The 57,671-nt window shown below is 62.0% G+C and carries 39 protein-coding genes and 1 pseudogene (1 of these 40 running past the window's edge); 19 read left to right on the forward strand and 21 right to left on the reverse strand.

The features are described from left to right. Positions 1-12,670 (reverse strand): non-ribosomal peptide synthase/polyketide synthase (locus E4P00_RS06050; RefSeq protein ID WP_248130924.1); only part of this gene is annotated, 12,670 nt, incomplete at its 3' end. A 210-nt stretch (positions 12,671-12,880) separates the two neighbouring features. Here E4P00_RS06050 and E4P00_RS06055 point away from each other — a divergent pair. From E4P00_RS06055 to E4P00_RS06065, 3 genes are all read left to right on the forward strand, one after another. Continuing rightward, positions 12,881-13,132: a type II toxin-antitoxin system HicA family toxin gene (locus E4P00_RS06055; protein ID WP_032876316.1), complete on the forward strand. Its 252-nt coding sequence runs from the start codon at positions 12,881-12,883 to the stop codon at positions 13,130-13,132. Beyond that, the gene (locus E4P00_RS06060) at positions 13,129-13,488 is read left to right on the forward strand and encodes a type II toxin-antitoxin system HicB family antitoxin (RefSeq protein ID WP_103735389.1); all 360 of its coding nucleotides are present in this window, start codon (positions 13,129-13,131) and stop codon (positions 13,486-13,488) included. Before E4P00_RS06055 ends, E4P00_RS06060 begins: the two co-directional genes overlap by 4 nt. Positions 13,489-13,715: 227 nt before the next feature. After that, a complete protein-coding gene (locus tag E4P00_RS06065; RefSeq protein ID WP_103735388.1) occupies positions 13,716-14,720 on the forward strand; it encodes a family 2 encapsulin nanocompartment cargo protein terpene cyclase in 1,005 nt (334 codons plus the stop codon). 12 nt (positions 14,721-14,732) lie between these two features. On the opposite strand, the gene E4P00_RS06070 is transcribed toward E4P00_RS06065, so the two are convergent. Continuing rightward, complete coding sequence (locus tag E4P00_RS06070; RefSeq protein ID WP_032876322.1) at positions 14,733-15,905, reverse strand: MFS transporter; 1,173 nt, start codon at positions 15,903-15,905, stop codon at positions 14,733-14,735. A 131-nt stretch (positions 15,906-16,036) separates the two neighbouring features. Here E4P00_RS06070 and E4P00_RS06075 point away from each other — a divergent pair, with 131 nt between their 5' ends. Further along, complete coding sequence (locus tag E4P00_RS06075; protein ID WP_032876325.1) at positions 16,037-16,624, forward strand: TetR/AcrR family transcriptional regulator; 588 nt, start codon at positions 16,037-16,039, stop codon at positions 16,622-16,624. Here the strand turns inward: E4P00_RS06075 and E4P00_RS06080 are convergent. Both E4P00_RS06080 and E4P00_RS06085 read right to left on the reverse strand, forming a co-directional pair. Beyond that, entirely contained in the window at positions 16,608-17,963 is a 1,356-nt protein-coding gene (locus E4P00_RS06080) for an MATE family efflux transporter (RefSeq protein WP_078821098.1), read from the reverse strand. The genes E4P00_RS06075 and E4P00_RS06080 overlap by 17 nt on opposite strands. A gap of 84 nt (positions 17,964-18,047) precedes the next feature. Then, positions 18,048-18,896, reverse strand: coding sequence for an IclR family transcriptional regulator (locus tag E4P00_RS06085; protein ID WP_032876330.1), 849 nt, complete (start codon positions 18,894-18,896; stop codon positions 18,048-18,050). Between the two features lie 225 nt (positions 18,897-19,121). Here E4P00_RS06085 and E4P00_RS06090 point away from each other — a divergent pair, with 225 nt between their 5' ends. The 7 genes from E4P00_RS06090 to E4P00_RS06120 are packed head-to-tail and all read left to right on the forward strand — an operon-like array spanning position 19,122 to position 25,561. Continuing rightward, positions 19,122-20,150 (forward strand): ABC transporter ATP-binding protein, encoded by a 1,029-nt coding sequence (locus E4P00_RS06090; RefSeq protein ID WP_078821097.1) that lies wholly within the window; start codon positions 19,122-19,124, stop codon positions 20,148-20,150. Continuing rightward, complete coding sequence (locus tag E4P00_RS06095; protein ID WP_078821096.1) at positions 20,147-20,992, forward strand: ABC transporter permease; 846 nt, start codon at positions 20,147-20,149, stop codon at positions 20,990-20,992. The genes E4P00_RS06090 and E4P00_RS06095 overlap by 4 nt, the downstream gene beginning before the upstream one ends. Positions 20,993-20,996: 4 nt before the next feature. Beyond that, the gene (locus tag E4P00_RS06100) at positions 20,997-21,791 is read left to right on the forward strand and encodes an ABC transporter permease (protein ID WP_005787620.1); all 795 of its coding nucleotides are present in this window, start codon (positions 20,997-20,999) and stop codon (positions 21,789-21,791) included. Then, positions 21,791-22,081, forward strand: a complete 291-nt coding sequence (locus E4P00_RS06105; RefSeq protein ID WP_005787618.1) for a (2Fe-2S)-binding protein — start codon at positions 21,791-21,793, stop codon at positions 22,079-22,081. The genes E4P00_RS06100 and E4P00_RS06105 overlap by 1 nt, the downstream gene beginning before the upstream one ends. Further along, a complete protein-coding gene (locus tag E4P00_RS06110) occupies positions 22,078-23,421 on the forward strand; it encodes an NAD(P)/FAD-dependent oxidoreductase (protein WP_248130926.1) in 1,344 nt (447 codons plus the stop codon). The genes E4P00_RS06105 and E4P00_RS06110 overlap by 4 nt, the downstream gene beginning before the upstream one ends. Next, entirely contained in the window at positions 23,418-24,515 is a 1,098-nt protein-coding gene (locus E4P00_RS06115; protein WP_223018659.1) for an FAD-dependent oxidoreductase, read from the forward strand. The genes E4P00_RS06110 and E4P00_RS06115 overlap by 4 nt, the downstream gene beginning before the upstream one ends. A 14-nt stretch (positions 24,516-24,529) precedes the next feature. After that, on the forward strand, positions 24,530-25,561 hold the full coding sequence (locus E4P00_RS06120; protein ID WP_032876340.1) for an ABC transporter substrate-binding protein: 1,032 nt from the start codon (positions 24,530-24,532) through the stop codon (positions 25,559-25,561). Here the strand turns inward: E4P00_RS06120 and E4P00_RS06125 are convergent. Further along, on the reverse strand, positions 25,506-26,213 hold the full coding sequence (locus E4P00_RS06125; protein WP_248130928.1) for a nicotinamidase: 708 nt from the start codon (positions 26,211-26,213) through the stop codon (positions 25,506-25,508). The genes E4P00_RS06120 and E4P00_RS06125 overlap by 56 nt on opposite strands. A gap of 127 nt (positions 26,214-26,340) precedes the next feature. Continuing rightward, on the reverse strand, positions 26,341-27,114 hold the full coding sequence (locus tag E4P00_RS06130; RefSeq protein ID WP_032876342.1) for an L-iditol 2-dehydrogenase: 774 nt from the start codon (positions 27,112-27,114) through the stop codon (positions 26,341-26,343). 242 nt (positions 27,115-27,356) lie between these two features. Here E4P00_RS06130 and E4P00_RS06135 point away from each other — a divergent pair, with 242 nt between their 5' ends. The 3 genes from E4P00_RS06135 (at position 27,357) to E4P00_RS06145 (ending at position 30,444) form a co-directional block, all read left to right on the forward strand. Next, positions 27,357-28,286 carry an AraC family transcriptional regulator gene (locus E4P00_RS06135; protein WP_248130930.1) on the forward strand — a complete coding sequence of 310 codons (930 nt, stop codon included), beginning with the start codon at positions 27,357-27,359 and terminating at the stop codon, positions 28,284-28,286. A gap of 161 nt (positions 28,287-28,447) precedes the next feature. After that, the gene (locus tag E4P00_RS06140) at positions 28,448-29,398 is read left to right on the forward strand and encodes a nucleoside-specific channel-forming protein Tsx (protein WP_005787604.1); all 951 of its coding nucleotides are present in this window, start codon (positions 28,448-28,450) and stop codon (positions 29,396-29,398) included. Positions 29,399-29,412: 14 nt separating this feature from the next. Continuing rightward, on the forward strand, positions 29,413-30,444 hold the full coding sequence (locus E4P00_RS06145) for a purine nucleoside permease (RefSeq protein ID WP_228309746.1): 1,032 nt from the start codon (positions 29,413-29,415) through the stop codon (positions 30,442-30,444). A gap of 47 nt (positions 30,445-30,491) precedes the next feature. Here E4P00_RS06145 and E4P00_RS06150 read toward each other — a convergent pair whose 3' ends face one another. The 6 genes from E4P00_RS06150 to E4P00_RS06175 all read right to left on the reverse strand — a co-directional run bounded on the left by E4P00_RS06150 (position 30,492) and on the right by E4P00_RS06175 (position 33,824). Next, positions 30,492-31,451 carry a zinc-binding alcohol dehydrogenase family protein gene (locus tag E4P00_RS06150; RefSeq protein WP_032876348.1) on the reverse strand — a complete coding sequence of 320 codons (960 nt, stop codon included), beginning with the start codon at positions 31,449-31,451 and terminating at the stop codon, positions 30,492-30,494. Between the two features lie 28 nt (positions 31,452-31,479). Continuing rightward, positions 31,480-31,653, reverse strand: coding sequence for a DUF1427 family protein (locus E4P00_RS06155; protein WP_078821088.1), 174 nt, complete (start codon positions 31,651-31,653; stop codon positions 31,480-31,482). Positions 31,654-31,722: 69 nt separating this feature from the next. Further along, the gene (locus E4P00_RS06160; RefSeq protein ID WP_216091211.1) at positions 31,723-32,499 is read right to left on the reverse strand and encodes a helix-turn-helix transcriptional regulator; all 777 of its coding nucleotides are present in this window, start codon (positions 32,497-32,499) and stop codon (positions 31,723-31,725) included. 116 nt (positions 32,500-32,615) lie between these two features. Next, positions 32,616-32,786: a metallothionein gene (locus E4P00_RS06165; protein WP_032803483.1), complete on the reverse strand. Its 171-nt coding sequence runs from the start codon at positions 32,784-32,786 to the stop codon at positions 32,616-32,618. 89 nt (positions 32,787-32,875) lie between these two features. Beyond that, the gene (locus tag E4P00_RS06170) at positions 32,876-33,331 is read right to left on the reverse strand and encodes a DMT family transporter (protein WP_032876352.1); all 456 of its coding nucleotides are present in this window, start codon (positions 33,329-33,331) and stop codon (positions 32,876-32,878) included. Between the two features lie 4 nt (positions 33,332-33,335). Then, on the reverse strand, positions 33,336-33,824 hold the full coding sequence (locus E4P00_RS06175) for a DMT family transporter (RefSeq protein ID WP_216091210.1): 489 nt from the start codon (positions 33,822-33,824) through the stop codon (positions 33,336-33,338). A gap of 117 nt (positions 33,825-33,941) precedes the next feature. Between E4P00_RS06175 and E4P00_RS06180 the strand changes: the two genes are divergently transcribed. From E4P00_RS06180 to E4P00_RS06190, 3 genes and pseudogenes are all read left to right on the forward strand, one after another. Continuing rightward, positions 33,942-34,931, forward strand: coding sequence for a LysR family transcriptional regulator (locus E4P00_RS06180; RefSeq protein ID WP_248130932.1), 990 nt, complete (start codon positions 33,942-33,944; stop codon positions 34,929-34,931). A gap of 83 nt (positions 34,932-35,014) precedes the next feature. Continuing rightward, the gene (locus E4P00_RS06185) at positions 35,015-35,374 is read left to right on the forward strand and encodes a type II toxin-antitoxin system prevent-host-death family antitoxin (protein WP_248130934.1); all 360 of its coding nucleotides are present in this window, start codon (positions 35,015-35,017) and stop codon (positions 35,372-35,374) included. Beyond that, positions 35,371-35,469: pseudogene (locus E4P00_RS06190) on the forward strand (PIN domain nuclease); the annotation flags it as partial. The gene E4P00_RS06185 and the pseudogene E4P00_RS06190, both read left to right, overlap by 4 nt. A 47-nt stretch (positions 35,470-35,516) precedes the next feature. Here the strand turns inward: E4P00_RS06190 and E4P00_RS06195 are convergent. The 3 genes from E4P00_RS06195 to E4P00_RS06205 form a co-directional block, all read right to left on the reverse strand. Further along, the gene (locus E4P00_RS06195; protein WP_248130936.1) at positions 35,517-36,839 is read right to left on the reverse strand and encodes an Nramp family divalent metal transporter; all 1,323 of its coding nucleotides are present in this window, start codon (positions 36,837-36,839) and stop codon (positions 35,517-35,519) included. A gap of 41 nt (positions 36,840-36,880) precedes the next feature. Then, positions 36,881-38,434 carry a DUF726 domain-containing protein gene (locus E4P00_RS06200; protein WP_248130938.1) on the reverse strand — a complete coding sequence of 518 codons (1,554 nt, stop codon included), beginning with the start codon at positions 38,432-38,434 and terminating at the stop codon, positions 36,881-36,883. Positions 38,435-38,694: 260 nt separating this feature from the next. After that, positions 38,695-50,085 carry an autotransporter-associated beta strand repeat-containing protein gene (locus tag E4P00_RS06205; protein ID WP_248130940.1) on the reverse strand — a complete coding sequence of 3,797 codons (11,391 nt, stop codon included), beginning with the start codon at positions 50,083-50,085 and terminating at the stop codon, positions 38,695-38,697. Positions 50,086-50,413: 328 nt separating this feature from the next. Here E4P00_RS06205 and E4P00_RS06210 point away from each other — a divergent pair, with 328 nt between their 5' ends. Continuing rightward, entirely contained in the window at positions 50,414-52,222 is a 1,809-nt protein-coding gene (locus tag E4P00_RS06210; protein ID WP_005787577.1) for a monovalent cation:proton antiporter-2 (CPA2) family protein, read from the forward strand. Positions 52,223-52,294: 72 nt separating this feature from the next. Then, the gene (locus tag E4P00_RS06215) at positions 52,295-52,849 is read left to right on the forward strand and encodes a hypothetical protein (protein ID WP_032876365.1); all 555 of its coding nucleotides are present in this window, start codon (positions 52,295-52,297) and stop codon (positions 52,847-52,849) included. 28 nt (positions 52,850-52,877) lie between these two features. On the opposite strand, the gene E4P00_RS06220 is transcribed toward E4P00_RS06215, so the two are convergent. The 6 genes from E4P00_RS06220 to E4P00_RS06245 all read right to left on the reverse strand — a co-directional run. Further along, entirely contained in the window at positions 52,878-53,594 is a 717-nt protein-coding gene (locus E4P00_RS06220) for an alpha/beta fold hydrolase (protein ID WP_248130942.1), read from the reverse strand. Positions 53,595-53,604: 10 nt separating this feature from the next. Further along, the gene (gene cobF / locus E4P00_RS06225; RefSeq protein WP_248130945.1) at positions 53,605-54,360 is read right to left on the reverse strand and encodes a precorrin-6A synthase (deacetylating); all 756 of its coding nucleotides are present in this window, start codon (positions 54,358-54,360) and stop codon (positions 53,605-53,607) included. 45 nt (positions 54,361-54,405) lie between these two features. Continuing rightward, the gene (locus tag E4P00_RS06230) at positions 54,406-54,960 is read right to left on the reverse strand and encodes a histidine phosphatase family protein (protein ID WP_032876371.1); all 555 of its coding nucleotides are present in this window, start codon (positions 54,958-54,960) and stop codon (positions 54,406-54,408) included. An 87-nt stretch (positions 54,961-55,047) separates the two neighbouring features. Then, the gene (locus tag E4P00_RS06235; protein ID WP_032876374.1) at positions 55,048-55,524 is read right to left on the reverse strand and encodes a YbjN domain-containing protein; all 477 of its coding nucleotides are present in this window, start codon (positions 55,522-55,524) and stop codon (positions 55,048-55,050) included. Between the two features lie 173 nt (positions 55,525-55,697). Next, positions 55,698-57,038: an MFS transporter gene (locus E4P00_RS06240; RefSeq protein WP_078821077.1), complete on the reverse strand. Its 1,341-nt coding sequence runs from the start codon at positions 57,036-57,038 to the stop codon at positions 55,698-55,700. 33 nt (positions 57,039-57,071) lie between these two features. Beyond that, a protein-coding gene (locus tag E4P00_RS06245) for an AMP-binding protein (RefSeq protein WP_248130947.1) crosses the window boundary here: on the reverse strand, positions 57,072-57,671 show its 3' portion. It continues 930 nt past the right edge of the window; the window shows 600 of its 1,530 coding nt (coding positions 931-1,530); the start codon falls outside the window, past its right edge; its stop codon occupies positions 57,072-57,074.

A 57,671-nucleotide genomic window follows, 5' to 3' on the forward strand; every position in this document is an offset into this window, starting at 1 on the left:
TGGAACCGGAGGTGTAGATCACGTAGGCGAGGTTGTCGCCATCCAGCGCCACGTCTGGTGCCGTATCACGGTAATCGGCCCATTCTTCGCTGCGATCAATCGCCAGGGTGGTGAGCCCCTCGGGGATCGGCAGTTGTTGCAACGCACGGCTATGGGTCAGCAGCAGTTGCGCACGGCTGTCCTGCATCATGTAGAGCAAGCGATCACGCGGGTACTCGATATCCAGCGGCACATACACGCCACCGGCTTTCATCACCGCCAGGAACGCCACCATGATCTCGGCGCTGCGCGGCATGGCAATCGCCACGCGCACTTCCGGGCCGACGCCACGGGCAATCAGGGCATGAGCCAGACGGTTGGCCTGGCGATCCAGTTCGGCGTAGCTCAGGGTTTGCGCATCGAACTTAACCGCCACCGCATCCGGGGTTTCCCGGGCACGGTCGGCTACCAACTCGTGGACAAGACGCTCGGCGCAGAAACCGGCGTCGGTCTGGTTCCACAGCTCAAGGATGTGCTGTTGCTCATCCTGGCCCAGCAGCTTCAATTGGCCGATAGCCTGTTGTTGGTCGGCCACCATTGCCCGCAACAGGTTCTGCCAATGCCCGGCCATCCGCTCGATGGTCGCCACAGCGAACAGGTCAGTGGCGTAACTCAGGGAGGCGCGCAGCACGGTCGGGTTTTCTTCCACATCCAGCGCCAGGTCGAACTGGGCCACGCCCTCATCCAGATCCAGGACCTCCACGTGCAGGTCGGTCAGGCGACTCAGGTGGCTGTCGGCACCGCTTACACGGTGGTTGAACACTACTTGGAACAACGGGCTCAGGCTCAGGCTGCGCTCCGGTTGCAAAGCCTGCACCAACTGCTCGAAGGGCAGGTCCTGGTGCGCCTGAGCCTCCAAAGAGCGCTGGCGTACCTGGTGCAGCAATTGCTCCACGCTCATCTGGCCATGAATATCGGCCTTGAGCACTTGGGTGTTGACGAAGAAGCCAATCAAACCCTCGGTTTCGAGACGGTTGCGGTTGGCAATCGGCACGCCGACGCGCACGTCCTCCTGGCCGCTGTAGCGATGCAACAAGGCCTGGTAAGACGCCAGCAGCACCATCGGCAGCGTCACACCCGCGCTGCGTGCCAGGCTGCGCAAGCCGTCCAACAGCTCGGGGGCCAACTCGATGCCCAACCGGGCGCCGCGATGGCTTGGCTGTGCCGGGCGCGGGTGATCGAACGGCAATTCCAGCACCGGTTGCTCGCCGCCCAAATGCTCGCGCCAGTAGGCCAATTGACGTGCCTGCTCGCCCGCGGCCATCCAGTCGCGTTGCCATACGGCGTAGTCGGCGTACTGGATCGGCAGCATCGGCAGGCTTGGGGTTTGACCCTGGCTGAAGGCGGCATACAACTGCACCAACTCCTCAACCATCAGTTGCATCGACCAACCATCGGAGACGATGTGGTGCTGCACCAGCACCAGCACATGATCATCGTCGGCCAGACGCAGCAACTTGACCCGCAACAGTGGCCCGCGCAGCAGGTCGAACGGCTGGGCGACCACTTCGGCGACCCGCGCCTTGAGGCCAGCGTAATCGCTATCGAACCGGTCGATATCGACGCAGCCAACGGCCTCAATGACCTGCAACGCACCGGTGGCCTGTTGCTGAAAATGCGTGCGCAAGCTTTCATGGCGCGCCAGCAGGCTGTCGAAGCTGCGTTGCAGTGCACTCAGGTCCAGCGGCCCCTGCAAACGCAAGGCGCTGGGGATGTGGTACGCGGCGCCGGTGGGGTCCAGTTGCCAGAGGAACCATTGGCGCTCCTGAGCGTAGGACAGCGGCAAAGGCTGCGTGCGGTCGGCCTTGAGCAACGCTGGCGCAGTAGCGCCCTCCTCGCCCAAGGCCCGAACGAAATCACTCAGCAGCGGGTGTTCGAACAAGGTCTTGAGCGCAACTTCCAGTGTCAGGGCTTGGCGAACCCGCGACACCACACGCGTAGCCAGCAATGAATGGCCACCCAGCTCGAAGAAGTGGTCGTCGAGGCCGACCTGCGGCACCTCCAGCACTTCGGCCCAGATGGCCGCCACCTGCTGCTCGCGCAGGGTTACCGGTGCTATATGGCCTTTGAGTGAATCGCCAACCTCCGGTTTGGGCAGCGCCTTGCGGTCGAGCTTGCCGTTGGGGGTCAAGGGCAGGCTATCGAGGAACATCCAGTGCGCAGGCACCATGTAATCCGGCAGGCGCTCGCGCAGCGCGGCTTTGTACGCCTGCTGTGGCTGCGGTGCGGAGCTGACCAGATAGGCGATCAGGCGGTCGTTATCGGCCAGCACCACCGCTTCGCGTACACCGTCGTGCTCACGCAGACAGGCTTCGATTTCACCCAGCTCGATCCGGAAACCACGGACCTTGACCTGATGGTCGACGCGCCCGATGTACTCCACCACGCCGTCGGCCCGGTAGCGTGCCAGGTCGCCGGTGCGGTACAGGCGTTCGCCCGGCGCCCCAAACGGGTTGGGCACGAAGCGTTCGGCAGTCAGCGCCGGCTGCCTGTGGTAACCGCGCGCCAGGCCGACACCGCCGATCAGCAGCTCGCCAGACGCGCCTTGCGGGCATGGCGTGAGGCCGGGATTGAGGATAAACAACCCGGTATTGGCAATCGGCCGTCCAACGAAAGGCTGCGCTTGGTGCAGACGATGAGCCGCTGACCAGATAGTGGTTTCCGTCGGGCCATAGAGATTCCATACGGGACCTTGCAGCTCGAGCAGGCGCTGGGCCAAGTCGGCTGGCAGCGCTTCACCACCGCACAGACAGGTTATGCCACTCAGTAAATGGGCGCGCGGGCTATCGAGCAACATGCGCCAGCTCGATGGCGTGGCCTGCAGCACACTCGCGGCCTGACGCTGGGCCAGTTCGAGAATCGCCTCAGGGTCGAGGGCCATGTCCTGGGCGCTCAGTAGCACTGTGCCGCCCATACTCAGCGGCACGTACAGCTCCAGGGCGAAGATATCGAACGAGAAGGTCGTCAGCGACAACAGCCGCGTCTGCCGGTCTATATCCAGGGTGCCCGCCATACCGTTGGTAAAGCTGCACAGCGCCTGGTGGCCTACCATCACCCCTTTAGGCTTGCCGGTGGAGCCGGAGGTGTAGATGACGTAGGCCAGATTTTGCGGTGTAACGCCAACCTGCGGGTTATATGCCTGCGTGCCGACATCCTCGACCATCAGCACCTGCACGCCTTGCGGCTGCACCAGGCGCCCTTGCAGGTGCGCCTGGGTCAGCAGCACCCGGGCGCGGCTGTCTTCGAGCATGAACGCCAGGCGCTCTGCCGGGAATTGCGGGTCGAGTGGGACATAGGCGCCACCGGCCTTGAGAGTCGCGAGCAAGCCGACCACCATGTCCAGGGAGCGCTCCACGTGCACTGCCACCAGCACGTCCGGGCCGACGCCCATGGCGATCAAACGATGGGCCAGGCGATTGGCGCGGCGGTTGAGTTCACCGTAGCTCAGGCGCTCCTCGTCGAAGTGCAGCGCGATGGCGTCGGGTTGCGCCACGGCCTGGGCCTCAAACAGCTGGTGTACGCAGTGTTCGTGTGGGTATGGGGTGTCGCTGCGGTTCCAGTCGTGCACCATTTGTTGCCATTGCGACGTGCTCAGCATCGCCAGTTCATCCAGGGGCTGGGAGGCATCGTGCACGACCGCGCGCAGCAGGTTTTGCCAATGCTCGGCCAGACGTTCCACGGTTGCAGCGTCAAACAAGTCGGTGGCGTAGGTCAGGGACGCCCAGAGGCCGTCGGCCGATTCCTCGGTTTCCAGGTTCAGGTCGAACTGCGTGCTGTGACCCGCCCAGTCCATTGGCTGCAACACCAGGCCAGGCAGTTGCACTGAACCCGAACGCAGGCTGCTTTGATGATTGAACATCACCTGGAATAGCGGGTTATGGCTCAGGCTGCGCTCCGGCTGCAACACCTGCACAAGTTGCTCGAACGGCAGGTCCTGATGGGCCTGGGCTTCCAAAGCGCGCCGTTTGACTTGGCCCAGCAACTGCTCGAAAGGCATCTGCCCGTGCAACTGCGCCTGCAGTACTTGGGTATTGACGAAGAAGCCCATCAGCCGCTCGGTTTCGAGACGATTACGGTTGGCGATCGGCACGCCGACGCGAACCTGCGACTGGCCGCTGTAGCGGTGCAGCAAGGTCTGGAACGAGGCCAGCAGGAGCATGAACAAGGTCACGTCCTGGCGTTCGGCCAAGGCTTTGAGCTCAGCCAGCATCACGCGGTCAAGATGGATCTGCCGGCGTGCGCCGCGATAGCTCTGCACCGCTGGGCGCGGATGGTCCAGCGGCAAGTCCAGCAGCGGATGGTCGTTACCCAGACGGGCGCACCAGTAATCGAGCTGGCGTTGTTGCTCCCCTGCCGCCATCCAATCACGCTGCCAACGGGCATAGTCGGCGTACTGGATCGGCAAGGCCGGCAAGTCCGCGTCACCTTGGTACAGCGCCACCAACTCGTCGATCATGACCTGCATCGACCAGCCGTCAGAGATGATGTGGTGTTGGGTGATGACCAGCACGTGGTGCTCAGGCGCGACGACCAGCAACTTGACGCGCATCAATGGGCCGTCAAGCAGATCGAACGGGCGCTGGATTTCTTCGCTGACGGCGTGCTCGATGGCATCGGCGTCGATCGCTTGCTGCTCAATCGGCACGGTCAGACTGGGGTGGACGACTTGCAAGGTGTGCTCGCCCGCCTCCACAAACGTAGTGCGCAGCGGTTCATGACGCTGCACCAGGGCCTGGACGGCGCGTGCAAGTGCCGCACTGTCGAGTTGACCGCGCACGTGCAATGCAGTCGGTACATGGTAAGCCGCGCTGGCCGGGTCCAATTGCCACAGGAACCATTGACGCTCCTGAGCAAAGGACAACGCCAGCGGCTGCTCACGTCCAAGCGCTTGGAGCGCTGGCGCCGTATCGGCCGTCAAGCCTGCGCAAGCCGCCGCGAAGGCTGCCAGCGTCGGCTGTTCGAACAGGGCCCGCAACGGCACGTCCAGCTTGAGGTCGTGACGCACCCGTGAGATCACCTGAGTCGCCAGCAACGAGTGACCGCCGCGCTCGAAGAAGTGGTCGTCCAGGCCAACCCGCTCCACGTGCAGCACCGCTTGCCAGATCGCTGCCAACTGCACCTGCAAAGGGCTCTGAGGTGCCACGTACACGGCGCACGCCTGGCTCAGATCCGGTGCCGGCAGCGCCCGGCGGTCGAGCTTGCCATTGTTGTTGAGCGGCAAGGCATCGAGTACCACCCAATGTCCCGGCACCATGTAATCCGGTAACGCCTGACGCAAGCGTGTCGCCAGTGCCTGCGCTTCCAACTGCTGATCATCGGCGGGTACCACATACGCCACCAACTGCATGCCGATCGCGCTCGGCTGGGCAATCACTGCCGCTTCAAGCACGTCGGGCAAGGCTTGCAGGCTGGCTTCGATCTCGCCCATTTCGATACGAAGGCCGCGAATCTTCACCTGATGGTCGATACGCCCCACGTATTCCAGCGCCCCCGCCGCGTTGTACCGGGCCAGGTCGCCACTGCGATAAAGCCGCGCACCGGGCGTGGCGGAAAATGGGTCCGGCAAGAAGCGCTCGGCAGTGAGCGCCGGGCGATCGAAGTAGCACTGGGCCAAGCCCGCCTCGGCGCCGATGCATAACTCGCCCACACCGTCGGTGCTCAGCAGTTCGAAACCGCTGTCGAGCACATACAGCGCACGCCCCGCAATCGCCTGCCCAATCGGTACGCCGTACGCGTCGTTGGCATCGGTCAACTGGCAGTCATGCACGCTGGACACCACCGTGGCTTCGGTCGGCCCGTAGGTATTGACCAGGCGCACATGACCAAGCCCTGCGGCATGCCAGGCACGTACACCCTCCACCGCCATGGCTTCACCGCCCACATGCACCTGGCGCAGCTTGCCCAGGGAGCGGCAGTGCACTGCACATTCCTGCGCCAACAGATACCAGTAGGCCGCCGGCAAGTCGGCCAGGGTTACGCCTTGCTCGACGATCTCCCGCGCCAGTTGCCCGGCGTCCCACAGCTCATCACTGCGCATGATCAACGCTGCACCCACACACAAGGGCGGGAAGCACTGCTCGACAAAACCGTCGAAACTGAAGGTCGCAAACTGCAAGACGCGATCCTCGGCACTCAAGCGGCTGTACAGCGTGGCACTGTCGCAGAATTGACCGAGGGCGGCATGATCGATGGCCACACCTTTGGGCTGACCGGTGGAGCCCGAGGTGTAGATCACATATGCCAGATCAGCAGCGGCGGCAGGGTTGGGCACGTTGGTCGTCGGGTAGCCGGCCAGCTCGTCACCGCAGGCGGTGAAATCCACACGTGCCAGTCCTTGGGGCAATGGCAGATCCACGAGCAAGCCCACTTCGCTGAGCAGCAGGTTGAGTCGGCTGTCGGCGAGCATGTAGGCCAGGCGCTCGACGGGGTATTTCGGGTCCAGCGGTACGTAGGCCGCGCCACTTTTGAGTACCGCCAACAGGCTGACAATCAACTGTGGGCCACGACGCGAAGCCAGGCCCACCCGTTGTCCGGGACCGACACCAAGCTCCAATAGGCGATGGGCCAGACGATTGGCCCGCTGGTTTAGCTCGGCGTACGTCAAGCCTTCGCCACCGGCCAGTACAGCCATGGCGTCTGGGGTGGCCTGGGCTTGGGCAGCGATGCGTTGATGCACGCGCTCGTTACCCTGGGCAGCCGCAGCTGACCGGCTGAGAGCGAGCATATTCTGCTGTGCGGTGGCGTCGAGAAGGCGCAGGTTACCAAGGGGTACATGGGCATCTGCGAGCAATTGCGCCAGCAGGTGTTGCAGGTTGGCGCTCAGGCGCGCGACTTGCGGCTCGCTGAACAGCGAACGGTCGTAGCTGAACTCCAGGCGCAGGTTGGCCCCCAGCTCAATGCCCAGGGTCAATGGGTAGTGCGTTTGTTCATGGTTGTGCAGGCGGCCGAAGGTCAGGCCAGCCGGCGCGCCTTGCTTGAGCGCCTCGGCAACCGGGAAGTTTTCGAACACCAGCAAGGTATCGAACAGCGCGCCGTGATGGCCGGCCCAAGCCTGGATATCGTAGAGCGGTACATGCTCATGGTCGCGCAGGCTGAGGTTGAGCGCTTGCAACTCGCCGAGCCAGCTTGCGACCGACTGGGCTGGCGAGGCTGCACTGATGATCGGCAAGGTATTGATGAACAGGCCCAGTTGCTGCTCGATCCCTGGCAGTGGCGCAGAACGCCCGGCCACGGTGGCGCCGAAGGCCACGCAATCCTGGCCTGTGTAGCGCTGCAACAGCAGGCTCCAGGCGCCTTGCAACACGGTATTGAGGGTCACTTTGTGCTGGCGCGCAAACTCGCCGAGACGTCGGGTAACGTCGCTGTCCAGCGTCACGTGATGGTCCGCCATGCCGATCCCGTCCACCGGCTTGCGCAGTGCCTGGGACAGCAAGGTCGGCGCCGGCAATGCTGCCAGTGCGGCTTTCCAGAACGCTTCTCCAGAGCCTTGCTGTTGCAACCAGCCCAAATAATCGCGCCATTGCCCCAGTGGTGCGGGCACAGCCTGGCCTGCGTAGTGAGCAATGACTTCGCCAAGCAACTGCGCGTTGCTCCAGCCATCCATGAGAATGTGGTGGCTGGTAAAAATCAGGTGCCAGGCCGCGCCCGCACCGCGCACCAGGGTCAGGCGAAACAGCGGCGCGGCATTCAGTGCAAAACCGCGCTCACGTTCAGCCTGGGCCAGGGCGTCGAAGTCGGCATACGGGTCTTCAATCACTTGCAGTTGCAGGTCAACCTGGTGCTGGATCAACTGGTGAGCACTGTCCATGCCCAGCCAGTGGAAGCTGCTGCGCAGGGTGTCATGGCGGTCCAGCGCGGCCTGCCAGGCACGCCCGAAGGCCAATAGGTCGAGCCCTTCGATGTCGAGCCGCAACTGGTTGATATAAGACTGGGCCTCGGGCGCAAGCAACGTGTGGAACAACATGCCCTGCTGCATCGGCGACAGCGGGTAAAGATCGGCAATAGCCGACCCCGCCACGGGCAATGCATCCAGTTGCTGCTGAGTAAGACGTGCCAACGGAAAATCCGACGGGGTCACCTGCCCTGCCGGAGCAGCACAACAATGTTCGATCAACGCCTTGAGTTCAGCGGTGTATTCATCCGCCAGACGCTGGACGCTCGACACGTCAAACATCTCGCGACTGAAGCCCCATTGCAGCGCCAACTCACCGCCATACACCTGCCCTTCCACCGTCAACCAGTTGGCCAGCGGTGCCTCGGGATCCTGGGCTTGGCCGCTGCCTTCACTGGCCGGTACGAAGAGTACCGACTCATTGAACTGACGGTCGAACTGGCCCAGGTAGTTGAACGTAATGCGCGGTGCGGCGAGGTTCGCCAGGCTTTCGCGGGCCTGCGGCGACCCCAGGTAACGCAGCAGACCGTAACCCAGGCCCTTGTCGGGCACGGCGCGCAGTTGCTCCTTGACCGATTTGATCGCATCGGATAACTCGCCTTCGGCGTGCAGACGCACCGGGAACAGGCTGGTGAACCAGCCGACGGTGCGGCTCAGGTCGATGTCGTCGAACAGGTCTTCGCGGCCATGGCCTTCCAGCTGGATCAGCGCAGCGGGTTGTTCGCTCCAGCGGCTGATCACCCGCGCCAGGGCCGTCAGCAGCAGGTCGTTGACCTGGGTGCGATAGGCCGCCGGTGCGTCTTGCAGCAACCGGCGGGTCTGCTCGGCGTCGAGGCGGGTTTCCAGTTTGGTGCCCAGGCGGTTTTGCAGGCCGCCCTCGGGGTGGTCGCAAGGTAGATCGGTGTCGACCGATTGCGCCTGCCAGTACGGCAGTTGTTCGTCGAGGGTTTGCGCGTGGTCGTGAAGTTGCTGCGCCCAATGCTGGTACGCGCTGGTTTTCGCCGGCAGCGACTGTTCGCGGTAAGCCTGTTGCAGGTCTTCGAGCAGGATGCGCCAGGACACACCATCGACGACCAGGTGGTGGATCACCAGCAGCAAGCGTTGGCTGCCATCGGCCATGCTCACCAATGCGGCGCGTATCAGCGGGCCTTGTTCGAGGTCGAGGCTGCGCTGGGCTTCATCACACAGCGCTGCCAACTCGGCGTCGATGTTGGCGTGAGACTGCCACAGCAGCGGCTCGGCGAGGGGCGCCGCATGGCTCTGATGCCAGCCATCCGCCTGCTGCACAAAACGCAGGCGCAAGACGTCGTGATGCTGGATCAGCTGGTTCAAGGCCGCTTCCAGCTGCGCGGGCTGCAACGCCTCTCGCGGGGTCAGCAGCAACGACTGGTTCCAGTGATGACGTGCCGGGATCGTCTGGGCGAAAAAGCGCTGTTGCACTGGGGTCAGAATCACCTCGCCACTGACCGGGCTCTGGTCGATCAGGCTGACTTGGTCGAAGCTGGCCACCCGCGAAAGGCTACGGATGCTTTGGTACTGGAACAGGTCCCGGGGGCTGAGTCGGATACCGGCCCGGCGGGCGCGGCTGACCACCTGGATAGAAATGATCGAGTCGCCACCCAGCTCGAAGAAGTTATCGTCCTGGCCGACCTGTTCAACGCCGAGCACATCGCTCCAGATCGCCGCCAGGGCTGTTTGCAGGTCGCCTTGTGGGGCGATAAACGCCTGTTGCAGCGCTGCATCCGGCAGTGGCAATGCCTTGCGGTCAAGCTTGCCGTTGGCGGTCACCGGCAGCTTGGCCAGGGTGAGGAAGTGGGTCGGCACCATATATTCCGGCAGGCTGCCGAGCAGCCAGGCCTTGAGGTCGGTCGGCTCCTCGCCTTCACACACCAGGTACGCGACCAATTGTTTGCCACCTTGCACCAACACCACCGCTTCGCGCACTTGCGGGTGCTGCATCAGGCGGGTTTCGATTTCGCCCAGTTCGATACGCAAGCCGCGCAACTTGACCTGGTGATCGAGGCGGCCGAGGTATTCGATCACACCATCGGCGCGCTGGCGCACACGGTCACCGGTACGATACAGCCGCTCACCCGTCACGAACGGGCTTGGCACAAAACGTTCGGCGGTCAACGCCGGGCGCCGATGATAACTGCGCGCCAGGCCGCTACCGCCCAGGTACAGCTCGCCAGCTACACCGTCAGGCACCGGGTTGAGTTGGGCGTCGAGCACATAGGTGGCGAGGTTGGCGATCGGGCGGCCGATGGGTACGCTGTCGGCGCCTTCGTCGATGCAGGTCCAGTGGGTGACGTCAATGGCCGCTTCGGTCGGGCCATAGAGGTTGTACAGCGCCACATCGGGCAGCCTGGCGAACACCTGCCGTTGCGCATCCAGGGGCAAGGCTTCGCCACTGCACACGATTCGCGTGAGGCTCGCACACGTTTGAACGCCCGGCTCATGGATAAACACCTGCAACATCGACGGCACGAAGTGCAACGTGGTGATGGCGTACCGGCCGATGGTTTCGATCAGGCGCGCCGGTTCACGGTGCTCCCCAGGCGCCGCAACCACCAGGCGCGCACCGGTCATCAGCGGCCAGAAGAATTCCCACACCGACACGTCGAAGCTGAACGGGGTTTTCTGCAACACTGCATCCGCGGCATCCAGGCCGTACGCCTGCTGCATCCAACTCAAACGGTTGACCAACGCACGGTGGCTGTTGCCAGCGCCCTTGGGCTTGCCGGTGGAGCCGGAGGTGTAGATCACATAGGCGAGGTTGAGGGCATTGACCGCCACGGCGGGCGCTTCGCGGCTGTAGCCGTCGAGCCACAGCGCCGGCTGATCCAGGGCAATCACCTGGATACCGGCAGCGGGCAGCGCGGCCAGCAGGCTTTGCTGGCTGAGCAGCAACCGAATGCCGCTGTCTTCGATCATGTAGGCCAGGCGTTCCTGGGGATACTCGGGGTCGAGGGGCACGTAGGCGCCACCGGCCTTGAGAATCGCCAGCAGGCCGATGACCATTTCGACGGAACGCTCGACACAGATCCCCACCAGCACGTCGGGGCCTACGCCCTGCTCGCACAAGGCGTGGGCCAGCTGGTTGGCCCGGCTGTCGAGCTGGGCGTAGGTCAAGGTGGTTGTACCGAATACCAGTGCCGGTGCATCCGGGGTGCGCTGAACCTGGTCTTCGATCAGGTGATGAATTGCGCGTTCGGTTGGGTATGACTCGGCAGTCTGGTTCCAGGTGTGAACCAGCCGGTGCTGTTCTTGGGCATCAAGCATCGACAATTCGCCGATACGCTGTTCGCCATCCAACACCATCGCCTGCAACAGGCTGATCCAGTGTTGGGCCATGCGGTCGATGGTCGGCGCGTCAAACAGGTCATTGGCGTAGGTCAGCGCGGCGTGCAGGGTGCCGGATTTTTCATAGGTGTCCAGGGTCAGGTCGAACTGCGTGGTGCGGCCTTGCCATTCCACCAGGGCCAGCTCCAGGCCGGACGCGGTACTGACCGAAGCGATGTCGGCGACGACCGGCTGGTGGTTGTACATCACCTGGAACAGCGGCGTGTGACTCAGGTTGCGCTCGATTTTCAGCGCTTCTACCAGGCGCTCGAAGGGCAATTCCTGATGGGCCTGGGCACCCAGCGCGTGTTCCTTGATGCCTTGCAACAGCTCGGTGACGCGGGTTTGCCCGCTCAGTTCGGTGCGCAACACCTGGGTGTTGACGAAGAAACCGATCAGCCCTTCGACTTCAGTGCGGTTGCGATTGGCAATCGGCACGCCGACGCGGATATCACCCTGGCCCGTATAGCGATGCAGCAGCACATTGAACGCGCCCAGCAGCAGCATGAACAAAGTGACGTTGTGTTTTTGCGCGCAACTGCGCAGTTGTACCGCCAATGCCGGATCAATCGCGAAGTTATACCGCGTGCCTTGATGGCTGGGCATCGCCGGGCGTGGGTGGTCGGTGGGCAGTTCCAGTACCGGATGCTCGTCGCCCAGGCGCGCCTGCCAGTATTCCAACTGGCGCGCCTGCTCCCCCGCTTCCAGCCAGCGCCGTTGCCACAGGGCATAGTCGCTGTACTGGATCGGCAGCGCCGGCAATTGCGGTTCTTCGTTGCGCTCATGGGCGTCATAGCAACGAATGAACTCGTCGATCAGTACGTTCATCGACCAACCATCAGAGACGATGTGATGCAGGGTTAGCAGCAGCACGTGCTCTTGATCGGCGAGTTTGAGCAGTTGCACACGCAACAGCGGGCCGTGCTCCAGGTCGAACGGCAACAGGGACTGGCGGGTAGCGGCGTCGCTGACGGCCTGCTCGCGCTCGGCGTCTGGCAAGGCGCTGACGTCCAACTGCTCGACATTCACCGCCGGTTCTACCGCCACCTGCGTCAAGCGCTCGTCGGCCTGTCGTTGGAACACCGTGCGCAGGGTTTCGTGACGCGCCACCAGGCTGGCGAACGCCTGCTCCATCGCAGGCAGGCTCAGCGCGCCGGTCAAGCGCACCGCGCCAGGCAAATTGTAGGCGCCACTGGCCGGTTCCAATTGCCAGAGAAACCACATGCGCTGCTGCGCGTAGGAAAGCGCCTGGCGATCCTCAACCTCCACCCCTGCCGGTATCGGAAACCTGGAAAAATCCACGCCCTCTTTCTGCAGGGCTTGCAGGAACAGTCGGCGTTTTTCCAGGGGCAGCCCGATAAACCGGCGAGCAAGTTTCAAGGAGTCTTCAGCATTCATTTCTTCGAATCCGGGGCAATAGGCGGGAAGCACAAAGGCACGTCGTCCCTATAAAACGAACCGGGAAGGGAAAAATTAGCGGGGGGATGGGTGGCATCGAGCGAGCTGTCATCAAGGGTTACATCAATTCCGGGAAAGGCACACGCCCCCGAGCTAGCATTGACGAACACCACTTTTTGCAACTACATTTAGTTACACGCAAGGAACGCCGTGTCCAAAAATGAAAAGCTGCTCGCCAAATTGCTCAATGAGCACATGGCATTTACCTGGCCCGAGCTCGTCACGCTGTTACGCCGACTCGGATACACACTGATTGAAGGGGCTGGAAGCCGCGTCAAGTTCGATATCGGCGACCCCAGTGCAATGATCACGTTGCACAAGCCTCACCCGGGCAACGAACTGAAACATTACATTCGGCGCCAGATCATCGAACAATTGAAATCAGGAGAACTGATTCAGTGAACAACCAGCTCAAACATAAAGGCTACATCGGCTCTATCGAGGCCAGCCTCGAAGACAACTGCCTGTTCGGCAAGATTTTATTCATCAAGGCATTAGTGAGCTACGAAGGCAAAACCGTCGCAGAACTGGACGCAGCCTTTCGCGAAGCCGTGGACGATTATCTGGCTACCTGCCAGACCCTGGGGCAATCACCTGAGAAGCCATGCAAGGGCTCGTTCAACGTACGCGTTGGGCATGAACTGCATCTGGCAGCCGCTCTGGCCGCAATGCGTAAAAAGGTGACGTTGAACGACCTTACGCGCCAAGCGCTGAATGAGTTTCTGCAACAGCACGACGACGGTCTAGCGGCGGTTTGAATTGGCCAGTCAGGCAACATCGCCACAGGGCTCGTTCGATGCGTGTGGCGAAGTGACGACGCGAGTCATCCCAAATGGTCTTATTCGGGCATTAGAGGTCGTTGACTCCAATCAGAACTAAAGGGTCCATTGTGTTTTTCCACCCGGACTTCTAAATTGAAATCAACGCCCTTCCTGATCCTTGGTCCGCAGTAACGTCCAATGGCATAGACACCCGGAGTCTTGCTATGAACGACATCAGCCCGCCGCCTCCCCCACAAAAAAACTCAACCGGCCTGGAAATACCTGCGCTTGAATGTCCATTACCGATACGACTGGACGAAGCGCTCGGCAACCGTATCAATGCGCTGTTAATGGCGTGGATCAATCGAATCGGTATTTTCGAGGGGCAGTTGGATCACGTAAGGGCCTCGAACTTCGGGCGTTTCGTAATGCTGTGTCACGCCGACACCGACGACGTTCAACGCTTGCTACTGTCTGCAAAATGCATGGCGGCGCTGTTCGCGGTAGACGATCACTATTGTGATGATGAGCGAAGTGGCGCCAACCCCAAGCTCCTGGGCGCACGCTTGTCACTGGCCCTGGCCGCCCTGGACAGGGCATATCTGATTCCATCCCACGACCTCGCGCTCAAACGTGCGCTCAACGATGATCCGGTTTTACGTGGATTGCGGGGATATATGAACCACCTGGATCGCTATGCGACACCCTCGCAGAAAGCTCGCGTTCAGTCGGAGACCATTGCGATGTTCGTGACCATGAATGCGGAAGCTTCATGGCGCATCGAACACAGCCTGCCTCAAGTCTGGGAATATTTGGCACATCGTCAAGTCAACAGCTTTTTACCTTGCATGGCCCTCATTGATATTGTCGGCGGCTATGAACTGGGTGCCGATACTTATTTTTCTGCGCCTGTACGCGAAGTGATCGCCCTAGCTGCAAGTTTGACCATGCTCGTCAATGACTTGTATTCCGCATCCAAAGAGCAAGAGCCTGGCATCGGTGATTTCAACCTGCCATTGCTGCTGGCAAACGAACAAGGTTGTTCATTACAGCAAGCCTTGTGGTTGACAGCCGATCTTCACAACACGCTTATACGTAGATATGAAGCCAAGGAAAGAAGGCTGCTCAAACAGGCCTCCCCCACGCTCAAGCGCTTCCTCGGCGGGGTAAAAGCCTGGCTGGGCGGCAATTACGAGTGGCATCGACACAGCGGTCGCTATCAAGTGTGAACAAGCCGGCACTCAGCCCAACCGCCGATACCCCAACCATGCGGCCAACAACACCACCGCCCCCGCCGCCAACGCCACCCGGAACCCACTGGCAGCGCCGAAATGATCGATCATCCAACCAGAGCTGGCGGCGCCGATAGCAACACCGATGCTCAGCCCGGTGATCAGCCAGGTCATACCTTCGGTGAGGCGGCTGGGCGCAACGATCTGCTCGACCATGGCCATCGACACGATCAAGGTGGGCGCAAAGAACAGGCCGGAGATAAATATGGCGACGGCCAGGCCGGGGATGTTGCTCACCAGCAACAAGGGCAAGGTAGTCAACGCCGTGGCCACGCCGCAGAACAGGAACTGACGCGGCAACGGCGCCTTGAGCTTGAGGGCACCGAAAGCCAGCCCGGCCAGGCACGAACCGATGGCGTACACCGACAGCACAATACTCGCCGCCGCCGGCTGGCCCTGATGCTGGGCGAACGCCACACTGACCACGTCCACCACGCCGACGATCACGCCCATGGCCAGCAGCAAGGTCATCAGAATCAAAACCGCAGGGGAAGCGATCAGCCAGCGGCCATGCGCGCCGTGGTGCTCGTGTATGGGTGGCTCGGTTTGCCGCTGCATTACAAAGGTGGTGACGCCCACCGCTAGTAACAATGCCGCCACCAAAGGGCCGGCTTCGGGGAACAGCACTACGCTCAGGCCCACAGAAATGGGTGGGCCGATAATAAAGCACACCTCATCCAGCACCGACTCCAGAGCAAACGCGGTTTGCAGCCTGGGCTGGCCGCGGTACAACTCGGTCCAGCGCGCACGCACCATGGCGGACATATTGGGCATGCAGCCGGCCAGCGCAGCAAACAGGAACAGCGTCCAGCTTGGTGCCTGCAAACGCGTACACAGCAACAACATCAATAGCGCCCCGCCGCCGATCAGTGCGGCTATCGGCAGGACCTTGCCCTGGCCGTAGCGGTCCACCCAACGCGACACTTGCGGCGCACAAAACGCCGTGGCCAGGGCAAACACCGCCGCCACCGACCCCGCCAGCCCATAACCGCCATGGACTTGGGCGAGCATGGTGATCAGGCCGATACCGGTCATCGAGATTGGCATGCGCGCCAACATGCCTGCGAGCACAAAGGCTCGGGCGCCTGGGACCTGGAATAATTCGGCGTAAGGGTTTGCCATCCTGCGTAACCTCTTGCTCAAGCCGCGGCCTTGCTATCTGAAACGATGCGGGCAGAATACATACGGTGCGTATGTGATGGATCATGCTTCGCATACGCACCGTATGTCAATCACCAACCGATGAGACTTCCATGAGCCGAGCCCGTGCCGAAATGATCGAAGAGACTCGCGCCCGCCTGATCGCAAGTGCGCGCCGGGCATTCGCCACCCAAGGCTATGCCCATACCTCGATGGATGACTTTACCGCTCAAGCCGGGCTGACGCGCGGTGCGTTGTACCATCACTTTGGTGACAAAAAAGGCTTGCTGGCAGCCGTAGTCGCCCAGCTCGACAGCGAGATGGACGAGCACTTGCAACGCATCAGCGCGCAGGCCATAGAGCCCTGGAGCGGGTTTTGCGAACGCTGCCGAGCTTATCTGCGCATGGCCCAGGATCCGGAAATCCAGCGCATTGTGTTGCAGGATGCGCCAGCGGTGCTGGGGGATACCGGCTCACAACACCACTGCGTTGAGTCGTTGCGCCAACTCCTGGAGGCCCTGATGCAAGCCGGATGGGTGGAGCCGGCACCCAGCCAGGCACTGGCGCAGTTGATCAACGGCAGCCTGGTCAACACGGCGTTGTGGATCGCCCGAGATGCACACCCGAGCGCGCGGCTGGAGGAAGGCTTGCAGGGCCTGGAGGTGTTACTGCGCGGGCTCAGCCTCAAACCAACCGCTTGATCTGCTTATGCCGCCATACCAGCCGGTAATACGCGGTCTGCAATACCAGCATTGCCAGGTAGGTCACCGGGAACGCCATCCACACCCCCTCCAGCCCGAAGTGTGCGTTGAACAGATAAGCCATCGGCAGCTCCACGCAAAGCACGCAGAAAATCGAGATTGCCACCGGCATCAGCACCACGCCGCTGGCGCGCATGATGCCGCCGATCACCGCCTGGAAGCCGAACACCAGGATGCTCCAGAGCATGATGTGCAGCAGGTGTTCGGCTCTGATCCGGGCGCTGTCGTCAGTGATGAACAGCCCCAGCAACCAGTGCGACAACCCATAACCGAGCACAATCAGGCCCCCGGTCAGGCACAGGTTGATCACCAACCCCGTGCGCAGGATCGGCCCGATGCGCTCCAGGCGCCCGGCGCCGATCGCCTGGGCACCGAGGATCGAGGCGGTGATGGCAATCGACAGCGCCGGGAACTGGACGTAGTTGACGATCTGCGTCACCGCGCCATAAGCCGCCGTGGCCTGGGAGCCGTGGCTATTGACCAGGGCCAGGATGACCAATTCCGACAACGACAACACCACCATCTGCAAGCCTGTCGGCAGGCCGATGCGCAGCACTTTACCGAGGATGACGCGGTCCAGGCGTAAAGCCGCGAGCAGCTCGCGATCCGGTGCCATCACATGGTTTTTATGCCGCAGGCGCAGCACCAGGAACAGCATCGCCAAGGCGTTAGCCACCAAACCTGCGTAAACCGCACTCTGGATGCCAAGGGGCGGCAGGCCGATCCAGCCGCGAATCAGCGCTGGCGTGAGCAGCAAGCCCACCAGGGTCGAAACCATTAACGCCAGCAACGGTGAAATCGTATCGCTCACCCCACGCAGCAATTGGGTATAGAGGATGAACACCAGCAACAGCGGCATGATCAACATCATCATCTGGGCATAGCCCACCGCATCGTCGAGCACATCCAGCGGCGTACCCAATGCCTGCAAGGCCGGGCGCGCAAACAGGCTGCCCAGCACCGCGGCAATCAGGCCCACCAGGGCGCCCAACGTCAGGGTGGCGCCGGTAATCACCTTGACCAGCCCCGTCTCCTGGGCACCCCACGCCTGGCCGATCAACACTGAGGCGCCCGCCCCCAGGCCGATCACCAGGGCGATAAAGAAAAACACGATGGGGAACATCCCCGACACCGCCGCCAAAGCCTGGGTGCCGAGCATTTGCCCGACATAGATACCGTTGAGGGTGCCGGAAAAGCTTTGCAGAAAATTGGACAGCACCATCGGTGCCAGAAAGATCAGGTAGATCTGCCACAGCGGGCGTTGCAAAGGGGTCAGCATGAAAAATGGGACCTCGAATAACGAAAGCGTCGCAGGGTTATACCGTAAGTGGATCCAATGCTAATGCGTTTTAGCAAAGATCACTCATCCACCAAACGTCTGCGACGGCCTGCGCAACGTAGGGTCGAACGGGTTGATGCGTGGCCCGATTGCTGCAGCTTCGCGCTTGAGCAACTCCACCACCATCGGCAATCGGCTTGGCCCCAGGCGGTCACTGATGGTCGCCACACTCAACGCTGCGACCGCATGCCCCTCGCGGTTGAGGATCGGCACTGCCAACCCCGCCATACCTTCCAGCACCCCGGTGTTGCGTGCCGCGTAGCCCAAATTGCGAACGTTCTCAACTTCGGAGCGCAGCAGCACTTCGTCATACAAATGAAAATCCTTGAGCCGTGGCAGGTTGTAGCGGATGACCGTCTCGCGCTCTTCCTGCGGCAGAAAGGCCAGAATTGCCAGGCTGCCCTGCCCTACCCCCAGGGCTACGCGCCCGCCGATATCACCGGTGAAGGTACGAATCGGGTACGGGCCTTCGCTGCGGTCCAGGCAAATGGCGTCGAAGCCGCTGCGAGCCAGCAGGAACAGCGAATCTCCCAACGATGCACTCAGGCGCAACAGGCTTGGGCGCACCAGATCGCGCAGGTTGCCAGTCTTGCCGGCATTGGCCGCCAACGCAAAGAACTCCAGGCTCAGGCGATAGCGTTTACTGCGTGCATCCTGCTCGACCATGCCTTCATCCATCAGGCTGCGTAGCAAGCGGTGAGTGGTGGGCTGGGAGAGGCCAACGCGGTGGGCGAGCTGGGTGACACGTTCACCTCCCTCGGGCACTTCACCCAGAGCGCGTAGTAAGGCAAACACGCGGGATACGCCACCAGCACCGACTTCCTTGCCGCTGCTATTCCGCTGAATGGAATCTGTATCACTCGATATCAACATAAATTCTGCTCAGTGAATAAATCTTAAAATAGTAGTCCGCTGAATGAAATCCCATCTTCCGCCCATCCTAGTCTTCGCTCTAATCTGCGTCCACAGGGGCGAAACGAACAACAACTGGCAGCCGACTCAAGATCGAGCGTCAACGCACCGGCAACACTCTTTTCGCATCTGCCCAAAACAAAAAAGCGCGCTTCGGCGCGGCGGAATAAAAGGTGGAACGCAGACATGGCATTTCTCCAACTCAACGCCTTGAGTAAACGCTACGGCGCCGTTGATGCAGTAGTTGCCACCGACCTCGCGGTGGAAAAAGGTGAATTCGTTTCCCTGCTTGGTCCTTCGGGCTGCGGCAAGACCACCACCCTGCAAATGATCGCCGGCTTTGTCGAGGTGAGCAGCGGCCAGATCCTGCTCGATGGTCGCGACATCACCCGCGCCAAGCCTGCCAGTCGTGGCCTGGGCGTGGTGTTCCAAAGCTATGCGCTGTTTCCCCATATGAGCGTGCGCGACAACGTCGCCTTCGGCTTGAAGATGCGCAAGGTACCGGCCACCAAGATCGCAAGCCTCGTCAAGACCGTACTCGAACTGGTGCGTCTGGCCCCCCATGCCGAACGCTACCCTCGGGAACTCTCCGGCGGCCAACGCCAACGCGTCGCGCTGGCCCGTGCATTGGTGATCGAGCCACCGGTTCTGCTGTTGGATGAACCGTTGTCCAACCTTGACGCCAACCTGCGTGAAGAGATGCAGTTCGAGATCCGCCGCATTCAATGTGCGGTGGGCATCACCACCTTAATGGTCACCCACGACCAGGGCGAAGCGCTCTCCATCAGCGATCGCGTGGTCGTGATGCAGGCCGGGCGCGTGACCCAGATCGACGCGCCGTACAAACTCTATGAACACCCGCGCACGCGCTTCATCTCTGACTTTGTCGGCAAGGCCAACCTGCTGGCCGGCGACTACGACGCGCTCGGTGTCCCCCAAGTGCGTCACCAGGGCGGCGCTGGCCAACTGACCCTGAGCCTGCGTCCGGAAAAGATCCAATTGGTACAAGCAGGTTCAGGCCGCGTGCAAGGCCAGGTGCTCGACCGCTACTTTTTCGGCAGCCAATGGCTGTATCGCATCCATACCCCCCTTGGCGAAATTACCGTGGTGCGCGGCAACGATGGCAGCGCACCGCTTTGCAACGGCGCGGCAGTGGGCCTGCAATGGCAAGCGGATTTGCTGCGGGTACTGGCGGCCGATGAGGTGCACCCATGAGGCGCGGCTACCTGCTCTCGTTACCGGCATTGGTGCTGTTTGGCGGGTTACTGATCTTGCCATTGGCCTTGACGCTGGTACTGTCCTTCAACGTGTTCGATTACCAGGTGGGTGTAAAGGCCGATCAGTGGACCCTGGACCACTACCTGGCATTGTTGAGCGATGCCTATTTCTACGAGATCTTCTGGCGCACCTTCTGGATCAGTGCGCTGGTAACGTTGCTGTGCGTGCTGATCGGGGTACCGGAGGCGTACATCCTCAGCCGCATGGGTACGCCGTGGCGGTCGGTCTTCCTGATCCTGATCCTCACACCGCTTCTGATTTCCGTGGTGGTACGCGCGTTTGGCTGGAGCTTGCTGCTCGGCGCCGATGGCCTGGTCAACCAAGTGATCCAGGCCATCGGCGGGCGCCCGGTGAAGCTGCTGTATACGCCGTTCGCCGTGATCATCGCGCTGGTGCACGTGATGCTGCCGTTCATGATCATTCCGGTATGGACCTCCCTGCAAAAGCTCGACCCCTCGGCGGAACAAGCGGCGCTGTCGCTGGGCGCAAGCCAGGCCACGGTGATGCGCAAGATCGTGTTGCCGCAAGTGATGCCCGGTGTGCTGTCCGGCACCTTGATCGTGTTCGGCCTGGCCGCCAGTTCATTCGCAATCCCAGGGCTGCTGGGCGGGCGACGTCTGAAAATGGTCGCCACTGTGGTGTATGACCAATACCTCTCGGAACTCAACTGGCCCATGGGCGCGACTATCGCGGTGGTGCTGCTGTTGGTCAATCTACTGATCATGCTGAGCTGGAACCGAATGGTCGAAGGCCGCTATAAAAAGTCCCTGGGGGTTTAAGCGCATGTCCAGAAACGGTCCTTTGGCCCTCGGTTTCCATGGTTTGGTGGTGCTGTTCATGATGGCGCCGCTGGTGGTGGTGTGCCTGGTGGCGTTCACCCCGGAAAACACCTTGAGCCTGCCCACATCGGGCTTTTCCCTGCGCTGGTTTCGCGCCGTATTCGAACGCGCCGACTTCATCCAGGCCTTCTATAACAGCCTGATCCTGGCGTTTACCGCCGCGTCCCTGGCGACCTTGATCGCGGTACCGGCGGCCTTGGCGATCAGTCGCTATACGTTCCCCGGGCGTAACTTTTTCAGTGCACTGTTTCTGTCGCCGATCATCATCCCGCACCTGGTGCTGGGCGTGGCGATGCTGCGCCTGTTTGCGTTGATGGGCGTTAATGGCAGCTTTACCTGGCTGATGCTGGCGCACGTGGTGATCATCACTCCCTATGTACTGCGCCTGGTGCTGGCGGCAGCGATCGGGATTGATCGCAGTGCCGAGCAGGCCGCCGAATCCCTCGGAGCCGGGCGCTTTACGTTGTTCCGGCAAATCACCTTGCCGATGATTTTGCCTGGGGTGGCCGGTGGTTGGTTGCTGGCGTTCATCAACAGTTTCGATGAGGTGACCCTGTCAATCTTCGTCAGTTCACCTGCCACACAAACCCTGCCGGTGCGCATGTACGTGTATGCCACTGAGTCCATCGATCCAATGATGGCGGCGGTATCGGCGCTGGTGATCGCACTCACCGCAGCGACCATGATTCTGCTCGATCGGGTCTACGGCCTGGACCGTGTACTGGTGGGGAAACATTGATGGCGCTGTTCAAGCGGCTGACCGAAACCCAGCGCCCAGCCCTGGCGTTCACCCTTGATGGGCAGCCGGCCACCGGGCTGCTCGGCGATACCTTGCTGACTGCCATGCTGACCTGCGCCGACCATCTGCGCGGCAGCGATTTCAGCGCCGAACGCCGCGCCGGTTTTTGCCTGATGGGTGCGTGCCAGGACTGTTGGGTGCGGCTTGCCGATGGGCGACGCGTACGGGCCTGCTCGACGTTGCTCGAAGAAGGTCACGCGATCAGCCGCGATCCAGGACGGCAGCCATGAAGCCCGTGGCAATTGTAGGCGCAGGCCCAGCGGGCATCGCTGCCGCACGTACGCTGCTCGATCACGGCATAAAACCCTGCTTGATCGATGAGAACCTGCGCGGCGGTGGGCAGATATATCGGCGCCAACCGGCAAACTTCCAGCGCTCGGCCAAACAAATCTACGGCTTTGAAGCGAGCAAGGCGCAGACCGTGCATCGCATCATGGACGAGCTTGCGCCGTTGATCGACTACCGGCCGCAAACCCTGGTATGGAACGCCGAGGACAACCGTCTCGACCTGCTCACCAGCGGTCGCATCGACAGCGTTGAGTATTCGCGCATCATTGTCGCCACCGGCGCCACCGACCGTATCCTGCCGGTGCCGGGCTGGACCTTGCCGGGCGTCTACAGCCTGGGCGCGGCGCAAATCGCCTTGAAGTACCAGGGCTGCGCAATTGGCGAACGCGTAGTGTTTTGTGGTTCCGGACCACTGCTCTATCTCGTCGCTTATCAATATGCCCAGGCGGGCGCCAAGGTGTTGGCCGTGCTCGACAGTGCGCCGTTCAGTGCCCAATGTCGCGCATTACCGGCGCTGCTCAGGCAACCGGCGACCCTGGCAAAGGGTTTGTATTACCGTGCTTGGCTGACGGCCCATGGCATTGCCGTGCATCAGGGCGCAACACTGTCGCAGATCGATGGAGAGCAACGGGTCCACGGCATTCGCTGGGGCGAACAGACGCTGGAATGCGATGCGGTGGCCTTCGCGCATGCCCTGCGCAGCGAAACGCAACTAGCGGATTTACTCGGCTGTGACTTTGCCTGGAATAATCTCAACCGCGCCTGGTTGCCGCAGCGGGACTGCGCTGGGCGCAGCAGCGTCGAGGCGGTGTATCTGGCTGGCGATGGCGCAGGGATCATGGGCGCGGATGCGGCGCAGATGGCTGGCGAATATGCGGCGTTGGCGCTGCTGGAGGATGCCGGCATTACGGTCGATCAGCACCGCCAGGATACGCTGCAGAAGCAGTTGGCGAGGATCCAGGGCTTTCGTCAGGGCCTGGAAACCGCGTTCCCTTTCCCCGAACAATGGGCTGTGCAAGCCCCCGACGAACTGATTCTGTGCCGCTGCGAAGAGGTCAGCGTCGGTGAAGTGCGGGCAGTAGTGGATGAGGGTCACTGGGAAATAAATCGGGTCAAAGCCCATTGCCGCATTGGCATGGGCCGCTGCCAGGGACGGATGTGCGGGTTGGCGACGGCGGAAATTGTCGCCCAGCGCAGCGGGCGTGGCATCGAACAAGTCGGACGCCTGCGAGGCCAAGCGCCGATCAAGCCGCTGCCGTTTGGCGTGGAGGGGCAACCATGATCGACGTCATCGTCCTGGGCGGCGGGATCGTCGGCGCTTCGGCAGCTTTAACACTCGCGCGAAAAGGCCAGCGGGTGGCGCTGGTGGAACGGGATTTTTGTGGCTCGCACTCCAGCGGCGTCAATTATGGCGGCGTGCGCCGCCAGGGCCGGCCCTTGCATCAGTTACCGTTGTCCCAGCGCGCCCATCAACTGTGGGCCGACTTGCCAGGCTTGATTGGCATTAGTGGCGAGTACGTGCGCTGCGGGCATTTGAAGCTGGCGCGCAGCCCGGTAGATTTTGCTGCGCTGCATGCGTATGCCGAACAAACCCGTGGCTTCGACCTGGGCTTGCAGCTGTTGGATCGCACTGAGTTGCGCGGGCGTTTCCCCTGGGTGGGCGACGTGGCAGTGGGTGCCTCCTTGTGCCCGGAAGACGGACATGCCAACCCGCGACTAGTGGCCCCTGCCTTCGCCCGTGCCGCCCTACGCCACGGCGCCGAGGTGTACGAGCAAGCCGAAGTGATCGGCATCGAGCACAACAGCCAACAGTTCCAGGTGCACTGTGCCAATGGCTTGCATCTGCAAGCCCCCTGGCTGCTCAACTGCGCCGGTGCCTGGGCCGGCAGTGTCGCTGCACAGTTTGACGAGCCGGTACCGATTACCTCGGCGCACCCGGCGATGCTGGTCACCGAACCACTGCCGGTGGTGATGACTGTCAGTACCGGTGTCGAGGGCGGAGGGATCTATGCGCGGCAAGTCGCCAGGGGCAACTGCATCCTCGGCGGCGGTCGCGGCTTTGCCCTCGGCCCACAGCAAGCCAGGCCAGGTCAGGCCGCGCTGCTGGAAATTCTGCGCAATGCCAGCGAACTCTATCCATTTCTCAAGGGTGCCCAGGCGATCCGGACCTGGAGCGGCACCGAAGGTTACTTGCCCGATCACGAACCGGTGATCGGCCCCAGCAGCACCCAACCTGGCCTGCTCCACGGTTTCGGCTTCGCCGGCGCCGGGTTCCAGCTCGGCCCCGCAGTCGGCGAAGCCCTGGCAGAGATTGTCTGCGCAGGGGCCAGCCGCCAACCCATCGAAGCGTTTTCCATCCGTCGTTTCCAAGCCTGAGAGGAAAAACATCCATGCACTCACGCATCGCTTTATCCTGCTTGTCCCTCGCCTTGCTCACCGGCACCGCCCATGCCGCCCCCACGCTGTATCTGGGCATGAACGGCGGTACCATGGAACGGGTGTACGCCGACAAGGTGCTGCCCGCCTTCGAGAAAGCCAACAACGTCAAGGTGGTGATCGTACCCGGCACCTCCTCGGACATCCTTGCCAAGGTCCAGGCCAACAAGGCCAACCCGCAGATGCACGTCATGTTCCTCGACGACGGCATCATGTACCGCGCGATCTCCATGGGCCTGTGCGACAAGCTCGCGCCAAGCCCGACCCTGGAGCAGATCCCGGCCAAGGCCAGAATCAAGGACGAAGCCGTGGCCGTAACACTGGGCGTCACCGGCCTGGGTTACAACGCCAAGATGTTCAAGGACAAGGGCTGGTCCGCACCCACCTCGTGGATGGACCTGGCCGACCCGCGTTTCAAGGACAAAGTGGTGTTCCAGTCCCTGGCCTCCTCCACCTTTGGCCTGCACGGTTTCCTGATGTTCAACCGCATCCAGGGTGGCGATGAAACCAATGTAGAACCGGGCTTCAAAGCCTGGCCTACGAGCGTCGGCCCCAACGTACTGGAATACATCGCCAGCTCCGCGAAGATCTCCGAGATGGTGCAAACCGACGAAGCCGCACTCTTCCCCCTGACGCCGACCCAGGTCGCCACGCAGAAGCTGTTGGGCATCCCCATGGAATATGCGCAGCCCAAGGAAGGCGCGGTGGTTCTCAACGTGGCCGAATGCGTGATCGCCCGCAATGACCAGCCGGAACTGGCGCAGAAACTCGCAGCGTTCTTGCTGACCGCCGAGGCCCAGGCGCCGGCGCTGGAGGACGGCGACCAGATCCCGTCGAACCCGACGACGCCCACCACCGAAAAGACCCGGGCACGGGTGGAAGCCATGCAGGGTTACTTGCAGACGGCGATTTCAATTGACTGGGACCAGGTTAACCAGGCGAGGCCGGAATGGAATGCGCGGTGGAGTCGCTCGATTGAGCGTTGAGGCTTGAGCGCTGCGCAATCGCGGCCAGTTCATCGCGGGTGCTACTGATGACAGCACCCGCCTTGAGCAACTCATTGACCGCCTGTACCCCCCCCTCCTCGCTGATGCTGCGGCACGCCGGCAGGTGCAGGACCACTTGCAATCCGGCCTTGAGCAACTGCAACACAGTGGTCTTGACGCAGTAGTCCAAAGCCAGGCCGCCGACGATCACACGCACCACCCCTCGGGCCTTGAGGTACTCGATGACGCCGGTGGACAGTTTGTCGTGCAGGTCGTGGTAGCAGGCGCCATAAGGGTGCAGGTCGGGTTCGACGCCCTTCCAGACGAAGTAGTCATAGTCATAAGGCGTTGGCAGTTCGTCGAGCAATGTGAAGCCTTCGGTGCCCGGTACGCAGTGGCTGACCCAAGTGACATCGGCGTGGGCAAGGCCGGTGGGTTGCAACATCTGGCTGTGCTGCGCAACCACCCAAGGGGCGTGCGGGGTGTGGGCGTCCTTGCTGCCGATGCGATGACCGGCGAGACTGGCCATGTAGTTGAGTTCGGCGCCAATGCGGTCGCCACCGACCACCGGCAACTCGTTGGGGCACAAAGGCGTGAAGCTTTTCTGCGCGTCGACGTCGAATGAAGCGATGGCGGTTTTCGCAAGGGTCATGGTGATTCTCCGGTGGCAGGCCCCAGGTGACGGAGTGTCAGTCACTTTATAGATGGCTGGCAACACCGCCATGGGTACAAGTCGAATCGTCGCACCGCCCCTCCCATGTTTTTAACGGTGCATGGCTTCAGTTCATCCAGTTGCCGCCATCCACGTTGTAGGTCTGGGCCACCACATAGTCGGCTTCCTTCGACGCAAGGAAGATCGCCATTCCAGTCAGATCTTGCGCCGTGCCCATGCGCCCGAACGGTACCTCATCCCCTACCCGCTTTTTCTTCTCGCCAGGTGCCAGCCCCTCATGCCTGGCAAACAGTGCATCAACTGCGTCCCAGTGCTCGCCGTCCACTACGCCCGGAGCGATGGCATTGACGTTGATGCCCTGCTTGATCAGGTTCAACCCCGCCGATTGCGTCAGGCTGATCACCGCCGCCTTGGTCGCACAATAGACGGCTACCAACGGCTCACCCCGTCGTCCGGCCTGGCTGGCCATATTGATGATCTTGCCGCCATGGCCCTGGCTGATCATCTGCCGGGCCGCAGCTTGTAACGTGAACAGGGTGCCGGCGACGTTGATCGAGAACAGCCGCTCAAAGCTGTCGCGGGTAATGTCGATAATAGGTGCCAGGTCGAACAGCGCAGCATTGTTGATCAGGATATCCAGCTTGCCGGCATGGGCCACGACCGCGGCGATGGCGGCGTCGATGCAAGCTTGATCGGTGACGTCCATCGCCACGGCGTAAGCCTGGGGGCCCAATTCGGCGGCGGTGGCCTGGGCGCGTTGCAGGTTGATGTCGGCAATGGCAACGGTAGCGCCTTCAGCAATATAGGCCTGGGCAAATGCTCGGCCGATACCCCGCGCCGATCCGGTGATCAACGCGCTTTTACCTTCGAGTCGTTTCATCGCGGTGTCCTGTAAAAATGAGTTCGGGTCGCCGGCACATTGCACCTGTTGTATTTGTGGGCGTGCCTCGATTACAGCAGCTCGGCCTGGCCCTCACAAACGACTGGCGACTGTGCGGCTGATACTTTTATAACCTCAAGCCCAGGATCAAAAAAGTACCAGTGCAAGGCAAAACCGGGGTAGCACACTGATTGCCGGCGCGCGTATTTTGAGTCCATTGCACAACCACAAGAGGCAGCACCATGCCCATCAGCCGCGCCAGCCCGTTCGAGCACTGCCCTGCGGAGCTTGAAGTGATCCTGCCCGAACCGGAGCATGGTTTTCGCTGGTTCGAACATGACTATCCCTATGAGCTGGCGCGCTGGAACCACCACCCCGAGTTCGAGATTCACCTGATCCGCCAGGGCAGCGGCAAGCTGGTGGCGGGCGACTATATTGGTGCGTTCAGCGCCGGTCATGTCGCGTTGATCGGTCCTGACCTGCCCCACGACTGGATCGGCGACCTGGCGCCGGGCGAATACCTGAGCGGCCGCGACGTGGTGCTGCAGTTCGACGGCGCCGCCCTCCTCGCCCTGCGCACCACCCTGCCTGAGCTCGGCGATCTACAACCGTTGTTTGAACGGGCGCGATGCGGTCTTGAATTCACCGGCGAAGCAGCAACGAGTGCGGCACGGCTGATGGAGGCCATCGGCAGCGCCCATGGCCTGCAACGCCTGACCCTGTTCCTGCAGCTGCTCGACACCCTGAAGAACGCCTCGCCCACACAGGCCAAGACCCTGGCCAGCCCGTACTACGCACCCACCCTGGATGCGCGCAGTGCCGATCGCATCAACAAAGCCTTCGATTACCTGATGCGCGAACTGACCGGCGACGTGCGCCTATCGGACATTGCGCGGCAATTGGAGATGAGCGAGCCGGGCTTCTCGCGTTTTTTCAAGCGCAACACCGGCCACGGTTTTATCGACCTGATGCGCAAGTTCCGCGTGCAACGTGCCTGCCGGTTGTTGTTGCAAAGCCAGATGTCGGTGGCGGATATCTGCTTTGAAGTGGGCTACGCCAACCTGTCCAATTTCAACCGCCACTTTCGCATCGAAATGCACCAGACGCCGAGCGAATACCGGCGGCAGACTGCACTGCGTGTATTCAATCCCATCGCCAGGATCGCTCGCTGATTTCTGACCAAAGCGTCGGCTAATTCGCATTTTTTCCAAACAGTTCAAGCCATTGACACAAGTTGGTACAGCCTGTGCAAACGTTTGCGGAACGAACTTGGCTGCCAAGTTCAGCCCTACCCGATGAATCGGGCTAAACCGTGTACGAATAAGGACTTTCAATGCATCCCACCTCTAAGCCTCGTGCTTGCCTTGGTGTTTCCCTGCTACTGGCCGCCGTTACGGGAGTACTCAGTGGCCCCATTTTGGCGCAGCAAAAGCCCGTCGATGATTCAGCCCAGGGCGAAACCCTTAGCCCTGAGGCCAGCCCACCGGCGAAAAAAGGCGTTTACCTGTCGGAGTGGTTCAACCAGGACCTGACGCTGATCGGCAGCAAAGACATCAGCTTCGGCCCCAAGCCCCAGGATGACGTCTACCTGGAGTACGAGTACTTCGGGCGCAAGGGGCCCTTTGAGCTGTACGGCTATATCGACGTGCCGAAGATCCTCACCATCGGTAACAGTAATGACAAAGGTGTATGGGACCATGGCTCGCCGGTGTTCATGGAGCATGAACCGCGGATCTCCATCGACTACCTCGCAGGGCGCAGCCTGGCGATCGGCCCGTTCAAGGAGTGGTATGTGGCCTTTGACTGGATCTACGATCACGGCAGCCATAAGGAAAACCGCGCCAACACCCTGTACAGCGGCCTGGGCACCGATATCGACACCCACTCGCGGGTCAACCTGTCGGCCAACTTTTATGGCCGCTACCAGTGGGAAAACTACGGTGCCAGCAATGAATATTCCTGGGATGGCTACCGCGCGCAGATGAAGTACATCGTGCCCATCGGCAAGTTCGACAACGGTGCTTCGCTGACCTATATCGGCTTTACCAACTACGACTTCGGCTCGGACCTGCACAAGGACAACCCGGCGCGCACCGCCAATTCCCTGGTGGCTACCAACGTGTTGCTGTACGCGTTCACCCACCTGCGCTTTACCCTGGTGGGTCGTTACTTTCACAACGGTGGCAACTGGGAAGACGGCAGCGAGTTGAATTTCGGCGAAGGCAACTTCCGCGCCCGCTCTGATGGCTGGGGTTACTACGCCGGCGTGGGTTACCAATTCTGATCAAGGAGCTGTACATGAACGCACTGACTCGTATCTCGCTGGCCGTCGGCCTCGCTCTGCTGCCCCACGTAGTGCTGGCGGATAACCCCGCACCGATCAAGCCCAAGGTGATGTTGATCACCATGTTCGCCCCCGAGGCGCAAACCTGGATCGACCGCCTGGAACTCAAGCAGGAAGTACGCGTGCCAGGGCTGTCTGCCGAATACCCAGTGATTCGCTGCAACACCCAGGACGTGTGCCTGCTGGTAACCGGCATGGGCCAGACCAACGCCGCTGCGTCGACCCTGGCCCTGGCCTTGTCGCCCAAATTCGACCTGCGCCAGAGCTATTTCCTGATCGCCGGTATCGCCGGTATCAGCCCCAAGCACGGCACCATCGGCACCGCCGCCTGGGCCCATTACCTGGTGGAGTTCGGCACCCAGTGGGAGCTGGATTCACGGGATGCGCCCAAGGACTGGCCGACCGGTTATATCGGCATCAACACCAAGGGGCCCAACGAAAAGCCACCGCTGGACTACAAGACCGAAGTATTCGAGCTCAACCCCAAGCTGCAAGCCAAGGCGTTTGCCTTGTCGCACAAGGTGGAGCTGACCGAGAGCAAAGAATCCGCCGCCTGGCGCAAGCACTATCCCGACGCCCCGGCCAATCAGCCGCCGCAAGTCACGCGCTGCGATACCCTGGCGGGCAACACTTGGTTTTCCGGCACTCGCCTGAGCGAACGCGCCGAAGTCTGGACCAAATTGCTCACCGACAATAAAGGCGAATACTGCACCACCCAGCAGGAAGACAACTCCACCTATGAAGCGCTGCTGCGGGCCAGCCGCGAAGGTTTGGTGGATATCCAGCGCCTGGCCGTGGTGCGCGCAGGCTCCGATTTTGACCGGCCTTATCCGGGTTACAGCGAGGTCGACAACTTGCTCAAGTATGCGGACCAGGGCGGCTTTGTACCGGCACTGGAAAACCTGTACCGCACGGGCAACCCGCTGGTGCAGGCGATTGTGAAGCAGTGGTCGGCGTGGGAAAAAGGCGTACCCGAGGCCGAGTAAAGATCTGAAGTGGGAGGGGCTTACCCCCTCCCACATTTGAGGCGATGTCACGGCAGCAGGATGAATTTGTCCGGGCTGCCGCTGTTCACTTGCTCATAACACTCAACTCCATCAGCCAACGCCACTTCGCGCAGGCCGGTGGGCAACGGCAACAACCCCTCATCAAAGAACCGCCCGAACGCCCCTAACATCACCGCACATTGCTCACAGCTATAGAGCAAAGAGTTGACGCCTACCACCGTCCCCCCCTTGCGATACAGCGCCAGAGCCGGCAGTTGCACGTGGCCGTCGACCGGCGCGGCAATGATTGCGATACGGCCGAAAGGCGCCAACCCCGCCACTGCAGCGGGCAGCCAGAAACCGCTGGTATCGAAGATCACCTCGGCGCCGCCCTTGAACACGGCGTGCACTTGTACGCCCAGTTCCTGCGGTTGGCCCAGGGCAATCGCCTCCACGCCTTGCGCCTGTAAGACATCCACCTGATCAGGGCGACGCACCGCTGCCAGCACTTGCGCACCACGAAGCTTCGCCAGTGCCAACGCCGCGCTGCCAACGGCACCATTGGCGCCGATCACCAGCAACCGCGTGCCCTTGCCCACACCACTGCGTTCCAGCGCATCCCAGGCCGTGGTATACGGCACGCCAAGGCTCGCGGCCTGGGTGAAGCTCAAGTGACCGGGCTTGGGCACCACGCCTGTGGCCAATACCCGAAGGTATTGGGCATGGGAGCCGTCAGCAAAAAAACCCAGGTCGCGACCGGTGCCCCAGACTTCCTGACCGAGCAAGGCTGGCGGACCTTCGACCACCACCCCGGCAAAATCACGCCCGGGAATGCGCGGCAGCGTGGTGTAGGGAAACCGGCCGAGTACGTTTTTCACATCGCTGGGGTTCAGACCGGCGGCTTTAACCTGGACCAGCACTTCATCGGCAGACGGTACGGGCGTGGCAACATCGACCAGGCGCAGGTCGGCGAGGTCGCCACTGGCGCTAAATTGTAGTGCTTTCATTAAAGGCATCCGTCGAAGAAGAAAAGGCTCAGGACAACCAACCGCTGACCAACTGCCGCCCCATGGGCCACAACTGTTCGCCGAGCAGCATGCCCATCAGCCCCACCAGAGCAATGGCCGGCGGTGCGGGCGAACGGAAGCCCAGCACGCCGTAGATCACGCCGACAAATAGGCCGATGGCCAAGGAAATCAGATAGTTCATGGTGACTACGCCCGGTTGATTGATGGGCTCAGCTTAAGGTGCGACTGGCTTCGACATCGGCCAAGTGCTTCAGGATTTCGGCCAACCCGCGTACTGCGAAGGCGATACACCCAGTTCACGGCGGAACATGTCGCTGAAACTGCTGGGCGAATACCCCAGGCCGCGGGCAATGCCGCTCACCGACTGGCCCTGGACCAGCTCCGCGGCTGCCGTCGCCAACTGCACCTGGCGCCGCCACTCGGCAAAGCCCATGCCCAAGTGGTTCTGGAACAGTCGCGCCAGGGTGCGCACGCTGGCGCCCGCAGCCTCGGCGTGCTGCTCGAAGGGGATTTCCAGAGAGGGCGCAGCCATGACCGCCTGGCATACACTGCTTAGCCGACGATCAGTCGCCACCGGCATGGCGATGCGAATTGGGGAGCGACGTGCGCGTTGCAGCTCAAGCAGGGCCAGGCCGACGACCGCCTCGTAGTAGCCGGCATCGCCGTGATCGCCTTGTTCAACCAACGTCACGATCAATTCGCGCAACAACCGGCCTACTTCGATGACCTGCACCTGGCTGTCAAGCGTCGCCGCCAATGCCGGACGCAGGTAGATATTGCGCATCTGCAAGTCGGAGACAACACGGATGCCGTGTTCGACTCCCGGCGGCAACCACACGGCGCGCTGCGGCGCAACTATCAGGGCTTCACGGGGCGTCTCGACCCACATCACGCCGCTCATCGCATAGAGCAACTGGCCCCAATCATGGCGATGGGGCTCCACATACAACCCACGCGGGTATGTGCGTGCCAGGGGCTGCACTGGGACGGCTTGATCACTGAGGTCGGGGGGCGCGGCCAGGGCCATGGCGGGTATATGTCAATCAAGGGAAAGGCGACCATGGTAAAGACTGGCCGCCGACAAGCGAACTGTTTTTACTCACCCGGCAGGCCCGGGTTGTCCGAGCCTGCAGGTAGATCACGTCAGGTGCGGGCCGACTTGGCGCACTCACAGCCGGTCGCGGCGGCGCAGGGCTCACCGTGGGCATGGTGCTCGGCACAGCCTTGGCAGCAATAACCCTTACCGTCCTTCATGATCGCATCGGCACCCAGTACGCATTTGCAGTGTGGGCAAGCACAGGTTTTATCTGGCATGGTCAGACTCCTTCTTCATGGTCGTCCCGGTGCAGCGAACGCCACACCTTAAGCAGTGACTCCACGCAGAGCGCCAAGGTTCAGCGCCGTCAGTCGGCCGCCCGGGTATTGCTGCGGTACATGAACACCAGTGCCAGCGCCAGGCACAGCATCGCCACGATGCGGCTGCCCGACAATTCGATCGCCGGGTTGCCCAGCCAGCCAAAGTTGTCGATCAGCATGCCCATGCCCAACTGCCCGACAATCACCGCCACCGTGGCGACCGCCGTGCCAACCACAGGCACCGCGCCGACCATCACCAGCATGTACACCACGCCGAACAAGGCGCCGGTCAATTGCCATTTCGGCACATCCAGCAGGCTGACGGCCTGAGCCGGCTCGAAGAAAAATATCAACAACGCCGTGGTGAGTGCACCAACGGCAAAAGTCAGCAGGCTGCTGCGCAATACCCCAACCGTCTGGCCCAGGCGCCCATTGATCGCGGCCTGCACACTCAACACCGCCCCTGCCGCAATCACCACCACCAATAACAGAATCAGATTCATCGTCTTACCCTCGTGCAATCAGGACCAATGCCGCCACAATCAACGCCAGCGCAATCCAGCGTTCGCCATTGACGCGCTTGCGCGCCGTGCCGAACCAACCGAAGTGGTCGATCAATACACTCTTGCCCACCTGGCCGGACAGGATCGCAATCATGGTCATGGCGATACCGATGTGGGGCGTGGCTAGGGTCAGCACCACAACATACATCGGCCCCAGGAACCCACCAATCAACTGCCAGCGCGGCAGTTGGGTAAATGCCGGGCCCTGCTGCGGGCCGCTGAACAGCAGCAGTAGAAGGAGAATCGCGGTGCCGACGCCGAAGATGCTCAAGGTCGCCCACAAATGCCCGACCTGCGCGCCCAACGGCCCGAGCAGGCCAGCCTCCACCGACAGGCCCATGCCCGCCAGGATCACCAACGGCAACAACAGCAACCGCAGAAAATTTTTGTTAGGTCTGGCCTGCGCCACACCTTCGATAGAACGTGCCTGCATGGATCACCTGCGCATCGACAAAGAAAACATGGCGCGCATTATCCGGTGGCCGTCCTGTGCGATAAATGGGAGCATGCAAACAACACCTTTGCGCAATACGCACAGCCAGGAGAGATGATGCGGGGTTTGAATGAGCTGAGTTTCAAGGCGCTGCGCCTGTTCGTCGCCGTGCTCGACCATGGCAGTTTTTCCGAAGTGGCCCGCCGAGAAAGCCTGGCGCCCTCCTCCATTTCGCGGCAGATTCAACTGATGGAACAGGCCCTCGGCCAGCAATTGCTGTACCGCCACACCCGCGCCGTAAGCCCCACCGAAGCCGGGCGCCTGCTGGGGCGTCACGCGCGGCTGGTATTGGAGCAGCTGGAAACGGCGAACCAAGCCCTGCAGGAACAAGACAGTGAGCCCAGCGGGCTGGTGCGTATCAATGCGCCGATGGTATTCGGCCAGCGCCACCTTTCACCGTGGTTGGGGCAACTGTGCCGGCGTTACCCGAAGCTGCAACTGGATATCCAGCAAACCGATACCTTCGTCGACCCACTGCAAGACGGCACCGACCTGCTGTTTCGCATTGGCGTGCTCAATGATTCGGGTATGCAGGCACGCATCTTCGCGCCCCAGCGCTTTCGCATCGCCGCAAGCCCCGCCTACCTGGCGCAACACGGCACGCCGCGCCACCCCGACGAACTGGTCGACCACCACTGCCTGGCCTACAAAGGCATCACGGGCCAGCAACGCTGGTTCTTCCGGCGCGGCCAAAGTGACTGGACCTCCTACAGCGTCAAGGGCCCGATCACCGGCAACCACGCCGACACCCTGACCCACGCCGCCGAACAGGGCCTGGGCCTGGTGGTGTTTCCGTCCTGGCTGATTGGCGAAAGCCTGCGCGCCGGCAGTTTGCAGGCTGTGCTGACTGAATATGAAGTGGCGACCACCCTGGAGCCCCAGCAGATTGCCGCACTGTGGCCGGGCAGCCGGAGATTGTCGTTGAAAGTGCGTACGGTGATCGACTATTTCGTGGAGTGTTTTGGGACGGTGCCGTATTGGGATCGGGAAGTGAAGCCGCCCTTGCTAATGGTGCCACCGAGGGAAAATTCCTCGGAAGAAAAGTAGGCCCGTTCTGATTTTACGCGCCAGTATTTCTGGATACCGATCGCTGGGGCAGACTTTGGTTTGTTCTTTCTTGGAGATATGCCATGGATGTCGTGTATTACAAACCATCACGCGCGGAACGAGCAGCTTTGGCCGGTGGTCGAGCCGTCTTTGATAGCTCACGTAGTTTTGGCTATATTTGGCCAAAACACGGGGAAGACCACATGATTACCGTTCCTCTGGGTGAGGCAAAAAACAACCTGTCCAAATTGGTCGACGATGCCGCCGCCGGTAAAATCATCACCATTGCCAAGCATGGGCGCGCAATGGCACAGCTGGTGCCCGTGGGTAAATCCAACGGACAGCGGATTGGCGCAATGAAGGGAAAGCTGGTCATCCCTGAAGATTTCGACGCGCCACTACCTAGCGATTTACTGGATGCATTCGAGGGCAACCACTCGTGAGACTGTTGCTGGATACCCATATTCTGCTGTGGGCGCTCAACGATGACCCCAGACTATCCAGCAAAGCTCACAAGCTGATTGAAAATGCCGCAGACTCATTGGCAATGTTGGTGTAGGCCTGGATTCCAGCGGCCCTATATCATCAATCCAACAACCACTGCCCAATCAACCACGCATTCGCCCCACTGATCACCGCGAACAGGAACCACGCCAACAGCCGCGTGGGTAATCGATTGACGAAAGGCCCCATCAACTGCTTGTCACCGGTCATGCGAATCAGTGGATACAGCGCGAACGGCAACTGCAGGCTGAGTACCACCTGGCTGAGAATCAGCAGCTTGCCGATGGCATCGTCGCCCATCAGCCATACCCCAAGGAACGCCGGGATCAACGCCAGTCCGCGAGTGATCAGGCGGCGTTGCCAGCAGGGTATGCGCAGGTTCAGGTAGCCCTCCATGATCACTTGCCCGGCAATGGTGCCGGTAAAGGTCGAACTCTGCCCAGACGCCAGCAACGCGATAGCGAACAGGATGCTGGCGAAGGCGCCACCTACCAGTGGGTCGAGCAGATGATAGGCGTCCTGGATTTCCACCACATCGGTATGGCCCGTCTTGTAGAACGCCGCAGCGGCCAGCACCAGGATCGCTGCGTTGACCAACAGTGCCAGAGCCAGGGAACCGATGGTGTCGATACGCGCCAGCTTGACCGCGTCCTGCTTGCTCGCCAGGTCCTTGCCGATCAGGCGCGTCTGCACGATGGAGGTGTGCAGGTAGAGGTTATGGGGCATGACCGTGGCGCCAAGGATGCCGATCGCCAGGTACAACGGCGCCGCGTCGCTGATCGCCGACAGTGAAGGCGTGAAACCGCTGAGCACGTCCGGCCAGTAGGGTTTGATCAGCACCAGTTCGATAAAGAAGCACACGCCGATGGTCGCCACCAGCGCCAGCATGATCGCTTCAAGGCGGCGGAAACCGCGGTTTTGCAGGGCCAGGATCAACAGCGTGTCGAAGGCGGTGATGACAATGCCAGTGGTCAGCGACACGCCAAGCAGCAGGTGAAACGCCAGGGCGCAACCGAGCACTTCGGCAAGATCGGTGGCGATGATGGAGATTTCCGCCAGCAGCCATTGGGTACGTGAGGAGCGCTTGCTGTAGCGCTCGCGGCACAGTTGCGCCAGGTCCTTGCCGGTGGCGATGCCCAGCCGTGAGCACAGGCACTGCACCGCCATCCCCGCAAGGCTGGCCAGCAGCACCACAAATAGCAGGCTGTAGCCGTAGCGTGAACCGGCTTCAATGGCGGTCGCCCAATTGCCCGGGTCCATGTAGCCAATGGAGATCAACAAGCCGGGGCCGGCGAACATCAACATGCGTTTGAAAAAGGACGCCTTGGGGTCAACGGCAACAGAGCCGGCCACTTCCGGCGGGCAGAACGGAGCGGTAGCGATTTTCGGCAGGTTGAATTTCACGCGCAATTCCAGACAATACACTAGGCTTGGGCAGCAGCTTATCAGTCGGACGCGACTGTGCGCATCACCGTATCTCGCGGCAAATCAAAGGCCTCTACCACTTGCACAACCAGGTCCAGCTCCTGGTTCAGCGCCTCGCGCTCCATGCGCTGACGAATCACACCGACCACCAATACCGCCAAGGTGGTGATCGAATACGCCGGGCCGGAAAACGCTCGCACGCCGCTGACCAGCAACATCGCCGCAGCCAGCGCCTGGCCCACCACCGGAATCGCCGTGGCTGCACCCCGACGCAGGATAAACCCGGTCAGCCCGGCCAGCGCGGTACCGCTCAAGGCCGTGGCGGCTGAACGGCCCACGTCGAAGCGGGTGAACACCCCCTGCTCTTTTTGCGCGGCGGCCTTGAGTTCGGCGTCGAACGCCTGACGGTCGGCGCGGCTGAGTTTGTGCTTGTACTGCTCAATCAGTTTTTCAGCGACCTGCGCTTCGATATCCGCCAGCACCACGCTTTCAAGTGGCTCGTCGAACTTGATGCCCAGGCGTTGCGCCACCTCCTCGGCAATCTGGCGATAGCTCACCCCGTGACCACGGGCCAGGTTCATGAAGCTGTCACCGCCCATGCGCTGCAACTCGATGGCCAGTTTCAGCGGTTCACGCACACTGGCGTCGATCGAGGCACTGCGCTTTTGCGCCATCAGCTCGGCGAGGAACTTCAGCTCTTCAGGACGCGCCTGCACCAGCACCGGAAACAGCTCTGCATCTTCTTCGGCAAAGCGCACTTCGCTGCTGCGCAGGTCGGCGCGGATCAGACCACGGCGCTCCTGCAGCAAGTCGGTGTACTGCACCACCGTCTTCAATTGCGGCCAATAAGCGGCATGATCGAAGCTGGCCAGATGCACATTGGTGACCTTGGTCTTGAGTGCAGGCGTAACGTCAATCGCATAACGGCCGATGCAGCGCTCGCTATCCGGCTTCAAGGCCAGCGCCCAGTCCTTGCTGGAATGGCAGTTGATCAGCCGGCCCTTGAGCGGCGCCGACACGTCATCCCAAGGGCTTGACGTACAGATCGCCCCGCCCATCAGCAACAGGTTATTCAACGGCAGCTCGCGGGCGATATCGGGGCTGGCCAACAGACTCTTGACCAGAATACGTGCGCCCAGGGAATGACCGATCAGGTTGATGCGCCGCACCGGCAGCGCCTCGTCGTGCAGGTAGCCGGCCAGTTCAGGCAACAAGGTCCTGGCCACTTCATCGACCCGCGCCTCGACACTTTTGTAATGGTCAAGAAAATAGGCAATCGCCCTACCGACGCCCACCGTCGCTGCGCCCAGGCCACCACCGCCAAGCATCGAAGCGATCACATCCTTGAACGGCGCGAACAGGTTTTCCAGAAAGTGCCCCGCCGGCCAGAACAGCATCAGGTTGGTCGAGCCTTCGATACCCGCCAGTTGTGCCTTGAAATTGCCCAGTTGCTGGCGGTTGAAGAAGGCCGAATAACCGTGAACATAGAGATTGAGCACATCCCCCTGGGGCTCGCCACATAGAACGAATGTGGGCTTGCGGGTGCGGTGCATTTCATCCCACTGGTGTTGCATGGGCCGGTGACTCCTGTTGGCAAGGGATGGCGATAGTAACAAACAGTGCCCGCAAGGAAGGTGAATCCTGACGGGCGTTAGCCACGTTCAGGACAACGGGAATAACCCGAGTCGAGCACGCCACACCAGCCGCGCTCCGGAAGAAATTGTGTGTACATTCTTCAGCCTGGCGGGTGAGCAATAAACTCTGTGCATTCAGGAACCAGTATTACTTCAAAAAAAAACCGCCCTTTCGGGCGGTTGAAAAAACTCGGCCTTGATCAAAAACCGAGGGAGAAACTCACCGTCACCGCGTGGTCCTTGTCGTTGCGCGAGAGTTGACCCGAATAGCCCAGGCCCAGCTTGCCGTTCTGGCTGATCTGGTAGTCCAGGCCCGCCTCCACCACCGCGCTGTCCTTGGCAATCGGCACGCCCTGGGTGCTGAACGAGCCACCGCCATTGATGAAGCTCAGGTCGGCGTCAGGCTTGGTATCGCCGAAGGCATGGCGCCAGCCGATGCTGCCCCGTGGGGTGATTTTCGAGCCGTTGCCCAAGGTAAGGGTCTGGCCGATGCGTACGCCCAAGGTCGAGTAGGTAATATTCTGGTCGGCATCGCCACGCAGGGCTGCCGAACCGCCTTTCTCCTTGATCGTATCGCTGTCGTAGTTGACGTAGGCCAGGCCAGCGAACGGTTCCAGGGCCACGCTGGCGGTTTGGATGGTGTAGCCGACTTCACCGAACACCTGGGCACTGCGTGCCTTGTAGTCGGCTTTCAGGCGTTGGCCCTCACCGCCGACCGCCACGTTGCGTTTGCTTTCGATGTCATGCCAGCTGTACGCCACGCCCATGCGTGCGGCGAAGGCTTCCTGCTGGTAGGCGGTGTAGGCCATCAAGTGGTAGCTGTCCACATCGGCACTGGAATTACGGCGCTTGGCATCCAGATCACTGCGGGTGTAGCCGGCGGCCACACCGACGCGCCAGGCGTCGTCCACTTGCTTGTCGGTGCCGAGCAGGAAGCCGCTGAGATTGCGGTCCAGCTTGGCGGTGTTGCTGTCACCGCCCATATGGCCCCAGGTGCCGAGTACGCGCATCCAACCGACCATCTCGCCGTGGCAACCGGCGCTGCTCAGGTGGTTTTCGCTCGGCGCCAGGGCATTGCGTGGATCGTCCTCGCGGTAGCAACCGGGTTGACGCATACGCTCGTTGACCGCGTCACGTACGTAACGCGAATCTTCGAGCATCGCGCTGGCGGTGCTGGCATGAATCTCGCCAGACAAGCTGTCGAAGGCTGCACGCGCTCCTGCCACGTCAGAATTGAGCAACGCGTTCTGCACCGCCACGCCACCGACGGCTGCGCCGCTGCCCAAGGCCGCCGCCACGCCGCGCTGGTTAGCGGTAGCCGCCACACTGGCATAGCTGACGTTGTTGCGGCTGACCGCCAGTGCCACCTGGGTTGGGCTGTAGTTCAACGCGGTAGTCAGGAACGCCAGGTTCTCCAGGTTGGTGGTGGCAAAGGTGCCGTTGACCGCGCCCGCAGTCAGCAGGGTGTAGGTGGTCGCGCCGGCATACGGTGCCAGGTTGATCACATTCAAGGTGCCGCCCAGGTTGGCAGTGCCGCCCACGGCCAGGGAGCCGGTGGTGGATGGGGTAATCACCAGGTTCAGCGCGCCCGTGCTGGCGTTGGTGAAGTTGCCGGCCACGGTCAACTTGCCGCCGTCAGGCGTCACTGAGCCGTTGTTGACCAGCGAACCGACACTGCCGTTGCCGGTCAGGCCCGCACCGTTGGCCACGGTGACCTGGCCACCGAGCACCGCACCTGGGTTGGCCGCATTACCCACCTGCAGTACGCCCTCTTGCACCGCTACGGTCCCGCTGAACGGCTGGTTGCCGGTCAGCAACAGCGCACCGGTGCCTTGCTTGACCACCGCACCGGTGCCGCTCAAGGTGCCGTTGAATTGGCCATTACTGCTTTGGGCAAATACCAGACTGGCGTTGTCGAGGATGCTGCCTTGCAGGCTGGTGGTATTGCCCACCAGCGTACCGCCACTGACCGTAGTGCCGCCGGTGTAGGTATTGGCGCCGGTCAGCAGCAACGTGCCGGAATCCAACTTGTTGATCCCACCGGTTCCTACCAGCGGTGCATCGATCTGGGCGGTCACGCCGGAGTTGACCCGCACCGCAGCCAGGCTGCCATCCGCCGCATTGGTCGGGCTCAAGCTGCCCCCAGCGCCGGCCGTCAGGGTGTAACCGGCGTCAAGGAATTGCAGGCCGGTAAAGCCTTGGTTACCGACAACCGTCACGGTGCCGCCCTGCCCGCCAAATACCGCGAACTGGTTGGTGGACGCCTGCCCTTGGGTACCGGTGGGGTCGGTCCAGTTGGTGCCCGGGCCCCAGGTGCCACTGCCACCGGTGATGGTGCCGTCGGGGTTGGTGGTGCCGCCGTTCCAGAACTGGATCTGCCCTGGGGCATTTTGCACCACCAGGTTGAGCTGGTTGGCCAGCGCGGTTTGCAGGCTCACGTTGCCCAAGGCGACGGGCAAGGTGCCAAAGGTAAGGCCGTTATCGACCAAGCTGCCGCCATAGCGGAACAGCTGATACACGCCCAGACCGAAGCCGCCGGCATCACTGACGTTGAGCGTTCCGTCCAGGGTCAGGTTGCCAGCGACATTCACCGCAGTGCTCGAAGCACCCGGCGCGCCGAGGGCGAAGTCCAGCGTGGTACCCGACGACAAGGCCAGCGAGCCCACCGACAGTGGGGACGTCGAGCCCGCCTTGAGCACCGAACCGTCCGCCATGCTCACCGCACCGCCCAAGGTGCCGCTGCCACCCAGGGTCGCGCCGCCGGCAACTTGCACCGCAGCGCTGTTCAAGGTGCCGTTGACCAACAGGCTGCCGGTGTTGACGTTGGTAGTGCCGGTAAAGCTGTTGTTACCGGTCAGCAGCAACGCGCCGGTGCCGGTTTTGTTCAGTACGCCAGTGCCGGTGAGGTTGCCGGTGTAGGTGCCGTCGGTGGCTTGCTCAAAGGTCAATGCCGCATTGTTGGCGATGGCGCCTTGCAGGCTGTTGGTGTTGCCGGTGGTGGTACCACCGTTGAGCGTGGTGCCGCCGCCGTAGGTGTTGGCACCCGCCAGCAGCAAGGCGCCGCTGCCGTTTTTCACCAGGCTGCCGGTGCCGCTGACGACGCCGTTGAGGGCCAGGTCATGGCTGCCGGCCAGGGTCAGCGGGCCGCCCAGGTTGACGGCATTGGCCAGTTGCAGGTCAGTGCCACCATCCAGTTGCGCAGCGCCGCCGACAGTCAGGGCACCGCTGCCCAGTGCGGCGTTGTTGCCCAGCACCAGTTGACCGGCGTTAAGGCCAGTGCCGCCGCTGTAGCTGTTGGTGCCGTTGAGGGTCAAGGTTGCAGCGCCGTTTTTCACCAGGCTGCCGCTGCCGCTGATGCCACCATTGAGGGTCAGCGCATTGCTGCCGCCAATCGCCAGGGCGCCGTTGAGTACCGCTGCATTTGCCAGGTTCACTGCCGCGTTGCTGTCCAGGGTGGTGCCCGCCGCGGCAGTCAGTACGCCGGTGCCCAGGGCACTGTTGTTGCCGACCACCAGGGTGCCGCCATTGAGCGCAGTGCCGCCGGTGTAGCCATTGGCGCCGTTGAGCACCAGGGTGCCGCTGTCGAGCTTGGCCAGGGTACCGGCACCATTGAGCGTGACGCCCAGGGTGGCGGTCACGTTCGGATCGACGCGCACCGCGGTGTTGCCGGTGCCGCCATTGACCAGGTTAAGCACACCCGCCGTGCCGGAGGCCAGGTTGTAGCCATCGGTGACAAACTGCATGCCGGTGATGTTTTGCGTGCCGTCCACCGTCACATTGCCGGCTGCGCCCTGGAACACTGCGAAACTATTGGTCCAGCCTTGGTTGAGCGTGCCGTCGACATTGGTCCAGTTGGTATTGCCGGTGCTCCAGGTGCCGTTGCCGCCGTCAATCGCGCCGTTACCGATCAGGCTGTTGCCATCCCAGAACTGCACGGTAGTGTTAGGCGCAGTCACCAGCAGGTTGACCTTGTTGCTGATGGCGGTCTGCACTTGCAGATCGCCCGGCACCACGCTGCCCGGCAGTATGCCGAGGGTCAGGCCGTTGTCGGTAAGCGCCCCGCCGTAGTTGATGAGGTTATAGACGCCGCTGCCAAAGCCGCCGATATCGGTAACGTTGAGGTTGCCGTCCAGGGTCAGGTCGCCGCCGACATTCAGCAGCCCGGTGCCGCCGCCCACAACTGGGGTGCCTAGACCGACATCCAGATTGGAGTTGCCGCCCAGCACCAGCGAGCCCACCGACAGCGTGCTGCCGGTGTTCAGGCCGATATGGCCGCCGTCGGCGACAGTCACGGCACCACCAAGAGCACCGCTGCCGGTCAGGGTCGCGCCGTTGTTGACCGCCACCGTGGCACTGGCCAGCGAGCCTGTGACATTCAAGGTGCCACCGTTGACGTTGGCGGCGCCGCTGAGGCCATTGGTACCGCTCAGGTTGAGCACACCGCTGCCGTTTTTATCCAGGCCGCCGGTACCGCCCAGCGAACCGCCAAAGGTGTTGTCCAGGTTGCTGCCGCCCACCGCCAGCGTGCTACCGCCCGCCACCTGCACCGTGCCGTTGCCGGCCAGCGTGTTGAGACTGGCATTGCCGCCCAGGTTGAGGCTGGCGCCGCTGCCGACAGTAACGCCGGAAGTGCTGCCCAGTGCGCCGTTACCCAACGTAGTCACGCTGCCGCCGGCCACAGTCAGCGGGCCGCTGAAGGTATTGCTACCTGTCAGCAACAGGTCCGCTGCGCCATTTTTGATCAGCGCCGCATTGCCGGCCAGTACCCCGGCCAGGGTCAGGTTATTGCTGCCTGCGACGGTCAGGTCGCCATTAAGATTGACCGCGTTGGCCAGCACCAGCGGCGTGCTGTTGGCCAGGGTCGCCGCCCCGCCGACGGTCAAGGCGCCCGACCCCAGAGCCGTGGCGTTGCCCAAGGTCAATGTACCGGCATTGAGGGTTGTGTCACCGCTGTAGCTGTTGGCGCCGTTGAGCGTCAGGTTGGCGCCGCCGGCCTTGGTCAGGGAACCGCTGCCATCAACTACGCCATCAAGGCTCAGATCATTGCTGCCGCCGACTGTCAGCGCAGCATTCAGGCTGGTGTTATTGACCAGGGCCAGTGCAGCGCTGGTATCCAGGGTCGCGACGCCATTGACTGCCAGGGCACCGCTGCCCAGGGCCGATGCATTGCCCAGGGTCAACGACCCCGCGTTCAGTTGGGTGCCACCGAGGTAGGCATTGGCGCCATTAAGGGTCAGGTTGCCCGCACCGGTTTTGGTCAGGCCGCCGGCACCACTGACCACACCGTTCAAGCTCAGGTCGGCAGTTCCCAGAATGTCCAGGTTACCGGCCAGGTTCAGGGTATTGGCCAAAGCCACCGCGGTGCTGCTGTCGAGGCTGGTACCGGCTGCCGCGTTCAACGCGCCACTGCCCAGTGCGCTATTGGAACCCAGGATCAAGGCGCCGGCGTTGAGTGCGGTTGGCCCGGCGTAGGTGTTGTTACCGCTGAGGGTCAGGTTGGCGATGCCATTTTTGATCAGGCTGCCGGTGCCTGCCACGGTGCCGGCCAGGGTCAAGGCGTTGCTGCCGCCAACAGTCAACGTACCGTTGACGTTCACATTGTTGGCCAGGTTGACCGCAGCGTTGCTATCCAAAGTGGTGCCATTGGCGGTGGTCAACACGCCACTGCCCAGGGCACTGTCATTGCCGACCACCAGCGTGCCGCCATTGAGCTCGGTGCCGCCGGTGTAGCTGTTGGCCCCGTTGAGTACCAGGGTGCCGGTGTCCAGCTTGGCCAGGGTACCGCCGCCATTGAGCGTGACGCCCAGGGTCGCGGTGACGCCAGGGTCGACCCGCACGGCGGTGTTGCCGCCGGTGCCATTGAACAGGGTCAAGGCCCCCGCCGTGCCACCCGCCAGGTTGTAGCCATCCGTGACGAACTGCAACCCAGTGATAGCTTGCGCGCCGTCAACGGTGACGGTGCCCGCTGTGCCCTGGAATACCGCAAAGCTGTTCGGCGCCCAGGTTGTATTGAACGCGCCGTTGACGCCGGTCCAGTTGCCGGTGCCTGCGCTCCAGGTGCCGCTGCCGCCTTCGATGGCACCGTTGCCGGTGACTTGACTGCCGTCCCAGAACTGCACGTTGGTACTGCCGTTGACCAATAGGTTGACCTGGTTGCCGATGGCGGTTTGCAGGTCCAGATCAGCGGCTGGGATATTCACCGGCAGGCTGCCTAGTTGCAGGCCGTTGTTGGTCAGGCCGCCGGTGTAGTCGATCAGGCGATAGATACCGGTGCCGAAGCCGCCGATATCACTCACGTTGAGCGTACCGTCCAGGGTCAGGTTGCCGTTGACCTGTACCAGTGCCGTACCGCCGGTGGATGGCGCGCCAAGGCCGGCATCCAGGTTGGAGTTGGCATTGAGCAACAACGAGCCGGTGGTCAGGGTAGCGCCCGAGTTGACCGCCAGGTGGCCGCCATCGGCGATGACCACATTGCCCAGCAAGGTACCGGTACCGCCCAGGGTTGCGCCGCTGCCCACGCTCACATTGGCGCTGGCCAATGAGCCGTTGACGAGCAGGCTGCCGTCATTGACCAGCGTATCGCCGGTAAGCGCGCTGAGGCCACCGAGGGTCAGGGCGCCCGTGCCGTCCTTGGCAAAGTTGCCGAGCCCGGCCAATACGCCGTCGAACGTGCTGTCGAGGTTATTACCGCCAACGCTCAATGTGCTGCCCGCCCCGACTGTCGCCAGCCCTGTGCCGGTGAGCGCGCCCAGGCTGGCGGTACCGCCCAGGTTCAGGGAGGTACCGCCCGCCAGATTGACGCCGGCACCGACACCCAATGCCCCATTGCCCACGGTGGTAAGGCTGCCCGATTGCACATCGAACAAGCCGTTGAAGGTGTTGTTGCCAGTCAGGCTCAAATCAGCCGTGCCGGTTTTGATCAGGTCACCACTGCCTGCCAGCACACCCGCGAGGGTCAGGTTGTTATTGAGACCGCCCACTGTCAGGCCTGCATTGAGGTTGACCGCGTTGGCCAGCACCAGCGGTGTGCTGTTGGCCAAGGTGGCCGCACCGCCGACCGTCAAAGCGCCGGTACCCAGCGCCGCTGCTGTACCGAGGGTCAAGGTGCCCGCATTGAGGGTGGTACCGCCTTGATAAGTGTTGACGCCGTTAAGCGTCAGGTCGGCGGCGCCGTTCTTGACCAGCTCGCCAGTGCCACTGAGCAGGCCACCCAGGGTAAGGTCATTGCTGCCGGCTACGGTCAGCGCCGCGTTCAGGACGGCATTGTTACCGATGGTCAAGGCTGCATTGTTATCCAGGGTTGCGGCGCCACCAACGATCAGATTGCCCAGCCCCAGCGCCGCCGCATTGCCCAGGGTCAGCGTCCCGGCGTTCAGTGTGGTACCGCCGAGAAAGGCATTGGCACCCGTCAGGGTAAGGTTGGCAGCGCCGTCTTTAGTCAGGCTGCCGGCGCCATTGATCGCCCCCGTCAGGGCCAGGTCGGCGGTGCCGCCGATGCCCAGATTGCCCGCCAGGTTGATTGCATTGTTGACGCTCAGCGCAGTGCTTGCATCCAGGGTTGTACCGCCTGCCGCATTGAGCACGCCAGCGCCCAACGCGCTATTGGCCGCCAGCACCAGACCACCCGCATTCAAGGCCACCGGGCCAAGGAAGGTATTGCTGCCACCCAGGGTCACAGTGGCCGCGCCATTTTTGATCAAGCCGCCCGTGCCGCCAATCACGCCGTTGAGCGCCAACGCGTTGCTGCCCGCCAGGTTCAGGTCGCCGTTGAGGGTGACGTCATTGCCAAGCGCTGCCGCAGTATTGCTGTCCAGCGTGGTGCCCGCCGCAGCGGTCAGGGCGCCAGCGCCCAGCGCGGTGTTGCTGCCGACCACCAACGTACCGCCATCGAGCAAGGTGCCGCCGGTGTAGCTGTTGGCACCACCGAGTACCAGTGTGCCGGTATCGAGTTTATTCAGGGCACCTGCCCCGGTGATATCGACGCCAATGGTCGCGGTTGCCAGCGGGTCGACACGCACCGCGAAGTTGCCACTGCCGGTGCTCAATTGCCCCCCGGTGCCACTGACCAGATTGTAGCCATCGGTGACGAATTGCATGCCAGTAAGGGTCTGCGCACCCTCCACGCTGACGGTACCCGCCGCGCCCTGGAACACCGCAAAACCGCCGCCCCAGGTCTGGTTGAGAATGCCGTCGGACGAGGTCCAGTTGGTGCCGCCCGCCGTCCAGGTGCCGCTGCCACCGTCAACACTGCCGTTGGGCACGGTGTTGCTGCCGTCCCAGAAACGGATGTTCGGTGCCGACACCACCAGATTGACCTGGTTGCCCACCGAGGTTTGTACCAACAGGTCACCCAGGCCATAGCCCAACGGCACGCTGTTGACGTTCAATGCGCCGGCCAGGCTGCCGGTGTAGTTGATCAACCGATACACACCGGCACCGAAACCACCGGCATCGCTGACGTTCAGGTTACCGGCCAGGTTCACATTGCCACCGACATTCAGCAACGAAGTCAGCGAAGGTGCACCGAGGGCCACATCCAGATTGCCGCCGGCGCTCATGTTCAAGCTGCCGGCGGATAAGGTCGCGCCGCTACCCAGGGCCAAGTGCCCGCCGTTGTTGATATTCACCGCACCCAACAGCGAACCGCTGCCGGTCAGCGTGCCGCCGCTATTCACGTCAACCACCGCACTGCCCAGGGAACCGGTGAGGTTCAAGGTGCCTGCGTTGATCGCCGTGTTACCACTGATGCCGTTGATCCCGGTGAGGTCCAGCGTGCCGGTGCCGACCTTGATCAAGCCACCCGCGCCACTGAGGCTACCGTCAAAGGTACTGCTGGTGCTCAGGCCGCCTACGGTGAGATTGAAACCACCGCCCACCGCCACGTCGCCCGTGCCGCTGAGGCCGGCCAGGCTGGAATCGACATTCAGGTTCAGAGCCGCACCGGCTGCCACGTTGGCGCCGGAACTGCCCGCCAGGGCATCGGCGCTCAACAGCGTGACGCTGCCAGACAGGATATCCACGGCGCCAGTGAAGGTGTTGCTGCCCGACAGCGCCAGATCGGCCAGGCCATTTTTGATCAGCGCACCCGCGCCGCTGATCACGCCGTTCAGGGCCAGGTCGTTATTGCCCGCGAGGCTCAAGTCGGCATTCAGTGCAATGTCGTTGCCGATCCCGAAGGCCGCGCTGTTATCCAGGGTGGCTGCACCGCCGACCGTCAAGGCGCCGCTGCCCAGCGCGCCCGCTGTGCCCAGGGTCAAGGTACCGGCATTGAGGGTGGCGCCACCGCTGAAAGTGTTGGTGCCGTTGAGGGTCAGATTGGCCAGGCCGTCCTTGATCAGCGGGCCCGCGCCGCTGATCGTATTGCCCAGGGTCAGCGCATTGGTGCCGCCAACGGTCAGCCCGGCATTGAGGACAATGCCATTGCTCAGCGCAACCGCCGCGCTGCTGTCCAGAGTCGCCGCGCCGCCGACAGTCAGGTCGCCAAGGCCTAGCGCCGAGTTGCTGCCGACGGTCAGTGTGCCTGCATTCAAGGTGGTGCCACCCAGGAAGCCATTGGCGCCACTGAGAATCAGGTTGGCCGCGCCGGCTTTGGTCAGGCTACCGGCACCATTGATGCCACCGCTCAGGGTCAGATCGGCGGTGCCGCCGATGCCCAGGTTGCCCGCCAGGTTGACCGCATTGGTCAAGGTGACGGCCGTGCTGGCGTCCAGGGTCGTGCCCGCCGCCGCATTTAATGCTCCGGAGCCCAACGCGGTAGCGGAACCTACCACCAGCCCACCGGCATTCAGCGCGGTAATCCCGGTGCGGGTATTGTTGCCAGTCAAGGTCAACAGGCCCGCACCGGTTTTGATCAAGCTGCCGGCGCCGGACATCACCCCGCCCAACGTCAGCGGGTTGATGCCGGTCAGCGTCAGGTTGGCGCCCAGCGCCACGTTGTTGGTGAGTAACGACGCACCGCCAGCATCAAGGTTCGCGGCACCCGTCACACTCAAGCCACCGCTGCCCAATACGGTGTTATTGCCCAGCACCAGTGTGCCGGCGCCCAGGCTGGTGGTGCCGCTGTAGCCGCTGTTGACGCCATTGAGGGTCAAGCTGCCCGCACCGCTGTGGGTGATCCCACTGGCGCCGGAAATCGCACCGCCCAAGGTCAGCGCGCCGGCGACGTCGGTGGTCAGGTTGCCGTTCAGGGTCAGCGCATTACCCAGGCTGACAGTACCGGGGGCCTGCAAGGTGGTGGCTGCACTGACCGTCACTGCGCTGCTGCTCAAGGCCAGGTTATTGCCCAGTTGCACCGAACCGCCGGCCAGGTTCGTCGCACCTGTGTAAGTATTGGCGCCGCTGAGGATCAGTTGCCCGGTACCGGCCTTGGTCAAGCCGCCCGCGCCCGAGAGCACGCCGCTGAGGGTCAGCCCGGTCGAGGCACCCTGCACCGTCAAGCCGCCAGTGCCCAGGGTCAGCAAATTGGACAGGGTCAAGCCATTGCCGGTGGCCTCGATGGTCCCGCCGTTGGCGGTCAACACACCGGTGCCGAAGGTGGTGTTGTTATTGAACTGCGAAATGCCGCCATTGAGGGTCGTGCTGCCGCTGACCAAAGGCCCTTGCAGGGTCCAGGTGCCGCTGTTGATGGTCAGGTTGTTGAAGTTGACATAGTTGGCGCTCGACGCTGTGCCAGTCCCCGTGATACCGCCGCCGACACCCGTGGTGTTCTGCAAGATCAAGGTGTTGCTGCCCAGCGCGCCACCATCCACTTGGCCGGTGGGCGCGAATGTCAGGTTCACACCGAGCAGTCCGCCCAGGCTCGCGCCGATGCCGCCGCCGTTCGTTACGCTTGAACCGGTGACAGCGGTGAAGGTGTTGGTGCTACCGGCCCCCATCGACACACCGCCGGATATAGTCCCGGTGTTGAGGAAAGTGTTACCAGCGGTGGAGCTTTCGAACGCCACGCGCCCGGTCAGGGTACCGTTGTTGGTCATGTTGACTTGCCCGCCGCCTTGCACCGCCACCACTGGGGTGTCGGAAGTGAACAGGGTCAGGCCGAGCAAGGACGAAGAGCCGATGGTGCCGTTGTTGACGATGGTGGTGATGCCGCCTGCACCGTTGGTGGCGTTCAGGGCCATGCCATCGAGCGAGGCCAGGTTGAGCCCCAGCAGCGCACCGGTACCGCGCATGATGCCGGTGGCGGTGTTGGTGATGTTCAACGCGCTGGCTGCCGTGTTGCCGATCACTACGCCACCGCTCAGCACTGAAACCAATCCCAGGAGTGCCGGGTCAATGGTGCCGGAGTTATTCAACGTCGCGTTGTTACCCGTCAGGGTCAACGCTTTGCCGCCCAGCGTCGCATTGAGTTGCGCTCCGGGGCTGACGTTGACTGTCAGGTCGTTGACCGCGCTGCTGAAGGTGTTGAGGAACAATGGCAATGACGGCACGCCCGTACAGGTCACCGTCGCGCCGGCTGCAGGACTTGCCGGGGTACAGGCGGCGAACACATCCGGGCTCGCCAAGCCCATGACCAAACCGGCCACGCCCAGGCGGATAGCAAGAGAAAGCGCAGAAATACGAGGTACAGCGGCAGTCGCAAGTCTTCTATCCACGTTCTACTCCTTGTGGTGCAAGCGTTTCGTCCATGAATGCGTAAAAAGCCCGGGTTTAACCTTCCACACGCATCGAATTCGAAATACCTGACCGTGTTGACTAACAATCCAGTTTGTCGAAACGTTAGTAGAGCCACGGAAAAGTCATTGAATTAAATGGTATTAATACTTTCGTAAAACCCGTGATCGAATGGGTAACTACCAACATCCATTGACTGTCGCGACAAAAATACAAGTTTCAAAATGTGAAAAAGCGTTCTAATAGCGCCCTATCTCCCTCGCCACAGCAATAGTTAGCCGTTGATCCAAGTAAACAATGGAGTTCGCAATGCCCCATGAAGGCAACCTGTTACAAGCGGCCGTAGTGTTCCTGCTCGCTGCCGTGCTCACCGTGCCCCTGGCCAAGCGCCTGCAACTAGGTGCGGTGCTGGGCTATCTGTTTGCCGGTGTGATCATCGGCCCGTCGGTACTCGGCCTGATCGGCAACCCGCAAAGCGTGGCGCAGTTCTCTGAATTGGGTGTGGTGCTACTGTTGTTCATCATCGGCCTGGAGCTGTCGCCCAAACGCCTGTGGGTGATGCGCAAGGCCGTGTTCGGTGTCGGCCTGGCCCAGGTGCTGCTCACCGGGTTGGTCATGGGCGCGGTGGCGCTGTGGCTGTTTGGCCAGCCATGGAACAGTGCCATCGTGCTGGGCCTGGGCCTGGCGCTGTCCTCCACCGCGTTTGGCCTGCAAAGCCTGGCCGAGCGCAAGGAGCTTAACCAGCCCCACGGGCGTCTGGCTTTCGCCATCCTGCTGTTTCAGGACATCGCGGCCATCCCGCTGATCGCCCTCGTACCCTTGCTGGCCGGTGGCAGTCACCCAACCACCGAAGCCGAGGGCCTGCGCCATGGCTTGCAGGTACTGGGCAGCATCGCCGTGGTGATCATCGGCGGGCGCTACCTATTGCGTCCGGTGTTTCGCATCGTCGCCAAAACCGGCCTGCGCGAAGTATCCACCGCCACCGCGCTGCTGGTGGTGATCGGCACCGCCTGGCTGATGGAGCTGGTGGGCGTGTCCATGGCCCTGGGGGCGTTCCTCGCCGGCCTGCTGCTGGCAGATTCGGAATACCGCCACGAACTGGAATCCCAGATCGAACCCTTCAAGGGCCTGCTGCTGGGGCTGTTCTTTATCAGCGTGGGCATGGGCGCCAACCTCAGCCTGCTGCTCAGTACGCCGCTGGTGGTGATCGGCCTGACCCTGCTGTTGATCGGGTTGAAACTGCCCCTGCTATACGCCGTTGGCCGCATGGTCGGCGATCTCAATCGCGAAAGCGCCTTGCGCCTCGGCGTGGTGCTGGCAGCCGGGGGTGAATTCGCCTTCGTGGTGTTCAAGATCGGCCGCGACCAAGGCCTGTTCGAACCACACCTTTACGATGTGCTGGTGCTGACCATCACCCTGTCCATGGCCTTGACCCCGCTGTTGCTGCTGGTGTGTCCGAAGCTGTTCAAACCCAAGGTCAAGCCGGTGGAAGTGCCGGAGGAATACCGCGCCATCGAAAGCGACGCGCCCCGCGTGGTCATTGCCGGCATGGGGCGCATGGGCCAGATTGTGGCGCGGATCCTGCGGGCGCAGAACATTTCGTTTATCGCCCTCGACACCTCCGTGGAAACCATCGAGCTGACCCGCAGTTTTGGCGGTATGCCGGTGTTCTACGGTGACCCCCAGCGCCCGGAAATTCTCCACGCGGCCAAGGTCGATCAGGCGGAATTCTTCGTCATTGCCATGGACGATCCGGAGATCAACATCAAGACCGCCGCTCTGGTGCGCAGCCTCTACCCGCACATGAAGATCATCGCCCGTGCCCGTAACCGCCAGCACGTACACCGCTTGGTGGACCTGGACGCTTCACCGGTGCGCGAAACCTTCTACTCCAGCCTGGAAATGAGCCGCCGCACCCTGGTCGGCCTTGGCTTGAGCCAGGCTCAGGCCGACGCGCGCATCAACCGCTTCAAGACCCACGACCAGCAAGTGCTCGCCGCGCAACACGCGGTGTACGACGATGCAGCCAAAGTCATGCAAACCGCTCAGGAAGCCCGTACGGAACTGGCGCGCTTGTTTGAGATGGACAGACTTGAGGAAGAGTCCGACAAGGTGTGACATGGAGAATGAACGAAATTGCGAATTTTCTGACAGAATACGCCGCAATTTCGTTCATCCCTGGAGCGCCACATGGCCACGTTCACCAAGACCGCAGTGCTGCTGGCCCTCGCGCTTACCGCCGGCAGCGTGTTCGCTGCCGCCAAGCCAACCACGCAAAAAATCTCCACCCTGGGTGGCAAGTTCACCTTCAACCTGCCCAAGGCTTACAGCGCTGACACCCTGCCCTCCGGCAAGGCTGAGGACGGCACCGCTGATACCCAGGGCACGCTGTATGCCAACTCGACAACGAAAAGTGTGGTGATCGTCGCCGAAACCGTGCGCAACGATGGGGCAACCATCAAGGATAACGACCCGCAGTTCCTCGATGGTGCCGTGGCCGATTTCGTCAAGGACCAGAGCGCCGCCCTGCCCGACTTCAAGAAGCTGGGCGAGAAGAAACTCACTTACAAGGGTCTCGGCCTGCGCCAGGTTGACAGCAGCGCTACCCAGGGCGGCGGCAAGACCTTGAACTCCACGTTCCTGGGCGGTTCCGGCAACCATCTGCTGGTGATCCAGGCGATTTCCCGGGCCGATGATGTGAAGGGGCATGCGGCATTGGTGAAGCAGATTACGGGCGGCAAGTAACCGCCCCTCCCACATTTTTTACTGCATTTCACTTCAGGCTTTTCTCTAGCCAGGCTTTCAAGTCCTGCACTTCCGCTTCGCTGATCGTGTGATTCATCCCCGGGTATTCATGAAACTCCGGCTTGAGCCCCAACCCCACCAGCACCTTATCTGCCTGCGTGGCCGAGCTGAAGGGCAGCGCCTGGTCCAGAGTGCCATGGCCGATAAAAATCGCCAGTTTGCCCATGGACGCATCAGGCTTCAGCGCAGACCTGAGTACCGGTAGCACGCTGCCACTGAGCGCGGCGATACCGCGTACCAACTCGGGTTCACGCAAGGCCACCTCGTAAGACATGATCGCGCCCTGGCTGAACCCCACCAGGAATACCCGATCGCTTTGGGTGTGGTACTTGGCGGTAGCCTTGACCACAAAGTCCTTGATCAGTCGGGCGCTGCTGAACAGTTCATCGGTCTCGCCGTTGTACTCAGGCTCATCAGTCTTGGTAAACCAACGATAACCGTGCGGTTCCACCGGCAGCGGCGCACGCACTGACAGGTAGGTCCAGGTGGATGGCAACGCGTCCTTGATACCAAACAGATCTTCCTCGTTGCTGCCAAAACCATGCAGGAAGATCACCAGCGGCTGATTACGCGCATCGCTCTGGTTTTGTTCCAGGTAGGACAACGGCAAGTCGGTGTGCAAGCCGGTATCGGCATGAACGGCGCCGGCCACCAGGGCCAATGCGAGGGCAAGCTGTTTGAGCATCGGATTTACCTCAGGGTTTGCGCAACAAATAGGTGTCCATGATCCAGCCGTTTTCCAGGCGCGCCGCCTTGCGTACCCGTTCGATCTCTTGCGCCACGTGGGCCACTTTACCGCTGATCAGGATTTCGTCAGGCGTGCCCAGGTAGGCGCCCCAGTAAATATCCAGGTCCTGATCCGCCACGCTGCGGTAGGAATCTTCTGCGTCGAGCATCACCACCAGGGTATCGGCATCACTGGCCTGCCCCGCCGCCAGGCGACGTCCCGTGGTGATTTCGACGGACTTGCCGATACGGTTCAACGGCACCTTATGCTGGGCCGCCAGCGCCTGCACGCTGGTGATGCCGGGGATCACCTCGAACTCGAACACGCACCGGCCACTGGCCAGGATCGCCTGCAAGATACGAATGGTGCTGTCGTACAGCGCAGGATCCCCCCAGGCCAGGAACGCCCCCACTTCACCGTCGGCCATTTCTTCGTTGATCATGCGCTCGAAGGTGTGCTGCTTATCGCGGTTAAGGTCCTGCACGGCGGTGGTGTAGTCGATTTCACCGCGTACGCGCTCAGGGCAATCGGCCTCGACAAAACGGTAGCCGGGCTCGGTGATGTAGGTCTGGCAGATCTCACGGCGCAGGTCGATTAGCTTGTCCTTGCTCTGGCCCTTGTCCATCAGGAAGAACACGTCGGTACGGTTCAGCGCCTTCACGGCCTGCATCGTGATGTAGTCAGGGTTGCCGGCGCCAATGCCGATGATCAGGATGCGTTTCATGGGGTGCTCTCAGTGCGGGGCGTTGATTTTGCCATGATCTGCACGTCAGGCGTGAGTTTCCAGGCGCAGGCGCCACACGCCATTGAAGCGCAACTCAGTGGCCGACAGGGGCTCGACGTCGATCCGATAGAACATCGAGACCGGGAACTGCATGACGGAGAGCATCGCGGCGCGAATCACGAACGGGTGGGTCACGGCGACTGTATGGCCGGGGTGGGTTTCGAGAGATTCGAGCCATTGGCCCACACGCGCACAGAGCTGATCCACCGACTCGCCGCCATGGGGTGCGCGGGTGCTGTCGGCGCTCCAGGCCTTTAATTCCTGGCTATCGAGTTGGCTGATGTCCTGGCCTTTCCATAAACCGAGATCAACATCGCGCAACGCCACTTCAACCTCGGCGTGGGCGCCGAACAAGCCGGCTGTCTGGCGGGCCCTGGCTTCGGGGCCGCAGAGCAGGCGTGGCTGTTTTTTGTAGCGTCCGGCCAGGGAGCAAGCAGCACTTTGCCAGTCCATCGAGACGGACTCATCGTCGGGAAAACGCCCATGTTTTTGCAGGGGGGTGATGGCGTGGCAGATCAGGGTCAAACGGGTGGCGAGCATCGCACTTCACTCTGTTTTCGGTATGTTACTGCACCCCCAGTGTGAACGATGTACCTGTGGGAGGGGCTTGCCCCCTCCCACATTTAATCAGGCGGATGCACTCTCACTGAGCGGAGCGGCTGCGGCCTGAGCCTGCAACTGCGCGGCTTGCTGGCTGTATTCGCGCAGGTAGACGATAAATTCCTGCAACAGGCGGTCCCACAGTTCCAACTGGCTACGCAGATGCGAAGCGCCGACACCGGCCACCACCACGTCCATCTCCATCAACAGAAACTCACCCTGCACCGACAACCGCGCAAAGCGCCGCGAGGCATTCCACACCTGAGCCAGGCCCTCGGGCAATTCACCCTGCACCCGCAGGGCGCAGCTGTAGGTAAAGTCCACGTAACTGCCCTGCTCGGCCGCCGGATTGCCAAAACGCACGGCAAAACCGATGCCCTGGCTGGCGCTGAGCAATTGCACAACGCCGTTCTGCTCAGACTGGTTGACCCGATACCCGGCTTCCTGCAACAGCTCGGTGAGGCTTTGAATGGATACGCTGGTGATCAGTTGAACATCGCTCATAGTGGTCTCTTCCTTGTTGATCATTGATTAAGGCGGTGTGCGAGCATCGAACCGATTAAGGTATAGCTCATCGCCAAAACCTTGGGTCAATTCATTGGAAATGACCCATTCTCATCACAACAACGGCTGGCCACCTTTTTTGGATCGTGCTGCATCAGTTGGATAAGCGTCGACTATGAGGCCGTCTTCGGGAGCAAGCCCCCTCCCACATCGGCGGGCACAAGCGCCGAATGACCGCTGGCGACAAAATCCTCCTTGCGCAACACCACCAATGCCACCAGCGACACCACCCCGGTGGCCACGTAGAAGTACCACGGCGAAGTAATGTCCCCGGTCACCTTGATCAACCAGGTGGAAATCAACGGCGCACTGCCGCCAAACACCGCCACCGGCACGTTGTATGCCACTGCAATGCCGGTGGAGCGAATCCGCGTCGGCAGCAGCTCACTCATCAACGCGTAGGTCGACGACGCATACAGCCCGAACAGAATCGCCACCGCCATCAACGGTGCGAAGAACGACGCCGGGGTCGCGGTGGGTGCCGACTTGAACAGCCAGAACATCGCCAGGGTCGCCAGCGTGCCGATCACCATCAGGAACGGCTTGCGCCCGTATTTATCGGTAAATGCCCCGCCAAACGGCATCACGAAGGCGGCCGAGAAGCTGGCAACGAACACGTAGAGCAAGGTGGTGCCGCTGTCGAACTTGAGGATCTTGGCCATGTAGGTCGAGGCGAAGGTCAGCACCAGGTAGAAGATCGAGCTGTGCAAGGTGATGATAAAGAACACCAGGGCAATCGCGCGCTTCCACTGCCAGACCTCCCGCAGCGGCGCCCGCGAGGTTTGCCCGGCGCGTTGCAGGGCTAAAAACTCGGGGCTGTCTTCAAGCTTGAGGCGGATGTACATGGAGATAAAGCCCAGGGGCGCAGCGATCAGGAAAGGTACGCGCCAGGCCCATTCCTGCATGACCTCGGCGCCCAGCACCCAGGTCATGCCATTGGCCACGGCGCCGCCCAGCAACAGGCCGAGCACAGCGGTGACCATCAACCAGCAGGTGGCGAAGCCGCGGCGACCGGGCCCTGCGTATTCGGAGATAAAGCTGGTGACCGTGCCGATTTCGCCGCCCGCCGAGAAGCCCTGCACGCAGCGCACCAGGATCAGCAGGATCGGCGCGGCGATGCCCAGGCTGGCGTAGGTCGGCAACAACCCCAGCATCACCGTGGAACCGGTCATCATCACCAGCGCCATGATCAGGGTTTTGCGCCGGCCGATCTTGTCTGCCAGCGGGCCGAAGAACAGCCCACCCAAAGGGCGGATAAAGAAGCTCAGGGCAAACGCGGCGAAGCTGGCCAGCAGGCTGGTGGTGGGGTCATCGGAGACGAAGAACGCCTGGCCGATATAGACCGCGAGAAACCCATAGACGCCGTAGTCGTACCACTCGATCAAGTGGCCCGAGGTGGCGCCCAGAAACGCTCGGCGGCGCTTGCGGACAGTGTCTTGTGCGGGATTGCCCATCGTGGGGACTCCTTGTCTGATTATCGATCCATGTCAAAGCGCGGCGATACTCGCTGCTTTCAACCACTGCCGCAAGTCGGTCTTGAGAATCTTGCCGTAGCTGTTCTTGGGCAAGTCGCTGCGCCATACATATTTTTTCGGTTTCTTGAACGAGGCCATGCGCGTCAGGAACCAGGCGGTGAGTTCACCCTCATCCAGGGGCTGGCCGCTGCGCGTCACCACAAACGCCACCACCGACTCCCCCCACTGAGCGTCCGGCTCGCCCACCACGCACACCTCAAACACCTGCGGATGCTGGGCCAGCACTTCCTCGACTTCACGCGGGTAGACGTTGCTGCCGCCGCTGATGATCACGTCCTTGGAGCGATCCGTCAGGGTCAGATAGCCGGCTGCGTCTAGATAGCCGATATCACCGGTCAGCAGCCAGCCGTCCACCAAGGTTTGGCCAGTGGCTTGCGGGTTGCGCCAGTAGCCTTGCATCACGGTGGCGCCACGCACCGCGATTTCGCCGCGCTCACCGGTGGGCAAAGGCTGGTGCGCAGTATCGAGAATACGGATTTCCACACAGGACTGCGCGTGGCCCACCGAAGCGGCCAGGCTGGCCCAGTCGGGGCGTTGGCGATCGGCAATCAC

Source organism: Pseudomonas sp. B329 (genome assembly GCF_023127835.1).
Lineage (GTDB): Bacteria > Pseudomonadota > Gammaproteobacteria > Pseudomonadales > Pseudomonadaceae > Aquipseudomonas > Aquipseudomonas synxantha_A.

Coding starts and splice junctions, on each gene's coding strand:
- E4P00_RS06155 (WP_078821088.1), bottom strand. CDS start 31,653: ATGAACTATCTGATTTCCTTGGCCATCGGCCTATTTGTCGGCGTGATC.
- E4P00_RS06065 (WP_103735388.1), top strand. CDS start 13,716: ATGAACGACATCAGCCCGCCGCCTCCCCCACAAAAAAACTCAACCGGC.
- E4P00_RS06135 (WP_248130930.1), top strand. CDS start 27,357: ATGCCCATCAGCCGCGCCAGCCCGTTCGAGCACTGCCCTGCGGAGCTT.
- cobF (WP_248130945.1), bottom strand. CDS start 54,360: ATGAAACGCATCCTGATCATCGGCATTGGCGCCGGCAACCCTGACTAC.
- E4P00_RS06165 (WP_032803483.1), bottom strand. CDS start 32,786: ATGCCAGATAAAACCTGTGCTTGCCCACACTGCAAATGCGTACTGGGT.
- E4P00_RS06080 (WP_078821098.1), bottom strand. CDS start 17,963: ATGCTGACCCCTTTGCAACGCCCGCTGTGGCAGATCTACCTGATCTTT.
- E4P00_RS06150 (WP_032876348.1), bottom strand. CDS start 31,451: ATGAAAGCACTACAATTTAGCGCCAGTGGCGACCTCGCCGACCTGCGC.
- E4P00_RS06200 (WP_248130938.1), bottom strand. CDS start 38,434: ATGCAACACCAGTGGGATGAAATGCACCGCACCCGCAAGCCCACATTC.
- E4P00_RS06145 (WP_228309746.1), top strand. CDS start 29,413: ATGAACGCACTGACTCGTATCTCGCTGGCCGTCGGCCTCGCTCTGCTG.
- E4P00_RS06180 (WP_248130932.1), top strand. CDS start 33,942: ATGCGGGGTTTGAATGAGCTGAGTTTCAAGGCGCTGCGCCTGTTCGTC.
- E4P00_RS06240 (WP_078821077.1), bottom strand. CDS start 57,038: ATGGGCAATCCCGCACAAGACACTGTCCGCAAGCGCCGCCGAGCGTTT.
- E4P00_RS06215 (WP_032876365.1), top strand. CDS start 52,295: ATGGCCACGTTCACCAAGACCGCAGTGCTGCTGGCCCTCGCGCTTACC.
- E4P00_RS06070 (WP_032876322.1), bottom strand. CDS start 15,905: ATGGCAAACCCTTACGCCGAATTATTCCAGGTCCCAGGCGCCCGAGCC.
- E4P00_RS06115 (WP_223018659.1), top strand. CDS start 23,418: ATGATCGACGTCATCGTCCTGGGCGGCGGGATCGTCGGCGCTTCGGCA.
- E4P00_RS06140 (WP_005787604.1), top strand. CDS start 28,448: ATGCATCCCACCTCTAAGCCTCGTGCTTGCCTTGGTGTTTCCCTGCTA.
- E4P00_RS06220 (WP_248130942.1), bottom strand. CDS start 53,594: ATGCTCAAACAGCTTGCCCTCGCATTGGCCCTGGTGGCCGGCGCCGTT.
- E4P00_RS06210 (WP_005787577.1), top strand. CDS start 50,414: ATGCCCCATGAAGGCAACCTGTTACAAGCGGCCGTAGTGTTCCTGCTC.
- E4P00_RS06230 (WP_032876371.1), bottom strand. CDS start 54,960: ATGCTCGCCACCCGTTTGACCCTGATCTGCCACGCCATCACCCCCCTG.
- E4P00_RS06075 (WP_032876325.1), top strand. CDS start 16,037: ATGAGCCGAGCCCGTGCCGAAATGATCGAAGAGACTCGCGCCCGCCTG.
- E4P00_RS06235 (WP_032876374.1), bottom strand. CDS start 55,524: ATGAGCGATGTTCAACTGATCACCAGCGTATCCATTCAAAGCCTCACC.
- E4P00_RS06185 (WP_248130934.1), top strand. CDS start 35,015: ATGGATGTCGTGTATTACAAACCATCACGCGCGGAACGAGCAGCTTTG.
- E4P00_RS06090 (WP_078821097.1), top strand. CDS start 19,122: ATGGCATTTCTCCAACTCAACGCCTTGAGTAAACGCTACGGCGCCGTT.
- E4P00_RS06125 (WP_248130928.1), bottom strand. CDS start 26,213: ATGACCCTTGCGAAAACCGCCATCGCTTCATTCGACGTCGACGCGCAG.
- E4P00_RS06120 (WP_032876340.1), top strand. CDS start 24,530: ATGCACTCACGCATCGCTTTATCCTGCTTGTCCCTCGCCTTGCTCACC.
- E4P00_RS06175 (WP_216091210.1), bottom strand. CDS start 33,824: ATGCAGGCACGTTCTATCGAAGGTGTGGCGCAGGCCAGACCTAACAAA.
- E4P00_RS06105 (WP_005787618.1), top strand. CDS start 21,791: ATGGCGCTGTTCAAGCGGCTGACCGAAACCCAGCGCCCAGCCCTGGCG.
- E4P00_RS06170 (WP_032876352.1), bottom strand. CDS start 33,331: ATGAATCTGATTCTGTTATTGGTGGTGGTGATTGCGGCAGGGGCGGTG.
- E4P00_RS06100 (WP_005787620.1), top strand. CDS start 20,997: ATGTCCAGAAACGGTCCTTTGGCCCTCGGTTTCCATGGTTTGGTGGTG.
- E4P00_RS06160 (WP_216091211.1), bottom strand. CDS start 32,499: ATGGCCCTGGCCGCGCCCCCCGACCTCAGTGATCAAGCCGTCCCAGTG.
- E4P00_RS06110 (WP_248130926.1), top strand. CDS start 22,078: ATGAAGCCCGTGGCAATTGTAGGCGCAGGCCCAGCGGGCATCGCTGCC.
- E4P00_RS06095 (WP_078821096.1), top strand. CDS start 20,147: ATGAGGCGCGGCTACCTGCTCTCGTTACCGGCATTGGTGCTGTTTGGC.
- E4P00_RS06085 (WP_032876330.1), bottom strand. CDS start 18,896: ATGTTGATATCGAGTGATACAGATTCCATTCAGCGGAATAGCAGCGGC.
- E4P00_RS06130 (WP_032876342.1), bottom strand. CDS start 27,114: ATGAAACGACTCGAAGGTAAAAGCGCGTTGATCACCGGATCGGCGCGG.